The organism is Staphylococcus sp. EG-SA-15 (assembly GCF_017151895.1).
In the GTDB taxonomy this organism is placed as follows: domain Bacteria; phylum Bacillota; class Bacilli; order Staphylococcales; family Staphylococcaceae; genus Staphylococcus; species Staphylococcus aureus.
Map to the genome: position 1 here is coordinate 1 of NZ_JACVZN010000015.1, position 57671 is coordinate 57671.

General features: G+C 32.8%; 49 protein-coding genes and 1 pseudogene (1 of these 50 running past the window's edge). 2 read left to right on the top strand and 48 right to left on the bottom strand.

Translation table 11 applies throughout. The annotated features are described in order from the left end of the window. Nucleotides 1–155 (top strand): annotated as a pseudogene (locus IDG64_RS08045) (glutathione peroxidase); the annotation flags it as partial. A 221-nt stretch (nt 156–376) separates the two neighbouring features. Here the strand turns inward: IDG64_RS08045 and hfq are convergent. The 16 genes from hfq to IDG64_RS08125 all read right to left on the bottom strand — a co-directional run bounded on the left by hfq (nt 377) and on the right by IDG64_RS08125 (nt 19385). Next, entirely contained in the window at nt 377–610 is a 234-nt protein-coding gene (gene hfq / locus IDG64_RS08050; RefSeq protein ID WP_000561358.1) for an RNA chaperone Hfq, read from the bottom strand. 14 nt (nt 611–624) lie between these two features. Next, on the bottom strand, nt 625–1560 hold the full coding sequence (gene miaA / locus IDG64_RS08055) for a tRNA (adenosine(37)-N6)-dimethylallyltransferase MiaA (RefSeq protein ID WP_001548613.1): 936 nt from the start codon (nt 1558–1560) through the stop codon (nt 625–627). A gap of 17 nt (nt 1561–1577) precedes the next feature. After that, on the bottom strand, nt 1578–2492 hold the full coding sequence (locus tag IDG64_RS08060; protein WP_000136950.1) for an alpha/beta fold hydrolase: 915 nt from the start codon (nt 2490–2492) through the stop codon (nt 1578–1580). A gap of 149 nt (nt 2493–2641) precedes the next feature. Next, nucleotides 2642–4315: a glycerol-3-phosphate dehydrogenase/oxidase gene (locus tag IDG64_RS08065; protein ID WP_001218596.1), complete on the bottom strand. Its 1674-nt coding sequence runs from the start codon at nt 4313–4315 to the stop codon at nt 2642–2644. A 157-nt stretch (nt 4316–4472) separates the two neighbouring features. Further along, a complete protein-coding gene (gene glpK / locus IDG64_RS08070; protein ID WP_000417376.1) occupies nt 4473–5969 on the bottom strand; it encodes a glycerol kinase GlpK in 1497 nt (498 codons plus the stop codon). Between the two features lie 128 nt (nt 5970–6097). Next, nucleotides 6098–6916, bottom strand: a complete 819-nt coding sequence (locus tag IDG64_RS08075; RefSeq protein WP_001103743.1) for an MIP/aquaporin family protein — start codon at nt 6914–6916, stop codon at nt 6098–6100. Nucleotides 6917–7380: 464 nt separating this feature from the next. Beyond that, the gene (locus tag IDG64_RS08080) at nt 7381–7923 is read right to left on the bottom strand and encodes a glycerol-3-phosphate responsive antiterminator (protein ID WP_001077635.1); all 543 of its coding nucleotides are present in this window, start codon (nt 7921–7923) and stop codon (nt 7381–7383) included. Nucleotides 7924–7928: 5 nt separating this feature from the next. After that, nucleotides 7929–9938 (bottom strand): DNA mismatch repair endonuclease MutL, encoded by a 2010-nt coding sequence (gene mutL, locus IDG64_RS08085; RefSeq protein ID WP_000516264.1) that lies wholly within the window; start codon nt 9936–9938, stop codon nt 7929–7931. A gap of 12 nt (nt 9939–9950) precedes the next feature. Then, the gene (gene mutS / locus IDG64_RS08090) at nt 9951–12569 is read right to left on the bottom strand and encodes a DNA mismatch repair protein MutS (RefSeq protein WP_000073330.1); all 2619 of its coding nucleotides are present in this window, start codon (nt 12567–12569) and stop codon (nt 9951–9953) included. Nucleotides 12570–12871: 302 nt separating this feature from the next. After that, nucleotides 12872–13363 carry an energy coupling factor transporter S component ThiW gene (gene thiW, locus IDG64_RS08095; RefSeq protein WP_000842277.1) on the bottom strand — a complete coding sequence of 164 codons (492 nt, stop codon included), beginning with the start codon at nt 13361–13363 and terminating at the stop codon, nt 12872–12874. A gap of 26 nt (nt 13364–13389) precedes the next feature. Further along, entirely contained in the window at nt 13390–13755 is a 366-nt protein-coding gene (locus IDG64_RS08100; RefSeq protein ID WP_200626236.1) for a YlbF/YmcA family competence regulator, read from the bottom strand. Further along, entirely contained in the window at nt 13756–15300 is a 1545-nt protein-coding gene (gene miaB, locus IDG64_RS08105; RefSeq protein WP_001001524.1) for a tRNA (N6-isopentenyl adenosine(37)-C2)-methylthiotransferase MiaB, read from the bottom strand. It abuts the gene before it with no gap. Between the two features lie 133 nt (nt 15301–15433). Continuing rightward, a complete protein-coding gene (locus IDG64_RS08110; RefSeq protein WP_206171301.1) occupies nt 15434–15727 on the bottom strand; it encodes a thiamine-binding protein in 294 nt (97 codons plus the stop codon). Between the two features lie 93 nt (nt 15728–15820). Continuing rightward, a complete protein-coding gene (locus tag IDG64_RS08115) occupies nt 15821–16687 on the bottom strand; it encodes a 2-oxoacid:ferredoxin oxidoreductase subunit beta (RefSeq protein ID WP_000190138.1) in 867 nt (288 codons plus the stop codon). Continuing rightward, a complete protein-coding gene (locus IDG64_RS08120; RefSeq protein WP_000804321.1) occupies nt 16688–18448 on the bottom strand; it encodes a 2-oxoacid:acceptor oxidoreductase subunit alpha in 1761 nt (586 codons plus the stop codon). Between the two features lie 139 nt (nt 18449–18587). Beyond that, nucleotides 18588–19385, bottom strand: a complete 798-nt coding sequence (locus tag IDG64_RS08125) for a TIGR00282 family metallophosphoesterase (protein WP_001222105.1) — start codon at nt 19383–19385, stop codon at nt 18588–18590. A gap of 173 nt (nt 19386–19558) precedes the next feature. On the opposite strand from IDG64_RS08125, the gene IDG64_RS08130 reads away from it, so the two are divergent. Then, nucleotides 19559–19774, top strand: a complete 216-nt coding sequence (locus tag IDG64_RS08130; protein WP_000026308.1) for a hypothetical protein — start codon at nt 19559–19561, stop codon at nt 19772–19774. Between the two features lie 296 nt (nt 19775–20070). On the opposite strand, the gene rny is transcribed toward IDG64_RS08130, so the two are convergent. From rny to rpsB, 32 genes are all read right to left on the bottom strand, one after another. Further along, nucleotides 20071–21630 carry a ribonuclease Y gene (gene rny, locus IDG64_RS08135; protein ID WP_001050913.1) on the bottom strand — a complete coding sequence of 520 codons (1560 nt, stop codon included), beginning with the start codon at nt 21628–21630 and terminating at the stop codon, nt 20071–20073. A gap of 353 nt (nt 21631–21983) precedes the next feature. Next, nucleotides 21984–23027, bottom strand: coding sequence for a recombinase RecA (recA, locus tag IDG64_RS08140; protein WP_000368166.1), 1044 nt, complete (start codon nt 23025–23027; stop codon nt 21984–21986). Nucleotides 23028–23191: 164 nt separating this feature from the next. Continuing rightward, nucleotides 23192–24343 (bottom strand): CinA family nicotinamide mononucleotide deamidase-related protein, encoded by a 1152-nt coding sequence (locus IDG64_RS08145; RefSeq protein WP_000020361.1) that lies wholly within the window; start codon nt 24341–24343, stop codon nt 23192–23194. 226 nt (nt 24344–24569) lie between these two features. Further along, nucleotides 24570–25148: a CDP-diacylglycerol--glycerol-3-phosphate 3-phosphatidyltransferase gene (gene pgsA, locus IDG64_RS08150; protein ID WP_001025093.1), complete on the bottom strand. Its 579-nt coding sequence runs from the start codon at nt 25146–25148 to the stop codon at nt 24570–24572. Nucleotides 25149–25181: 33 nt separating this feature from the next. Continuing rightward, entirely contained in the window at nt 25182–25574 is a 393-nt protein-coding gene (locus tag IDG64_RS08155) for a helix-turn-helix domain-containing protein (protein ID WP_000859443.1), read from the bottom strand. Between the two features lie 18 nt (nt 25575–25592). Next, on the bottom strand, nt 25593–26420 hold the full coding sequence (locus IDG64_RS08160; RefSeq protein WP_000214890.1) for a YmfK family protein: 828 nt from the start codon (nt 26418–26420) through the stop codon (nt 25593–25595). A gap of 104 nt (nt 26421–26524) precedes the next feature. Then, nucleotides 26525–27229, bottom strand: coding sequence for an elongation factor P 5-aminopentanone reductase (gene ymfI, locus IDG64_RS08165; RefSeq protein ID WP_000646231.1), 705 nt, complete (start codon nt 27227–27229; stop codon nt 26525–26527). After that, a complete protein-coding gene (gene yfmH / locus IDG64_RS08170; protein WP_000664769.1) occupies nt 27229–28515 on the bottom strand; it encodes an EF-P 5-aminopentanol modification-associated protein YfmH in 1287 nt (428 codons plus the stop codon). The genes ymfI and yfmH overlap by 1 nt, the downstream gene beginning before the upstream one ends. Then, the gene (gene yfmF / locus IDG64_RS08175) at nt 28515–29780 is read right to left on the bottom strand and encodes an EF-P 5-aminopentanol modification-associated protein YfmF (protein WP_000089941.1); all 1266 of its coding nucleotides are present in this window, start codon (nt 29778–29780) and stop codon (nt 28515–28517) included. Before yfmF ends, yfmH begins: the two co-directional genes overlap by 1 nt. A gap of 30 nt (nt 29781–29810) precedes the next feature. After that, complete coding sequence (locus IDG64_RS08180) at nt 29811–30524, bottom strand: GntR family transcriptional regulator (RefSeq protein WP_001293307.1); 714 nt, start codon at nt 30522–30524, stop codon at nt 29811–29813. 4 nt (nt 30525–30528) lie between these two features. Next, nucleotides 30529–32898 (bottom strand): FtsK/SpoIIIE family DNA translocase, encoded by a 2370-nt coding sequence (locus IDG64_RS08185; protein ID WP_206171302.1) that lies wholly within the window; start codon nt 32896–32898, stop codon nt 30529–30531. Between the two features lie 255 nt (nt 32899–33153). Further along, entirely contained in the window at nt 33154–34827 is a 1674-nt protein-coding gene (rnjB, locus tag IDG64_RS08190; protein WP_000052590.1) for a ribonuclease J2, read from the bottom strand. Nucleotides 34828–35062: 235 nt separating this feature from the next. Then, nucleotides 35063–37159, bottom strand: coding sequence for a polyribonucleotide nucleotidyltransferase (pnp, locus tag IDG64_RS08195; RefSeq protein ID WP_000076690.1), 2097 nt, complete (start codon nt 37157–37159; stop codon nt 35063–35065). Nucleotides 37160–37528: 369 nt separating this feature from the next. Further along, entirely contained in the window at nt 37529–37798 is a 270-nt protein-coding gene (gene rpsO / locus IDG64_RS08200) for a 30S ribosomal protein S15 (protein ID WP_001018328.1), read from the bottom strand. A 114-nt stretch (nt 37799–37912) separates the two neighbouring features. Continuing rightward, complete coding sequence (gene ribF / locus IDG64_RS08205; protein ID WP_000864185.1) at nt 37913–38884, bottom strand: riboflavin biosynthesis protein RibF; 972 nt, start codon at nt 38882–38884, stop codon at nt 37913–37915. Between the two features lie 14 nt (nt 38885–38898). Continuing rightward, nucleotides 38899–39816, bottom strand: coding sequence for a tRNA pseudouridine(55) synthase TruB (truB, locus tag IDG64_RS08210; protein WP_000282298.1), 918 nt, complete (start codon nt 39814–39816; stop codon nt 38899–38901). Between the two features lie 168 nt (nt 39817–39984). Then, nucleotides 39985–40335 (bottom strand): 30S ribosome-binding factor RbfA, encoded by a 351-nt coding sequence (gene rbfA / locus IDG64_RS08215; protein WP_000097322.1) that lies wholly within the window; start codon nt 40333–40335, stop codon nt 39985–39987. A 385-nt stretch (nt 40336–40720) separates the two neighbouring features. Beyond that, a complete protein-coding gene (gene infB / locus IDG64_RS08220; RefSeq protein WP_000043635.1) occupies nt 40721–42838 on the bottom strand; it encodes a translation initiation factor IF-2 in 2118 nt (705 codons plus the stop codon). A 4-nt stretch (nt 42839–42842) separates the two neighbouring features. Further along, entirely contained in the window at nt 42843–43160 is a 318-nt protein-coding gene (locus tag IDG64_RS08225; RefSeq protein ID WP_000020853.1) for a YlxQ family RNA-binding protein, read from the bottom strand. Next, a complete protein-coding gene (rnpM, locus tag IDG64_RS08230; protein WP_000727423.1) occupies nt 43157–43441 on the bottom strand; it encodes an RNase P modulator RnpM in 285 nt (94 codons plus the stop codon). The genes IDG64_RS08225 and rnpM overlap by 4 nt, the downstream gene beginning before the upstream one ends. A gap of 20 nt (nt 43442–43461) precedes the next feature. Beyond that, nucleotides 43462–44637, bottom strand: coding sequence for a transcription termination factor NusA (gene nusA / locus IDG64_RS08235; RefSeq protein WP_000097457.1), 1176 nt, complete (start codon nt 44635–44637; stop codon nt 43462–43464). Between the two features lie 20 nt (nt 44638–44657). Then, nucleotides 44658–45125 carry a ribosome maturation factor RimP gene (rimP, locus tag IDG64_RS08240; RefSeq protein ID WP_000036631.1) on the bottom strand — a complete coding sequence of 156 codons (468 nt, stop codon included), beginning with the start codon at nt 45123–45125 and terminating at the stop codon, nt 44658–44660. A 289-nt stretch (nt 45126–45414) separates the two neighbouring features. Further along, nucleotides 45415–49725 carry a PolC-type DNA polymerase III gene (locus IDG64_RS08245; protein WP_016169070.1) on the bottom strand — a complete coding sequence of 1437 codons (4311 nt, stop codon included), beginning with the start codon at nt 49723–49725 and terminating at the stop codon, nt 45415–45417. Nucleotides 49726–49988: 263 nt separating this feature from the next. Beyond that, nucleotides 49989–51692, bottom strand: a complete 1704-nt coding sequence (locus tag IDG64_RS08250; RefSeq protein ID WP_000814112.1) for a proline--tRNA ligase — start codon at nt 51690–51692, stop codon at nt 49989–49991. A 19-nt stretch (nt 51693–51711) separates the two neighbouring features. Further along, the gene (rseP, locus tag IDG64_RS08255; RefSeq protein ID WP_000121116.1) at nt 51712–52998 is read right to left on the bottom strand and encodes an RIP metalloprotease RseP; all 1287 of its coding nucleotides are present in this window, start codon (nt 52996–52998) and stop codon (nt 51712–51714) included. A gap of 211 nt (nt 52999–53209) precedes the next feature. After that, the gene (locus IDG64_RS08260; RefSeq protein ID WP_000868413.1) at nt 53210–53992 is read right to left on the bottom strand and encodes a phosphatidate cytidylyltransferase; all 783 of its coding nucleotides are present in this window, start codon (nt 53990–53992) and stop codon (nt 53210–53212) included. A gap of 6 nt (nt 53993–53998) precedes the next feature. After that, nucleotides 53999–54769, bottom strand: coding sequence for an isoprenyl transferase (locus IDG64_RS08265; RefSeq protein ID WP_000473705.1), 771 nt, complete (start codon nt 54767–54769; stop codon nt 53999–54001). A 372-nt stretch (nt 54770–55141) separates the two neighbouring features. Next, on the bottom strand, nt 55142–55696 hold the full coding sequence (gene frr, locus IDG64_RS08270) for a ribosome recycling factor (RefSeq protein ID WP_001280006.1): 555 nt from the start codon (nt 55694–55696) through the stop codon (nt 55142–55144). 18 nt (nt 55697–55714) lie between these two features. Further along, nucleotides 55715–56437, bottom strand: a complete 723-nt coding sequence (gene pyrH / locus IDG64_RS08275) for a UMP kinase (RefSeq protein ID WP_000057330.1) — start codon at nt 56435–56437, stop codon at nt 55715–55717. A gap of 136 nt (nt 56438–56573) precedes the next feature. Continuing rightward, nucleotides 56574–57455 carry a translation elongation factor Ts gene (gene tsf / locus IDG64_RS08280; RefSeq protein ID WP_000201387.1) on the bottom strand — a complete coding sequence of 294 codons (882 nt, stop codon included), beginning with the start codon at nt 57453–57455 and terminating at the stop codon, nt 56574–56576. Nucleotides 57456–57489: 34 nt separating this feature from the next. After that, on the bottom strand, nt 57490–57603 hold the full coding sequence (locus tag IDG64_RS08285; RefSeq protein WP_001789890.1) for a hypothetical protein: 114 nt from the start codon (nt 57601–57603) through the stop codon (nt 57490–57492). A gap of 33 nt (nt 57604–57636) precedes the next feature. Continuing rightward, nucleotides 57637–57671: the final stretch of a 30S ribosomal protein S2 gene (gene rpsB, locus IDG64_RS08290; RefSeq protein ID WP_000268484.1), read on the bottom strand. 733 nt of this gene lie beyond the right edge of the window; 35 of the gene's 768 nt are visible here — the last part of the coding sequence; its start codon lies off the right edge, out of view — the gene reads right to left on this strand; the stop codon is at nt 57637–57639.

A 57671-nucleotide genomic window follows, 5' to 3' on the forward strand; every position in this document is an offset into this window, starting at 1 on the left:
GATATTTGACTGCGGCACAACACGGATTCTTTAATGAGAAAATCAAATGGAATTTCACTAAGTTTTTAGTGGATCGCGAAGGTAACGTTGTTAAACGATTTGCACCTCAAAAAAAACCTGTTCAAATCGAAAGAGAAATAGAAAAATTATTATAAAATAGACTAGCTCATAGCAAATAAAACGCTTCATATAAAGTCGTATCATATATTGACTCGACCTTTATATGAAGCGTTTTTATTACAAACATTCCTCTATTGTATCTTGTCATTTGAACATCATTTAATTGATGTCACATATGACTTTATTTCTATATCTATTTATCATACTTCAAACGTTATGTACACGAGTCATTAAATCGTGCCCATATGATTACAACTTATTCTTCACTTTCAGTAGATGCTTGACCTTCAGTTTCTACTGTATAAGTGCTGATCGCATGTTTGTAAATCAAGTGTTGTTTGCCTTGAGAATTTAAGCTTACGACATACTTGTCGTATTCTTCAATAACACCTTTCATTTGGAAACCGTTTAGAAAGAATACAGTTACTTCAGTTTGGTTTGCTTTAAAATTCTCTAGTGCTTTGTCTTGGATGTTTTCGTTTGCAATCATCTGTCGGACTCCTTTTACTTAATCTGGGTTGTAATCTCATCTAACATCATTTGAAGTGACATATTTTCTTTATCTAACCAATGAACACTCATTTTATTCTTGAACCATGTCATTTGTCGTTTTGCATATTGGCGTGAATGTTGCTTTAAATCATTGACAGCATCTTCATAAATCATTTGTCCGTTAATCACAGGTATTAATTCTTTATATCCAATAGCTTGCATACTTTGGCAAGATTCATAGCCTTGTTCAACAAGTTGTTGCACTTCTCTAAATAATCCGTGATCCAACATAATATCAACACGTTTATTTATTCTTGAATATAATGTTTTACGCGACATTTCAATCCCTAATAATAATGTATCATAATTTTCAGTAAATTGTTGCACTTTCTTGCGATTACTCAAAAGTTTTTTTGTTTTTAAATAATATTCAATAGCGCGCAACACTCTTTGGCGGTTGTTAGGGTGAATATTTTCTGCAGAAACCGCATCAAATTGAGCTAAATAATCGTGTAGTTGCTGATTATCTAAATGTTCTAATGCAGATAACTTTTGTTTAACTATGGATAATTGTGCAGGTGTAACTGTTTCATCTTCTAATTCATAATTATATATTAATGATTGAATATATAAGCCTGTTCCACCTGCTATGATTGGAACTTTACCTCTATTCGTTATATCAGTAATTAAATCTTCTGCTAATCGCTTGAATTCATATGCTGAAAATGTATCATCAGGATTCAAGATATCAATTAAATGATGTGGAATACCATCCATTTCTTCAGGTGTTACTTTTGCAGTTCCAATATTCATATGTTTGTAAACTTGCATAGAATCACCGCTTATGATTTCACCATTGATACGCTTCGCGAGTTCTATGCTAAGCTCTGTTTTACCTGAAGCAGTTGGCCCCACAATTACTACAATAAAAGGCTTATTTTTATTCATATTTAATTCCACTTTCTTTATTTTTTATAAAATTGATTCAACCATTTAAACAAGTCTTCCCAAATTTTGTCATGATCTTTTTCAAATAACACTTCATGACGTTTATGATGATAAAGATTCACTTTAACATTTTTAATGCCAGCTTTTCTATATATATTCGCCAATTTTAAAATCCCTTTACCATAATCACCTAAAGGATCGTCATATCCTGAAACTAATAATATAGGCATGGCATGATTTAACATTTTCATATTTTTTAATTGTGATGTATGTAGCATATAATAGGCTGTTTGATATAATAATTGATTTGACACATTAAATCCACTATATGGATCTTTAATAAAGTTATCTACTTCAATTGGATTACTAGAAATCCAATCACTTTGTGTACGTAATGGACGTATTTTTTTATTAAAACTATTTGATACTAACTGGTTAACCCATTCAACTCGTTTCTCAGCACCATAAATTTTTGTAATCAGTTGTAACACTTTAACGGTTGGTAAACCTTTCCATAATGAATACATACCAGTACCACTTAAAATTAGACCATCAACATATTGCGGATATGTTTCTACAAACAATCTAGCTATAACGGATCCCATTGAATGTCCGATTATAATGTATGGTTTATCAACATTGCCTCTCACTGTTTGCGCTACTTCAAAGGCATCACCGATAACTCGTTTCATATCATCGTAATGCCCTCTTGTTGATTCATCAATATTAATACCATGTCCTCGATGATTATGACGTATCACATCGAAGCCATGCTTTGAAAGTGCATGTGCTAATTTATCGTAACGTTCCATATGTTCAGCCATACCATGAAATATATGAATAATTCCTTTTGAATCTACATCTGTAAAATTCACTTTAACTTCAATATTCGTATTATCTTGTACAGTTAATTTAAATTGTTTTTCAGTCATCATCTCACACCTTTAATAACAACGCTTTTATATTCGCTTTTATTATTATCATACATTTAGTGATGCATAGTTTCAATTGACTAATGTATCTCGTATAAAAAAACTGATGCCCTTAAAACAGGACACCAGTTTATGATTGTACAAATTAATTATTCTTTAACTGCTGGTTGATTATTTCCATGTTGCGCTTCTTTAATTGCTTGCTCAACTTCTTCAGTATATGCTTCAATTTGAGCTGGAGAGTAATCAAGCATATCTGCCATAATATCGATGACAGCATCTTTATAATCTAATACATCTTTAATATTGAAATACATTTTACCAGAACGACGAACTAAGAAATCGTTAGGTTTGTATACCATTTCTTGTTGAATACTATAAACAAGTTCTACATAAATTTCTAATGGTAACTTGCTATCATGGTATTGAGATGTTTGCGCAATGTTGAACAATTCATCAACATTTGAACCATATTTAGATGCTAAACGTCTTGCAACATCTTCATCAATGCCGAATCCTTTAGCTACATCTACTTTTTGCTCTACAAACGCATCAAAGTTCTTGCTACCACCTACATCGCCACCTGAAATTGCCAGACCTTTTGTATTACATGGACTAAATGTTAAACCGTAGTCTTTTTTCAAGCGTTTAGATACTAAATCAACAATGTCTTGAGCCATGTGACGATAGCCTGTTAATTTACCACCTGCAATAGTTAATAAACCTGATTTACCTTCCCAAATTTCATCCTTACGAGAGATTTCAGAAGGGTCTTTGCCTTCTTCGTAAATTAATGGTCTAATTCCTGCCCATGTTGATTCAATATCTTCATCTGTAACATTAACACTAGGGAACATGTAATTAATCGCATCGATTAAATAGTCTCTGTCTTCTTGTGTAGTTAATGGTGAAGATTTGATATTGTCATAGAATGTATCTGTAGTACCTACATACGCTTTTCCTTCACGTGGAATTGCAAAAATCATTCTTCCATCTTTTTCAGTATCAAAGTATACTGCTTGACCTAATGGGAATTTTGATTGATCAATAACAACATGTACACCTTTAGTTAAACGTAATTTTTTATTATTGCGTGCATAATCACCACTTCTAACATCATCAACCCATGGACCTGCTGCATTAACCACTTTTTTAGCCTTAATTGTATAATTTTCATTAGTTAATTTATCTATAACTTTAACACCATTTACTTGTTGATTTTTATCATAAGTGAAGTGTTCAGATTTAGTATAGTTGATAATTTCTGCGCCTTTTTCAGCAGCACGCTTCATAACTTCAATAGTTAAACGCGCATCGTCAGTACGATATTCAACATAGTAACCGCCGCCTTTTAGACCTTCTTTTTTAACTAATGGTTCTTTAGCTAAAGTTTCTTTTTTAGATAACATTTTTTTACGTTCAGACTTCTTAACACCTGCTAAACGATCATACATTCCTAAACCAATTGATGTTGAGAATTTACCAAATGTTCCACCTTTATGCATTGGTAAAAGCATCCACTCTGGAGTCGTAACATGAGGTCCATTTTCATAAACAATCGCACGTTCTTTACCAGTTTCGGCAACTACTCCAATTTGGAATTGTTTTAAGTAACGTAAACCACCATGGACTAATTTTGTAGATCTTGAGCTTGTTCCTTGTGCAAAGTCTTGCATTTCAACTAATGCAACTTTCATTCCTCTTTCACTCGCGTCTAGTGCAATACCTGCACCTGTAATACCGCCACCAATAATTACTAAATCATATTCATCATTTCTTAAATTCTTTTTAATATGTTCTCTCTTAAAAGTAGACAATGCCATTCCAAAACGCCTCCTAAAAAATGTAAAAACGAGAGACTTGTCCCACATAAACAATCCTTCAATTGTACATGTTCGAACAAATCTCTCGCTTCTCGATTCAAATATTAACTTAAATTGATTGTATCACAATGTTTATACAAAAGTCTAATCTACAAGTTTATTCTGTTTTAAAAACTTGTGTTGCTTCAACAGCTTTTTTCCAACCTCTATATAATTTTTCTCTTTCGCCTTCATCCATTTTCGGATCGAATTTTTCTTCTAATTTCCAGTTTTTAGCGATATCATCTTTACTCTCCCAGAATCCAACTGCTAATCCTGCTAAAAATGCAGCACCTAAAGCTGTAGTTTCTTGAATTTCAGGTCTTTCAACAGAAGTATTAACAATGTCTGCTTGGAACTGCATAATAAAGTTGTTTTTAACTGCACCACCATCGACACGTAAACTTTGGACATCAATACCAGAGTCTTTTGACATTGCTTCCATAACGTCACGAGTTTGGTAACATAGTGATTCTAAAGTTGCACGGATAAAGTGCTCTTTTTCAGTTCCACGTGATAAACCGAAAATCGCACCACGTGCTTCAGAATCCCAATATGGTGTTCCTAAACCTACAAAAGCTGGAACAACATAAACACCCTCAGTAGAGTCAACTCGTGTCGCATAACTTTCTGATTGTGGTGCTGAATTAATCATTCTTAATCCATCACGTAACCATTGGATTGCTGAACCCGAAACAAAGATGGAACCTTCAAGCGCATAATTTACTTTTCCATCAATACCATAAGCAATTGTTGTTAATAAACCACTTTCAGATTTAACCGCTTTGTCACCTGTATTCATTAACATGAAGCCACCAGTTCCATATGTGTTTTTCACGTCACCACGTTCGAAGCAAGCTTGTCCAAATAATGCTGCTTGTTGATCACCAGCTACACCAGCGATTGGTACTTCTTGACCATAGAAGTGGTAATCAATTGTCTTACCATATACTTCACTTGAAGGTTTAACTTCTGGCAACATATTTTTAGGTACTGTAAGTAGTTCTAATAACTCATCGTCCCATTCTAAATCATGGATATTAAACATTAATGTACGACTCGCATTTGAATAATCAGTAATATGCGCAGCTTTTCCTGATAATTTCCATACTAACCAAGTATCAATCGTTCCAAATAATAGATCGCCATTTTCTGCTTTTTCTCGTGCACCTTCAACATTGTCTAGAATCCATTTAACTTTTGTACCTGCAAAATACGGATCTAAAAGTAATCCTGTCTTATCTCTAAATGTTTGTTCATATCCTTGTTGTTTTAATTCTGAACAAATTGATTGTGTTTGACGTGATTGCCAAACAATTGCGTGATAAATTGGGCGGCCAGTATGTTTGTCCCAAACCACCGTTGTTTCGCGTTGGTTTGTAATACCGATACCTGCAATTTGATCAGCTCTAACATCATTTTCATTAATTACTTCCGTCATTACAGCTAACACAGATGTCCAAATTTCATTTGCATCATGTTCAACCCAACCTGATTGTGGAAAATATTGCTTAAACTCACGTTGTGCTACCCCTGCAATTTCCCCTTTTTGATTGAATAAAATCGCTCTTGAGCTTGTTGTTCCTTGGTCTATAGATAAAATATATTTTTCCATTAGTAGTATCTCCTTTATTAAAAAATAATCGCTAACCCATTGTACAAAATCTGTTAAATTTTGGCGAAAAAATAGCATAATCCATGAATCAAACATGTTAAATTATGCTATTTACGTTTCTTTTTATTTTAGTAAATTGATTCGATATCACCTTTTTTTGATGATTTATTTAAAATGTAACCTAAAATCAAAGTAATAATAACTACAACAATTGCAATTGCACAACCAATATTAAATGTATGTTTATAAAATACAGCGTATACCACTGCACCTAATAAACCACCGGCAATTGGTCCTAAGATAGGAACGATTGCATATGACCAATTTGAACCACCTTTACCAGCTATTGGTAAAATCGCATGTGCAATTCTCGGACCTAAATCACGTGCTGGGTTGATTGCATAACCAGTAGCACCGCCTAAACTTAATCCGATTGCAACAATTAATGCTCCGACAATTAAAGGATTTAAACCATCGGCAATTTTGTTTACACCGATAAATAAAATACCTAAAGTTAATGCCATTGTTCCGATAATCTCACTTAAAAAGTTGGCAAAGTAATTCTTAATAGCCGGTGCTGTAGAGAAAACACCTAATTTCGCGCCAGCTTCTTCTGTCGCTTTCCAATGTGGCAAGTACATTAACCATACAATTGTTGCTCCGACAATTGCACCTAACATTTGAGCAACAATATAACCAGGAACTAATGACCAATCAAAACTTCCGTCTAATGCAAGAGCTAAAGACACCGCTGGGTTTAAATGTGCACCTGAGAATTGACCGACAGCAAACACACCCATTGTAACCGCTAATCCCCATCCAGCTGTGATGACAATCCAATCAGCACCATTCGCAGCACTTCTCTTTAAATTGACATTGGCACAAACGCCACCACCAAAAAGGATTAAGATTGCAGTTCCTAGGAATTCTGCTAAATATACATTCATATTAAATGTCCTCCCAAAAAGACAAAGAGATTCCTACACCAGCAGTTTGGCTCGTAGAAATCTCCCGTCTCTATTCTATGTATTAACTTTTATTATATTTGTTATGATACTATCGATATGAAAGCGTTGTCAATGGTTTTTGTAAAAATTTTGTCAAATTTAATTTTTCAAGTCTTTATAAAAGTAGTTTAATTTGAAAACTAGAAATATCAATCCGCACTAATTTATTTATGACGCCATTATGTTTAATTGACATTCTTCAGCCATATTTTTTATGACTAGTTGCATTTTTTACTAATAAACACCTCTAAAACTTTAATGATTTTAATCGTTTTAGAGGTGCTAATTATGTTATTTAATTATTCTTTGTATGATACCTACTGCATATCCCATATGAAAACGGCTTTTTTAATATGTTATATGACTAAATCTCGTGAAAAATGAAATTTTTGCAGACTTATGATTTACCAAAGTTTATCATAACTAGTTGTTACATATTTCGCTCCATTTTTAACAGCTTCATTGACTTCATCTATTGTATTAATTAGGCCACCTGCAATGACTTGTGTGTTTGTTTCTTTCTGAATATGATGAATCGCTTTACTCGCAACACCTGGAAGTACTTCAACAAAATCAGGTTCAACTTTTTTTATCAAATCTATACTGCGTTTCAATGCTTGACTATCAATAATAAATACTCTAAAAATCGTTAAAGTATTTAATGATTTAGCTTTTTTTATTACTTTAGATTTAGTCGATACGATACCTTTTGGCTTGTATTGCTGAATAATAAATTCACTTGCAAATTCATCGTGGCTTAAACCTTTTATCAAATCTATATGAATAAAACACTCTATATGATTTTGCTTCAGCAATTCCATAATACTTTTTATATGTCCTATATGCATATCTAGAAGCACACACATTTTATAATCTGTTTTAATCAGTTTCTCTAAATCTTTAATGTTTCTTATGGCAGGCAATATGTTGTTATTCACTTGATTCATCCTCTCTACATCACACGCTTAAATAATTTTTCTAATTCGTATTTTGAAAAATTAATGATAATTGGACGACCATGTGGACATGTAAATGGATCTTCCGCTTCTCTTAATTGATCAATTAAATCAGACATTTCATGTTTTTGTAAATAATGATTCGCTTTAATAGATTTTTTACATGACATCATGATTGCTACATCTTCACGTAATTTTTTGATATCTACTTTTTTCTCTTCCAAAATTAGCTCAATCATATCTTTAATAATTTCTTCTACTTCATCTTTAGGGAACCAAACTGGATAGCTACTTACAATATAATCATGACCACCAAAATGTTCTAACATGATACCTACTTGTTGAAGCTCATTTTTATATTGATCAATGACTAATTGTTCATCTTTTGAAAAATGAAATGTTAACGGGATTAATAAATCTTGTACTTCATTGGTAACTTCACCTATTTTATCTCGAAAATATTCATATTTTATTCTTTCTTGAGCTGCATGCTGGTCAATCATGTACATGCCAAATTCATTTTGAGCAATAATATACGTTCCATGTACTTGGCCAACAATTTCCATATATGGAATTCTTCGTTTAGGGTCTTTACTTTTTGTTCCTTTAATATCGTTTACATCATAATAATCATCAGACGCTTTATTCTCATAATTTTGCACAGATGTATCGTCATTCGAATCAAATGTTTGATCCATTTCTTGTAGAATTTCTTGTTGCTTTTTGAAGTAGTCTTCATCTTTTTCACGTGTATTATTATAACCGGAAGATTCATCATCAGCTATTAAACTTTCAGACGTTTTCGTTACGAATGGATTATATGAATCTTCTCTTATAACTATTTCATCGTTTTGATTTTCTACCATAAATGGCTTACTGTTACTTTCTTCAGATGAAAACGTCTTCTCTTGATTATTCTCTGTGTTTTGTCTTTGTTCAAATTCGATTTTTTGTTGTTCGAATGAATGTAACACTTTATTTTTTTTCGGCACATAATCCAAGTTATTTTTAGGAATTAATATACGGTCTTTAAATGCTTCTTGTATTTTGCTCACTATCAATTGATATAGTTGCTCTTCTTTTGATAAACGCACTTCTAGTTTTGTTGGATGAACATTTACGTCTACTAAGATTGGATCCATTTCAATATTAATATAACAAATCGGGAACCTACCTATTGTTAAGAGTGTATGATAGCCTTCTAAAATCGCTTTATTTAGCATAAAGTTTTTAATGTATCGTCCATTAATAAAAATAGAAATATAGTGCTTATTACTTCTAGAATGTTCAGGCTTTGCAACAAAACCTTCAATGTGATAATCACTTGTATCTCCAGATATATGTACTAAATCTCGTGCAACTTTCATCCCATAAATCTCTGCCATCACTTCATTAGTTCGTCCTGAACCATTTGTACTTAACATTGTTTTGCCATCTGAAATGAGTGCTATTCGAATGTCCGGATGGCTCATTGCCATTCTGTTGACAATATCTGTTATTTTACCTAGTTCAGTGTATAAACTTTTAATATATTTTAAACGTGCTGGTGTATTATAAAATAATGATTCTACAAGTATATCTGTTCCTTTTTTCGCTTTTGCAGGCTTATGATTTAATATTTCACCATTTTCTACATATATTTCATTTCCATTAGCATTATCCGTGCAAGTCTTCAATGTTACTTTAGCAACTGATGAAATACTGGCTAGTGCTTCACCACGGAATCCTAATGTCCTAATATGAAATAAATCTTCATCTTGATCTAATTTACTAGTCGCATGTCTATGAAATACTAATCCTAAGTCTTCCGCTTCAATTCCGCTTCCATTATCGACTACGCGAATAGATTGGACGCCAGATTCCTCTACTTCAATGCTTATTTCTGTAGCGCCTGCATCTATAGCATTTTCCAACAGTTCTTTCACAACAGAACTCGGTCTTTCAACTACTTCACCTGCTGCGATTTTATTTGCTAATGAGGTTTGGAGTTCTTTAATTTTCCCCATTTTGCAACACCTCTATTTTAATTGATTTTGTAATTCACTTAACTTCACCAATGCCTCAATTGGTGTCATATTAGATAAATTCAAATTTTTAATTTGTAGTTCAATCTCGCTTTCTTGATCATTTTCAAACAAATCAAATGATGCTTGTTCAAAGTCTTTTTGAGATAAAGTATCAGTTGTTTCTTCAACACTTAAGTTTAAATTTTCTTGATTAATTTCAGGTTCATTTTCGACCATTTTTAAATTTGATATCGATGATTTTTTACCAGCAGACGCTTCAAACTCGCTTAGAATCACTTGTGCTCTGCTAATAACTTTTTCAGGTAAATCAGCTAATTTCGCAACTTGAATACCATAACTATCGTCAACTGCACCATCTTTGACTTTATGCAAGAATATAAGTTCACCTTTATATTCATTAGCAGCGACGTGAACATTTTTTAGACTTGGTAATGCTTGATCTAATGTTGTCAATTCATGATAATGTGTTGAAAATAACGTTTTAGCATGTGATGTTTCAGCTACATACTCTATCATTGCCTGCGCTAAAGCTAAACCGTCATACGTTGAAGTACCACGTCCAATTTCATCGAAAATAATCAAACTATCCTCTGTTGCATAAGTTAATGCCTTTTGTGCTTCTAGCATTTCTACCATAAACGTACTCTTACCTGAAACCAAATCATCTGCCGCACCTATTCTAGTGAATATTTGATCAAATATAGGTAACACTGCCTCTTTACAAGGGACATAAGCTCCCATTTGGGCCATTATACTAATTATGGCAACTTGTCTCATATATGTCGATTTACCAGACATATTCGGACCTGTAATTAAATATATAAATGTTTCATTATCTAATCGACAATTATTAGGCACATAGTCATTATAATCCATTACTCTTTCCACTACTGGGTGCCTAGATTCCACTAATTCTAATGTTTTATTTTCACTAAATGAAGGCCTAGTGTAATTATATTTTTGAGCAATTTCTGCAAAGCTCTGTAAACAATCTAGCTCTGAAATAATTTTAGCTTGTTGTTGTAAACGTTCAGTATATTTTTTAACTTCTTCACGTAGCTGAACAAATAATTGATATTCTAATTCGATGGCTTTGTCTTCCGCACCTAAAATGATATCTTCTTTTTCTTTAAGTTCATCAGTTATAAAACGTTCAGCATTCGATAACGTTTGCTTCCTCATATAACCAAATTCACTTGGTTCAAAATTTTGCAAGTTGGCACGTGTTATTTCTATAAAATAACCAAACACTTTATTAAAGCTTATTTTCAATGATTTTATTCCTGTACGTTGTCTTTCTTTGGCTTGTAATTCTGCTAACCATGTTTTTCCGTTTTTTGAAGCTTCAAGATATTCATCTAATTGCGTATTAAAACCAACTTTGAATAGTCCGCCATCTTTAACTGAAATTGGTGGTTCTTCTACTAAACTCTGTTCTAATATATCAAGTAAATCATCAAGGGGTTCTAGTTGATTAACTTGTACAAGAGTATTCTGATTCATAGAATTTAGTAATGCTTTAATATTCGGTATTTCAGAAATGGAATGTTTAAGTTGAATTAAATCTCTCGCATTAACATTTCCGTAACTAACACGCCCAACAAGACGTTCAATATCATACACTTGATTAAGATATGTTCTTAAGGTGTCTCTTTCTATGAAATGAGCACTAAATTCATCAACGATATCTAATCGTGCTTCAATTTGTTCTTTACTTATTAGTGGTCTATCTATCCATTGTTTTAAGCGGCGTGCTCCCATTGGTGTTTTCGTTTCGTCCATTAGCCAAAGTAGCGTTCCTTTTTTTGATTTTAATCGAATGCTTTCCGTTAACTCAAGGTTTCTCTTAGCATAAAAATCCATTTTCATATAATCTATAGCTGCATATTGAACAACATCCTCGATATGCGATAAATCACGTTTTTGTGTATGATGAATATAATCTAGCAATAATTGTGTCGCTTGATACATTAATTTATGTTCAGTTTGATTCACACTATAGATTTCTGATGATAACGTTTCCCTGACTGTTATTGTTTCTGTCACCATATTAATTTGTCTTTTTAAATTATCGGAAATATTGTCATTGATAACAACTTCGTTAGGGTTTATCGTCGTAATTTCATTTAATAAAGTCGCTTCATCATTAAAATGTGTAACCTTTAATTCGCCAGTAGAAACATCACAGTAACTAAGCGCAATTTCAGGTTGATTCATAACAAAACTTAAAATATAGTTATTTTGTTTATCATCTACACCACCTTGCTCCATCACAGTTCCTGGAGTCACAATTCTTAATACCTCACGTCTAACCATACCTTTCGTTTGTTTCGGATCTTCCATCTGTTCACAAATAGCTACTTTATATCCATTATTAACAAGTGTATCTATATAACTATCTGCAGAATGATACGGAACACCACACATCGGAATTGGATTTTCTTTTTTAGCATCTCTTTTAGTTAAAGTAATTTCAAGTACACGTGATGCCTCCTTGGCATCTTCATAAAACATTTCATAGAAATCACCTAGTCTAAAAAATAATAAGCAATCTTGGTATTCTGATTTTATTTTTAAATATTGCTGCATCATTGGTGTAACATTAGACATATTATTTCTTCACAACCCTTGTCTCTTTTTAAAATTTGTCTTTACAATATATTCGTTTGTAAGCTTTCTAATTATTAATTATTTAACTTATACATTTTAACATACTTACTTTTACAAACCTATTCATACCATATAATCACGAAGCATCTTAAATGTATAAGAAAACGCCTCAAACCTAATAAAATGTGTCAATAGCATGTTTAGAATTATATTAAAATTCTAACATTCAAGACATTTAATTAAGTAAGGGCGTTCAATATTAAAATGAACAATGACTCTGTTTGAAATCATATATCATAAAATTATTTTATAAACCTTTGAAGAATACCACGTTTTTTTAGAGTAATTAATAAGAAATAACTTATAATAGATCCGATAGCACTTGAGACTATGAACGTAATCATTAACGGTTTAATGAAGAAGTCTTGAAGCCCGAGGAAATATGCTAATGGTATACAAATTAAACTTCCGATGACACCAGTTCCAAGTACTTCACCGACCGCGGCCATGAATATATGTTTACGATATATGTAAAACATACTAGCCAATAAAACTCCAATCATACTACCCGGAAATGCAAAAGCTGTACCAGTACCAAAAAGAACTCTTAAAATTGATGATATAAGCGCTTGAGCTAATCCATACCAAGGACCTACTATGACCGCACTTAATACATTTACAAAATGCTGTACTGGTGCTGCCTTAACTGGTCCTAGAGGAATGATGATAATACTGCTTAATACAACATTTATTGCAATTAAAAGTGCAGTTATAGCCAGTTTTCTTGATTTCATATGATTGTTCTCCTTTTTGTTTGTAATTAATCACTATGCTTGGCTTTATTATGGTCATTTAAACGTGTTTCCATTGTTGATACAAACATTTTCAATAATTGATTCGCTTCATATTGTGAAGTTTGAAACTGTTCAACTATGGGCAATGTATTTATTTCTGCTTCTATACTTTGAATGGTATGTTCCGACTGTTCTAGCGCATTTTTTTTCCCGTAATTTTGAAAGTTTACTGCTTGTTTTTGATGCTTTTTTAACATATCCATTTTAGTCTTTATCGTTTGGTTCTGATGAATCTGTGCTTCAATTTGTTGATATGTTTTGATAGTATCCAAATTTTTAATTTTATTTGCAATATTATCCGCTTGTTTCAACACGTCATCTTTATTATACATTTATTGAATCACCATTTCCGGCTCTACTTCCTTTACAAAACTGCCATTTAATGAATACTGTTTAGCTTCATCTATTCGTACTTCCACTAGTTTACCAATCATTTCTTTAGGCGCTTTGAAATTAACTAGCTTATTTTTATCAGTGTAGCCAGCAAGAACCTGATCATCTTTTTTACTACTACCTTCACAAAGTACTGTTACAGTTTGTCCTTCGTACTTACTCATAGCTATTTGTGAATAATGACCAACTTTTTTATTCAAACGTTGCAATCGTTCCTTTTTGACATTTAAAGGTACATTATCTTTCATTTTAGCAGCAGGCGTACCATCACGTTGTGAATACAAATACGTATATGCATGTTCAAAACCAACTTCATCATACAGAGTTAAAGTTTCTTCAAATTGTTCCTCTGATTCATTTGGATACCCTACAATAATATCTGTAGTTAATGCTACATTAGGAATTCTATCTTTGATTCGTTTTACTAAATCCAAATAACTTTCTCGTGTATATTTTCTACCCATTATTTTTAATACTGCATTATTTCCAGATTGAACTGGCAAGTGGATATGCGGAACGATATTACCACCCTCTGAAATAACATCAATCATGTGATCTGTAAAGTCCCAAGGATGACTTGTTGTGAAACGAACTCTTGGAATCGCTATTTTAGAAATTGCTTGTAAAAGATCTCCTAAGTCATATTCTATATCCTGTAAATCTTTACCATAAGAATTTACATTTTGACCTAAAAGCGTTATTTCTTTGTAACCTTCACGAGCAAGTTCACGTACTTCATCTATAATGTCTTCAGGTCTACGGCTTCGTTCTTTACCTCTTGTAAATGGAACAATACAATATGTACAAAACTTATCACAACCATACATAATATTGACCCATGCTTTAATGTTGCCTTCACGGACTTTTGGAAGATTTTCAATAACGTCTCCTTCTTTAGACCATACTTCAACAACCATTGCTTTAGATAAGTATGCTTCTTCTAAAATTTCTGGTAAATGATGAATATTATGTGTACCAAATATCATATCTACATTTTGATACGATTTTAAAATTTTATTCACTACTGACTCTTCTTGTGACATACAACCACAAACACCGATTAAAATATCAGGTCGTTCTTTTTTCAAATGCTTCAAATTACCTATTTCACTAAACACTTTGTTCTCGGCATTTTCTCTAATCGCACATGTATTAATTAAAATAACATCTGCAGTGTTAATATCAGTCGTTGCTTGATAGCCTAATGCTTCAAGTATACCAGCAATGACCTCAGTGTCATGTGCATTCATTTGACATCCATATGTTTTAATTAAAAATGTACGCTCGTTCCCCATACCGCGATATTTTTCATCAATTTGGAAATCTCTATTATAACGAACTTCTTGTTTACCTCTTTTTTTCGCTTCTTTTAAATTAGGCGGCTGATAAACATGTTCAAAATATTTACTATAATCTTTTTCTGCTTTCTTATCTCTCTCAGCTAAAACATCTACAGAACTTGCTTTTCTTTGTTCTTCGTTCACTTTACAAAATCCTTTCTATTTGCCCGTATCATTTAATAATTATATTAAATTTAACTATAAAGTGCAAAAACAGTTAAAGTTATACGTCATCTCTAACAAGCCAATTCAAATCCAGTTTACTTCACTTTTAATGTTATTCATCATATTTTTCAGTTAAAGTTTCAATAGTGATGCCATCTGGCACATGATAAAACTTAACTTGGCTAATAATACTTGGACATTCAAGTTCCACCATTCGTTCATTTAATGATTGTATTAAATTTAAACATTCATTCATATTTCCTTGTACTGTCGTTTCTAACGGACCTACTCTAAAATGCAAACCAGATTCGTCAATTATTTTAATCGCCTCGTCTACGTAAGGTATAACATTGTCATTGTTTGGTGTTTTAGGAATTATTTGTATACTCATTAATGTGTCTTTCATTTTTAAAAACTCCTTTATTTTTTGTAATAGTAAAAAACTGAGTAGCATAAATGGATCTGTTATAAATACATTTATACGACTCAGTTTTAATTATTAAATAAATTGTTCAGTTAATGCATTGAAGGTGTCTTCAGTAATTTTGATATCTCTTTTAGCAAGTGGTGTATCATCTAACTCTTTAATTTGAGATTCATATGATGGTGTTTCTTTATCTTGATAAACAATACCAGTTACTAAAGATTCATGTTCAATAACAGTTTTAGTCGCTAATTGTTTATCTGTAGAATCATAATTTTCAATGTCATCAACACTTGTTAAATGTTCTTTAAACCAATCGTATGTGTTAATTTTATTATAAGTCACACATGGTGAAAAGACATTAACGAATGAAAATCCATCATGATTAATTGCATCTTCAATTAGTTTTGTTAATCCTTTAATATCGCTTGAAAAACCTTGGGCTACAAATGTGGCACCAGATGATAATGCTAATTCTAAAGGCGCAACATTTTTTTCTATATTACCTTTTGGCGTTGTTTTAGTAACAAATCCTACTGCTGATGACGGCGATGTTTGTCCCTTTGTCAAACCATAAATTTGATTATCCATGACTATATACGTCATGTTCATATTTCTTCTTAAAGCATGGATTGTATGCCCCATACCTATAGCATAACCATCACCATCTCCTCCAGATGCAATAACAGTTAAATCTTTATTCGCCATTTTTACACCTTGAGCTAAAGGTAATGCACGTCCGTGAATAGAATGAACGCCATAAGAATTAATATATCCTGAAAGACGGCCAGAACATCCTATACCGGTGATGATAGCTACTTCTTCAGGTTCTAACCCTATATTTGCGGCTGCTTTTTGAATTGCAGCTTGTACTGAGAAATCGCCACATCCAGGGCACCAGTTAGGCTTAACATTATTTCTAAAATCTTTAAATGTCGCCATCTATACCATCTCCTTTATTTCAGTAGCAATTATTTTGCCTTTTTCTTCAATTTCATGTGGTAGGAAAGGTGTCCCATCATACTTTGTATAATTTTCAATCTTATCATGAATATTGACATTCATTTTTATAATACTAGCCAATTGTCCTTGATAATTGTGCTCCACTACAACGACTTTCTTCGCTTTATTAACTGCATCTTGAATAACGCTTGTTGGGAATGGATGCAATTGTCTAATTTGTACAGTGTTAACTTTTATACCTTGTTGATTCAAACGGTTACTACCTTCTTGAATTGCACCTTTTGTAGAAATAAAACCGATATAAAGAATATCTGCATCCTCATGTTGTAAGTTAGCTTCTACTGGCGATTCAATTAGTAACTGCTCAATTTTACGCATTCGTTTTTCCATTTGTTGTTGTCTATTTGACGCAGATTCACTAGGTTTACCTTCTTCATTGTGTTCCACACCAGTTATATGATGAATACCTCCTTTAACACCGGGGATAGGTCTAGGAGAAACACCATTGGATGTTAACGCATAACGCTTGAAATAACCTTTATCATCTTCTTCACGTTCAATATCAGATTGAATGATTTCACCACGTTTAATTTCAATGCGATTATAATCTAATTTTTCAACAGTTTGTTTACCTAAAGATAATTGCAAATCACTTAAAACTATAACAGGGCATTGATATTGTTCTGCTAAATTAAAGGCTTCCATAGTTAAATAAAATGCATCTTCTGCATCAGTTGGTGCTACAACTATTTTTGGAATATCACCATGTGTACCATAAATCATTTGCATTAAATCTGACTGTTCTTGTTTCGTAGGTAATCCAGTAGAAGGTCCACCTCGTTGAGTATTAATAATGACTAATGGCGTTTCAGTCATACCAGATAATCCAATTGCTTCCATCATTAAAGATAAACCTGGACCAGCACTAGCCGTAAACGCTCTGACTCCACCATAATTTGCACCAATAGCCATAGTTACAGCAGCAATTTCATCTTCTGTTTGAATAACCGCTCCGTTTACTTTAGATATATTGGCAATCATATATTCCATAACTTCAGACGCAGGTGTAATAGGATATGCCGCCATAAATTGTGAACCTGCAGCAATTGCACCTAATCCAATGGCATCGTTACCAATCATATATAGATGTGGTAGTGCATCTGTTGACTCTAATTCAAAGTCCCCGTCGATTTCAGGTAAGCGGGATTGCATTAATTGATAACCTTCGTTTAATGCTTGGATATTGACTTCAACTACCTTGTCACCTTTTTTAGAAAACATATTAGTAATAAGTTCTTCAAATGTATTTGTATTCAAATTCATCAATGCGCTAGTAGCACCTATTGCAACCATGTTTTTCATTAATGCTGTACCTAATTCTTTAGCGGTTGCTGTAAAAGGTAATTCAATAAGCTGTGCATGACATCCTTCTGGTTTCACAGGTTTAGCCTTGGCATCAGCTAAAATAATACTGTCTTCTCTCATTTCATGATGGTTAACATCAATTGTTTCTTGGTCAAATGCAATCAAAATATCTAAATCATCACTAATTGCATGAACAGGCGTCGTAGAAACTCTAATTTTATTATTCGTATGTCCACCTTTGATACGACTTGAAAAATGTCTATATCCATATAAATAATATCCTTTTCTATTCATAGCCGTAGCGAAGATTTCCCCAGTTGATTCAATACCTTCGCCTTGTTGACCGCCAACTTTCCACGATAATTGTGGTTTCATAGTTATATGCCTCCTATGGATATATTTCATATTAAATGATAACAAAAAGAACCACCGATTTACTATGTAAACAGTGGTACTATATTAAATTCATACTAATGGACGATAGGGTCCAATTCGAATGTTTACTTACGTAATTTTAAAATGTTGAAAATGGATGGTCATCATTTATCAATATACGTTCGATGTGCTTTGTTTTACCTTCTTTGTCTAAATCAATAACAACACCAGATAATACACTTCTACCTTCATTTGGAACAACATGTCTTTGTGGCAAACTAGTGATAAAACGCTCAATTACCTCTGTTTTATTTATTCCTAAAATGCCATCATAAAAACCTGTCATACCAACATCCGTTATATACCCTGTCCCCTTTGGTAAAATACGTTCATCTGCTGTTTGAATGTGTGTATGCGTTCCAACAACAGCGCTAGCTCTACCATCTAAATGCCATCCCATTGCATACTTTTCAGAAGTTGTTTCTGCATGAAAATCAACAAATATAAACGGAGTTTGTTCTTGTGCTTCCTTGACTAATTGATCTGCCTTTTTAAAAGGATCATCAATATCTGGCATAAACGCTCTTCCTTGCAGATTAATAACTGCAAGTTTAATATCATTAATTTGTATAAATCTCATACCAATTCCCGGCGCTTCATCCGGAAAATTCGCTGGTCTTACTAGTCGTTTTGCTTCATCTATAAAATCATAAATTTCACGTTGACCATATGTGTGATTACCCATAGTCATGAAATCTACACCATTTCTTAGTAATTGTTTATATATTTTTTCAGTCAAACCTTTACCATGTGCTGCATTTTCAGCATTTACAATTGTAACTGTTGGTTTATACTTTTGCTTCAGTTGAGGTATGTACGTTTCAATTGCGTCTCGTCCAATTTTACCTACGATATCCCCTATAAACATTATTCTCATGTTTTGTTCATCCTCTCATAAATACTAGTTTAATTCATACGTTCTAATATTTAAAGTAAATATTAAATTCTTTGAATTATTTTTCTTCAATTATAGAGAGACATTACTTTGTCTGAAAACTTCAATATGTTAGTATTAAGACATCAAAATAAATAGGAGTTGTAAATAAATACATGTCTATTAATATTGATCCAGAAAAATTTGCAGAATTAGTGGTTATGTCTAACCCATCAAAATTCGAAGATGCAGAGGATATAGCTAAAGAAAGTTTAAAGCTTTACATTAATGCATATCGTTTAGCAGAGAGATATTCAACGATTGCAACAAATTGTTATGATACTGCAGAAGTTATAAAAGAATTAAAGAAAACAGATTTACAATTAAAATAACTCAACTTAGAAATAAATCCTAATTAATATTGCAGAAGAGAAGATGTGTTACATCTTCTCTTCTTTTTTATTGGATAGAAAAGCAATCATCTTTATAGGTTTACATAATATAAATATAGTAATTACGAAGCCTAAAACATTTTTATTAAAAGCAATAACTTCTTATTTAATATAAGGTCCGTCTTACTTTCAAATAACTACTGTTTAATATAGTTATTACCGATAAAGTGCTGTCTAACTAGATTAAGACTACAACTTAAAAAAGCTCCCTCACTAATTTGTGAGGGAGACAAAAATTATTTCGCATATTCTACTGCTCTAGTCTCTCGAACAACTGTCACCTTGATATGACCAGGATATTGTAATTCATCTTCAATCTGATTTTTAATATCTCTAGCCAATCGATAAGATTTTAAATCATCAATTTCTTCAGGAGATACAATCACTCGGATTTCTCTACCTGCCTGAATCGCAAATGCTTTTTCTACACCATCATAACTTTCTGATAACGTTTCTAAACGTTCTAATCGACGAATATAATTCTCTAATGTTTCTTTTCTTGCACCTGGACGAGCCGCAGACAATGCATCTGCAGCAGCAACAAGGATAGATATAATAGATGTAGGTTCAACATCACCATGATGAGAATGGATTGCATTAATAACTGTTTCATTTTCACCATATTTTTTCGCTAATTCTACACCGATTTCAACATGACTACCTTCTACTTCATGATCAATTGCTTTACCAACATCATGTAAAAGTCCAGCTCGTTTCGCTAATGTCTCATCTTCGCCTAGCTCAGCAGCTAACATACTAGCAAGATGCGCAACTTCAATTGAATGTTTAAGTACATTTTGACCGTAACTTGTACGATAGTTTAAACGCCCTACAATTTTTACTAAGTCAGGATGCATATTATGTGCGTTCACTTCAAATGTAGCTTGTTCACCTGCTTCTCTAATAATATCGTCTACTTCTTTTCTAGCTTTTTCGACCATATCTTCAATTCTGCCTGGATGAATACGTCCATCAGATACTAAGTTAACAAGTGCTGTTCTAGCAATTTCTCTTCTTATTGGATCAAAACCAGATAATATAACCGCTTCTGGTGTGTCATCAATAATTAAATCAATGCCAGTTAAAGTTTCAAGTGTGCGGATGTTTCGTCCTTCTCGTCCAATGATTCGACCTTTCATCTCATCATTAGGTAAGTTAACTACTGATACCGTTGATTCACTTGTGTGATCTGCTGCTAATCTTTGTACTGCTGTAGCTAATAATTCTTTTGCTGTTTTATCAACTTTTTCTTTAGCTTCTTTTTCTTTTTCTTTAACAAGTACTGCAATATCTTGTGACAGTTCTTCCTCAACTCTTTGAAGTTGCTCATTAATAGCTTCTTCTTGAGTGAGACCGGAGATGCGTTCTAATTCTTGTTCATGCTTCATTATTAACGTTTGAACACTACTCTCTTTTGCATCTACTTGTTGTTGTTTTTCTTCAATTTTTGATTCTTTTTGCTCTAAAATCTCATCTTTTTTATCTAATAGATCAGATTTACGCTCTAAGTTTTCTTCTTTTTGAAGAAGTCGGGTTTCTTGTCTTTGAAGTTCACTACGTCTTTCACGTAGTTCTGCTTCAGTTTGTTCTCTTAGGATTTGGTTTTCTTCTTTTGCCTCAAGTAATTTCTCTTTTTTGATATTGTCAGCTTCTTTATGTGCTTGATTTACAATATCTTCGGCAGTTTGTCTAGCTTGTGATTGCTTTTGAAGCAACAAATTTCGGGCAACAACATACCCTCCAACAACTCCTAGAATGATCCCCAGCAAAATGAGTAGGAGGCTTAATAAATTCACACAAACACCTCCTTTTCTAGGGTTTGCTCTTTATATGAAATTCAATATGACTTTATGAAATTATATATAAATCATACAAATTAATTGTACGGTTTATAGGAGATAAGTGTCAAGTTATCAATTTGCACTTTTGCACTATATTGAATGCTATTTCTACTATTTTCTAAAGTTTTGAAGCTCGATTATAAAACTATTGATAATGTAATAATAAATAAAATAAAAAACCTTATAGTCTCGATTTGTAGTGTATCCCATAAAGTTAGATATTATTCTAGCTTTATGAGATGAATATCACTTTCAATCAATCCTATAAGGATATTTGCTAAGTTTAACTATAGATATAAATTTGTGTACTATTCTTCGTCAAATAATGACTTTGGTGCATCTTCTGTTTCTTCAACATCACCATCAGATATACCTAATTTTTCTCTCAATTTACGATCAATTTCTTCTTTAATTTGTGGATTTTCTTTCAAGTACATTTTAACATTTTCCTTACCTTGACCCATTCGTTCGCCATTGTAAGAATACCATGCTCCTGATTTATCAACGATGTCGTTTTCAACACCTAAATCAATAAGTTCACCCTCTTTAGAAATACCTTGTCCATACATAATATCAACTTCAGCTACTCTAAATGGTGGTGCCACTTTATTTTTAACGACTTTAATTTTAGTTCTATTACCTACAATTTCTTGTCCTTGTTTAAGCTGTTCTGCACGACGTACTTCTAGTCTTACTGAACTATAGAATTTTAATGCACGTCCACCTGGTGTAGTCTCTGGATTACCGAACATAACACCAACTTTTTCACGAATTTGGTTGATGAAAATAGCAGTTGTATTTGATTTAGAAATAGCACCTGAAAGTTTACGTAACGCTTGTGACATTAAACGAGCTTGTAAACCAACGTGAGTGTCTCCCATTTCTCCTTCAATTTCAGCTTTAGGTGTTAAAGCAGCAACTGAGTCTACAACTACAATATCAACTGCACCACTTCTAACAAATGCTTCGGCGATTTCAAGACCTTGTTCACCATGATCCGGTTGCGATAAATATAAATTATCGATATCTACGCCTAATGCTTGAGCATATTCTGGATCTAAAGCATGTTCAGCATCGATAAATGCTGCCACCCCGCCATTACTTTGTACTTCAGCAATAGCGTGAAGCGCTACTGTTGTCTTACCAGAACTTTCAGGACCATAAATTTCAATAATTCGTCCTTTAGGATAGCCACCTACACCTAGCGCATTATCTAATGTAACTGAACCAGTTGATGTAGTTGAAACTCGGCGACCTATATTGTCACCCAACTTCATTACGGCACCTTTACCGAAAGATTTCTCCATATTTTTAATTACTGTATCTAAAGCTTTTTGACGATCGTTATCCAAAGCGAGACCTCCTAATTGAAATTGCTATCTTTTAATTATCTTACCAATACTATACAAGGATTCAAAATAAAATACAAGTGTTTTGCGAATATTTGTTCGTATAAAATCTTGAAATCAAAACGCAAAAACGAACAAACGTGCTTATATTTTTATCGATAATACAATTAATTTGTTGTTCTAAGCCAATTTAATAATCTTATGAGCGCATAATTTTGACTTCTGTTCTTTAATAAATTTCTAGATTTAGACATTTTAAATTGCTCAGTTTTAAATTCAAAGTTATTATCATAGCCTATATGGACTACACCATCATACTCTAATAGAATAATTGCTGATGACACATTAAACAATTTATTAACAAATTGCACTGCATCTTTTAATTGCTGCTCAATAGGTTTATTAATATCAACAAAGTTTTCATTGTGATTAATCATACCCTTTAGAACATCGTTTAAATCCACTTCTTTCAATCGATGATATAAAGCACCATTAGTAATACCATCATATATTACAAAAGGTTCATGAATTTTCTTTATTACAGCTTGCTCAATTAATGTGTCATCTGAACCATAATAATATTCTCCAATACGATCAAGAATTTCTTGTTTAACAGGTTGAATCAATGATTGTGCTTGTTCTTTTGAGTCGGCATTTGCAGTCAATCTAATATATACTTCATGACTTCCCGCCAAAGGCGCAATCGTAGGATTAGTCTGTTTATCGATAAGATCTATTAATATTGTTTCTACTTTAGATTCACCTATTCCCGCAAATCTTAATAGTTCAGAATGTATAATTCGATTATGGTTTATAAAATGTGACAACAATTCATTTTTCACCATTGGTTGCATTTCTTTCGGTGGACCTGGTAATAAAATAATTTGTTTGTTTTCAAAATTCACCATCATTCCTGGAGCCATGCCATGATGATTTGTTAATACAGTTGAACCTTCAATTACTAAAGCCTGTTGTTTATTATTAGGTGTCATTTCTTGTCCTTGTTCCTCAAAATAGCTTTCAATATATTTTAAAGAAGGCTCATCAATAACTAAATCTTTACCAACAATCTGGGCCACTGTATGCTTCGTTAAGTCATCTTTCGTAGGACCTAAGCCACCTGTTAAAATAACAGTATCATATTTTTCTAGCGCATGACGTACACTTGATTCTAAACGTTTTTTATTATCTCCAATAACTTTATGTTCTAATACATTTTGTCCAATTTCATTAAATACTTTAGATAGAAATTGTCCGTTGGTATTAGCGATTTGACCTAGCAATAGTTCTGAGCCTACAGCAATAATGGCAATTGACATTTATATCCCCCTTGTATCGTTTAATTCATTTTTTCATGTATTTCATTTAAAAATTCACATCAATTTTAGATTCAATGTATCAGATGCTACTACAGATTTTCCCTAAAAAAATGAACGAATATTGTTTTACAATATATCATTATAAACAATTGCGTGGCTAATTTCTAAAATTGGGATTAAAAAAACTAGATTCCATATGAAAATGAAATCTAGTATAAACAAATATTTATTTTTGTTTAAAAACATCTCTACCTTTATAAAAGTATTCAATACCAGATAAGATAGTAAAAATAACGCCAATGTATAATAAAATTTGTCCTAATGACAAACCAATCAATGTTGCCAATGGATCACCTAATAACAACCAAGTAATTGCTACCATAGTAACTGCTGTTTTAATTTTACCTAATTGACCAGCTGCACTTACGAATCCTTGTTCAATTTGTAGTAAACGTAAACCAGTTACGGCAAATTCTCTGGCAATAATAATGATTGCTACTACAGAATTTGTTAGTCCTAGTTGCACAAGTACAATTAAAGCACTTGCAACTAATAATTTATCCGCTAATGGATCCAAAAATTTCCCCATATTTGTAACTAAATTCCATTTTCTAGCTAAATAACCATCAACAAAATCGCTAAGGGAAGCCAATATAAAAATAAAACCACTGATTAATAACTCAATTCTTATTTCATATCCTCCTAGAAATGACACATTGCCAAATCCAAAATCAACTAACGCAAACAATATAAAAACTGGTATTAACACTACTCTAAAAACCGTAATCTGGTTCGGAATATTCATTATACATCCTCATTTCTCACTAATTTATTTCTGTTAAAATATTAAAACTAACATGATCCATAACAATAAAGTTATTAAAACTGTAATACCCATGATTACTAATAATTGTATTGGCTCTTTTGATTTACTCTTATAATCTAAGTCTTTATTATTATTGAAAACTGTAATTACTTCGTCCCATTCGGCTTGGTTCGATGGAATTTCATCTTGATGAGCTTGAATTAATTGGTTAGGTTCAATATTTACTACGCTTGCATATTTTCTAATAAATCCTTCGCTGTAATTTTTATTCGGTAGTTGATCGAATTCATTATTTTCAATATGCACTAGCATTTCACGTTTAATTCCAGTACGTTGCTCTAATTCTGTTAAAGTCATTCCTAACCTTTCACGTCTACCTTTTAGCGCTTCACCGACCGTTTTCAATTCATAGCCTCCTTACACTTACTCGAAGAAACCAAAACCACCACCAAACGGATCTCCAAAATCTAAATTATTCTTACTTTGGACTGTCTGTTTCTTCATTTCTTCGTAATGTATTTCTTGATTTTCATTTTCTCTCAATTCGATAATATAGTCAAAATCTTCCATTGTACAAGTACTTGTTTCAACAAATAAATCTGGATGTTCAACGACTTTGATTGATGGTAACGTCATAACTTCGTTAACAAGCTCTTGATGTTTTGGATTAGATTCTCTGGCAGTAACTGCACCATCAATAATGTATACATGATTGGCATCATATTCCCCTTTAATTAGAGAGCTACGTACAGTTTGTTTTATTAAAGTAGAACTAATAAATAACCATCTCTTATGTGCACAAACACTTCCCGCAACAATTGATTCAGTTTTACCAACTCGTGGCATACCTCTAATGCCAATCAACTTATGACCTTCTTCTTTGAACAATTCAGCTAAAAAGTCTACTAACAAGCCTAAATCTTCACGCTCAAATCGAAAGGTTTTCTTATCTTTTGCATCTTGCTCAATATATCTACCATGTCTTACTGCAAGACGGTCTCTTAATTCTGGTTTTTTAAGCTTTGTTATTTCAATTTCATTTATACCACGAGCTATTTGCTCAAAACGTTCAACTTTTTCAAGATTGTCTGTTTTAATTAAAAGGCCTCGTTTACCTTGATCAACACCATTAATTGTAACAATACTTATACCTAACATACCTAATAAACTAGATACATCACCTAAAAGACCCGGTCTATTAATTTCAATTTCGTATTCTAGGTACCATTCTTTTTTCTCTGCAACTGTCATGGTGAACCTCACCCCTTGTTTAATTAACAAATTATGATTCATTGTAATATTCATATTATAACATCAATCATAAAAACATTTGCTCATAAAAATAGTTCTATATTTTAAATATACCAAGCACCATTAACTTTCTGTATAGTTCCAGTAACACTTCTAGCATTTGGGTGATATAAATAGGCGCATGTATGAGCAACCTCACTCGGTAAAATCAATCGCTGTTGTGGTAATTCAGTTATCATTGCTTGAAGTTCATCTTCTTGCCACTCACTTGCCATATTACCGGCTACAAATCCAGGTGCGATAGCATTTACTGTCACTGATGTTAGTGCAAGCTCTTGACTAAGCGCCTTAACGAAACCTAATTGTGCACTTTTCATCGTCGAATAAATAGTTTCCATACTAGCTCCTGTCTCACCCCAAATTGATGAAATTACAATAATTCTTCCATTGTCACTTTGACGTAAAACATCAACGAAATATCTACATAATCGAATTAATTGCAAGACATTTAACTGATAACATGCATCAATATCATGGTCTTTCATATCTTGTAAAACACCATATAAAGACTGACCACTTGCATATATTAAACAGTCTAATGATTTAATGTCACCAAATGTTTTGTCAATATCAATTGTTTGAGATAAATCCGCTTGTATAAAACGAACTTTATCATCATTAAATTTGCTAGTTAATTCATTTATATCAGTACGATAATATTGCACATAAACTTCAAATCCATCAGTTAATAATTGTTTGACTATCTCAGAACCAATTGAACCAGAACCACCTAATACTAATGCTTTCATTACTTTTTAATCTCCAAACGACTATCGACTTGCTGATCTAAATTTAAATATAACGATGACGTTTCATTAATACTATCTAACGTGATGTTTTCAACAATGTCTAACATGTCAAACACACTAACACCTTCAAAATACAATTTAGTATATTGATTAGCAATATATTCAGGTGAGTTTAAACTTGATATGAACTCACCTATAAATTGCTTTTTCAAAAGTTCAAATGCTTCTGCATCTTGGAAATTGCCTTTTTTATCACGCAACTCATCTAATAATAATTTTTTTAATTTATCTGGTTCTTCAGTAGCGCTTGTCACGATTGAAAAACTATACGTCGGCTCTAGTACAAATTGATAACCAAATGTATCATCGATAAGTCCTTCGTTTAATAAATTCTGATAAAAATCTGTTTCTTCCCCAAAAATTAACTCAAAGAATAATGACATTTCTAAATCACGTTGTACATATTTTTGAGGCGCTTCTTGTAATGGTTTATTTTTAAAACCAAGCATTAGTCTTGGTGATTGAATTTTCATAGATTCAGTAACAAATGCTTCTTTAACATCCTCCGGTTCATCAACAAGTCCTCGTTCGATTTTGGGTTGGTTAACTTTATTACGAGCATCCTCGTGTTGTTTTACTATTCGACATATTTCTTCTGGATTCACATCACCAACAACAAATAAAACCATATTTGATGGATGATAAAACGTTTCATAACATAGATACAAATCATCTTTTGTAATATCGTATATACTTTCTACACTACCGGCAATATCAACACGTATTGGATGTTGTTGATACATTGCACGCAATGTATTAAACATTAATTTATATCCAGGTTGTTCTTGATACATTTTTATTTCTTCTGCAATAATACCTTTTTCTTTATCAACAGTTTCTTTTGTAAAATAAGGCGTTTCAACCATTGTAAGTAAACGTTTAATGTTGTTTTCAATATTATCAGTTGCACTGAACAAGTAGCTTGTACGATCAAAGCTTGTAAACGCATTTGCTTGTGCATTATCTTCAGCAAACGCAGTAAATAAGTCTTCTTCTTCTTTTTCAAATAATTTATGTTCTAAAAAGTGAGCAACTCCATCAGGTACAGTAACAAATTGGTCTTGTCCAAGGGGTTTGAATTGATTATCTAATGAACCAAATTGTGTAGTGTAAGTGACAAATGTCTTTTGAAAACCTGGTTTGGGGATAATAAATAATCGTAAACCATTTTCTAATTCTTGTTCGAATACTCTTTCGTCTATTAATTCATAATAACGCTCTTTCATTATTTATCCCCTCCTTTTGTCAACACATAGATTGTATCTAAAAATGCTTTTTCAGCAACAGAAACAATATCTTCGCGACTTACCTTCTGTATATCATTTATAAATGTTTCTTTGCTTTGTGGTTGCTCTAATAATATTTGGTTATGCATAATCTCTATAATACTTTTCGGACGATCTTCAGATTCATATCGATGAGAAATGATTACTTTTTTAGCTAACTCTAATTTTTCTTCAGTGAAATCTCCTGCTTTTATTTTTTCAAATTCACTTATAATAGTGTCTTTTGCAGTTTCGTACTTATCACTTGAAACCCCACTCAAAACAAATAAATAGCCATTTTTGCCATCAATTTGTGAATGTATAGAGTACGCTAAACTTTGCTTTTCTCGCACTTCATTAAATAAAACAGATGAAGGATCTCCTCCAAACATCATGTTAAATACAACAAAGGCAGCATATCCACTTTGTCCATATTGTGTTGGAAAACGGTATCCCATATTTAATTTAGCTTGATCCACGTCATCATATTCAACAATATAATCAACTTCTTCATCGTGTAAATGATGAGTAGAATGTTGGAATTGATGTTTATCGAATGGTTTAAGTGCAAATTTTTCACGTATTTGTTTCTCAACACTTTCAGGTTCTACATTGCCGACAACATAAACAGAACATTGATCATTATTAATCATTGATTGATATGTATGATATAGTGTTTCAGCAGTAATATGTGGGATTTGTTCTAGTTGTCCTGTAGATAAGTATTTATATGCTTCATTTTCAAACATATGGTCGAGTAATTTTAAAAACGAATATTGTGCTTTATTATCTACCATTGCTTCTATTTTTTTTGCTAATAATGTTTTCTCTTGGTTAACAAAATTATCATTGAATGCTTTATTTTCAATTAATGGATTCCAAATGATTTCTTGTAATAAATCTAATCCTTGATTAAATAATGATTCACCGTTTCTTAAATAACGTTCATTAACAATTTCTAATGAAAATGTAATGACATGCTGATCTTTGAATTTTGAAATTGTACTATTCACATACGCACCATATAAATCGGCTAAGTGATTATTAAACGACTTATCGGTTGGCCATTTCTTAGTTGCTCGAACTAATAATTTGCTTAATAATGATCTAGCTGTTATTGTGTCATATTCTAAAGGTGCCATAAATTTAAAAACTATAGTAGTTGTTTTAAATTTAGTTGTTGGTGAAACTTTGATATGTATATTTGGTTGAGATTGTCTACTCAAATATATAGCCTCCTCTATATCTTCTTACATCTATATTTTTCTAGTGATTTTAAATTGAACTAAGCTATTTTTCATATAATTTAATGAATACAAAATAGGTTCATCTGATTCATTATAGTGCGTAATTTTTAATAAAATCAAACCTTCGTGTGGCGAAGCATTCAGTACTTCGGATATTCGAGGTTCATAATTTACCGCTTCAATTTCTGTATCAGCATAACAAATATTATGATTACTTTGTTCTTTTATCGCACTTAGAATCGATCCATTGCTCATTTGATACTCTGTACATGTTAATTCTTTTTTAGCAATTTTATCTAAACAATAGACGACCGGTTCTCCATCGGCAGTTCGTAATCGTTCTATAATGGTTACTGGATATCCTTCTTCAACGCTCAACAAATTTGCATCTAACATAGTTGCTGGTTGCTCATCAAAATTTAAGTATTCAGTTCCGCATTCAAATCCTGCATTTTTAATCATTTGCCCAATACTTATAAGTTCATTCAATGGATAAAAGAAAGGGGGCAGTGACTTAACACTTGTGCCCTCTTCAAAATTATCTTTAATGACTTGTTCAGTAATCAATGCCTGAATTGCTTCATAAACATCGTCGGTTTTTACATTTAATTCTCTGGCAATTGATAAATTACTTGGAAGTTGGTCACCATATTCCAATTTATTTTGCTTAATCAAATTTAAAATGTATTGTTTAACGTTATATACCGCATTCATTTCTGACATTTTTTTACACCTCGTCATTATTAAGATCTATTAAAACTTGTCTAGGCTTGCTTCCTTTTTGTGGACCGATTACCTGATTGCGTTCTAAATCATCCATCAACCTAGATGCTCTATTATAACCAATTCTAAATTGGCGTTGTAACAATGATGTACTTGCCTTTTGTTGTTCAACAACAAACAAATACGCTTCATCATATAAAGCATCTTCACTTTTCATTTCCGATTTATCCACTGGTGCATCTGGTTCCATTTCTTTTACATAATTTGCCTGTTGTTGTTCTACTACATAATTTACAACATCTTGCACCTCTTGGTCACTTAAAAACGCCCCTTGAATACGTGTTTGTGATGAGTCACCATTTCCAACGTATAACATGTCACCTTTACCAAGTAACTTTTCTGCGCCGCCAGTACCAATAATAGTTCTTGAATCTGTTTGAGAACTCACAGCAAAAGCAATTCTAGATGGAATGTTATTTTTAATGATACCTGTAATTACATCCACAGAAGGTCTTTGTGTTGCTACAATCAAATGTATACCTGCTGCACGTGCCATTTGTGTGATACGTTGAATCGCATTTTCAACTTCTTTACCAGCTACCATCATTAAATCTGCAAGCTCATCTACAATAACAACGATATAAGGTAATTCTGGTTGCTTCTCATCTAATTCTTGATTTTGCTTACGGATTAATTCGTTATAACCTTTAATATTTCTAGTTGATGAATGTTGGAATAAATCATAACGTCTTTCCATCTCAGCTACAATTTTTTCTAAAGCTTGAGCAGCTTTATGAGGATTTGTAACAACCGGAATTAATAAATGTGGAATTCCGTTATAAACATTTAGTTCAACCATTTTCGGATCGATTAACATAAGTTTAACTTCATGCGGCTTAGCATTTAATAAAATACTTGTAATAATACCATTTATACAAACAGATTTACCACTACCCGTCGATCCTGCCACCAATAAGTGTGGCATTTCATTTAGTGGAACAGTAATTGGATCACCTGATATATCTCTTCCTAATCCAACTTCTAGTTTATTATTAGACGGGAATTTTTCATCTAAAACTTCTTTTAGTGAAACTAATGAAATTTTCTCATTTGGCACTTCAATACCTACTGCAGAGCGACCAGGTATTGGCGCTTCGATTCTAACATCTTTTGCTGCTAAAGCTAATGCAATATCATTATGCAAGTTTACAATTTTACTCACTTTAACCCCTTGAGCTGGTTGAATTTCATATTGAGTTACTGCAGGACCAATTTTAATTTGTGTCACTTTTGCATTTACCCCAAAATCTTTTAATGTATTCTCTAGTACTTGTCCTTTACGTTGCACTTCAGCTTTAGATGTTGCTTTTTGTTTTGCAGGTTGATTAAGTAAAGTTAACGGTGGAACAACATACGATACATTCGTAACTTCACCAGCTTCTTCAATAGTGTTTTCACTTTCAACACTGTTATGAGTTTGTTCTGTTAATTGTTCTTGCTGATCTGCTTGATGATGATTTACGATGTTATTCGAACTATTCTCTGCATCAAACACTCGTTTTTTTCGACTTGGTTGACTCTGGCTTTTACTTTCATTTTCAGTATGCCCATAAATTGGAATATCTCTTTCTTGAGGCACTTCCGTAAAATCACTCACATCTTTTATTTGTGGCTGTTCATTTTGACGTGCCTTTTGTTCTTCTTTAAGTCTTGCTTTTTCTTCACGCTTCAATTGTTTTTCTTGGTTTCTTTCCGACATTTTTTCATTAAATGAACCAAACCAAGCTTTTATATTTTCCAGTGCAACTTTTGCAACTTCACGATGTTGATGGTTTGTTAATAAAATAACACTTGAGCATAATAATAAAATAGTAATAATACATACACCAAATAATGAAATTAAAGGTACGCTTAACTCTAATAAATAAAAGCCTAATACACCGCCACCAAAATTTGGGAAATGACTGTGTTGGTATGACTGATACACATAAGAAAGTACAGGTTCTCTTTCAGCTTTGATACCACTATTAAAATGAAAAACTAACTGTGATACAAATAGCAATGCAATTTGCAATACAATCGAACCAGCCGTTCGTCTAGTTTTAGGAATACGTTTAGAGTATGTAATAAAACCAGTTGCTAAGAGTACTAAAATATATGTTAAATATCTACTGTACCCAAATAAATAATTAAAGAAGCTGTCAATTAGACGACCTATTATTCCTAATTGGAAAACACCCAACACCATTAATGCAACTACTAAAATAGCTATGACATAACGTATCGGATTATCATTCTTCTTTTTCCTCGAATTTGTTCTTTTTTTTGATGTTGTTTTTTTCTTAGCTGTCGATTTCTTTTTTGCTTGTGCCAATTGACGCACCTCCTTATGTTGCCTTAGTTAAAACGACGTTATTATATATAATTTCCTATTTGATGTTTAGAATATGTAGTCCAAACAGACGATGAAAGAGGTTAGAACAATATCATCTATGTATCAATTTACTTAAGATAACAGATTAATCGTTACCCCTTCAATTGACCATCATAAAATATAAGTAAATTGTCCATGACAACCATTATATTTCAGTGACTTGTTCTGACCTCTTTTATGTTAATGACTTTTTGATTAAATTTCAGAAATTACTGGAATAATCATAGGACGACGTTTTGTACTTTCGAATAATAGTTTACTAATTTGATCACGCATATTTTGCTTAATTTCAGACCATTCTATGCGTTTTTCTTGTAAACCAGCCTCTACTATTTCACGTACTTTCTCTTCTGCTTCACGTAATAAGTCTTCACTTTCACGTACATATACAAACCCACGAGATTGAATTTCAGGTCCCGCAGCTATACGTCTATTTTTAGGATCTAACGTTACTACAGCAATAAAGATACCATCTTCTGCTAAAAGATGACGGTCTCTCAACACGATATTTCCTACATCCCCAATACCAATACCATCTATTAAAATATTTCCTGAATTTACCTTTTCATTTAATATCATATCTTTACCGTTGTAATTAATGACATCTCCTTTTTCCACAAGGAAAATCTTTTCTGGTGCAACACCTGCTTCAGCTGCTAGCTTCGCATGTGCTATCTGCATTTTAAATTCACCTTGTACAGGAATAAAGTATTCAGGTTTCATAATATTAATCATCATTTTTAATTCTTCCATGCAACCATGACTTGAAGCATGAATCTTCTTGTTATTTGGAATAATATGTGCGCCAGCACGTACAAGCTCATTTAATGTATTCGCAATGATAACTTCCATATTAGCAGAAGCCGTAATTGCTAAAAATACAGAATCGCCTTCTTCGATATTCATAATTTTATGCTTATGTTGCGCCATTTGACTTAAGGCTTCTACAGGTTCTCCTTGCATACCAGTAGCTATAATTATCACTTCATTTTTAGGATAATTATCAACTTCTGTTATAGGAATTAGCAAATCTTTAGGAATGTCGAAATACCCCATTTTACGAGCAATATTAAATGAACTTTCAAGTGATCTTCCTAAAAATGACACTTTACGATTTAGCTTGCTAGCAATATTTAAAACTTGCTGAATACGTATAAAGTTCGAAGCATAACATGAAACAATCAAGCGACCTCGCACTTTTGCAAAAGCGTCATACATATGATGTTCAATCACATTTTCCGGAGTATTATATCCAGGTTTCTCTGCCTCAGTAGAATCACTGATTAAGACAAATACGCCTTCTTCACCAATCTCTGCCATACGTTTAATATCTGGTGCATAATGTCCATGTAAACTTTGGTCAAACTTAAATTCACCTGTATACACAATGGCACCATATGAAGTATGAATACAAACACCTAGACTATCAGGAATACTGTGTGTCGTATTAAAGAAACTAATATTCACGTTTTTGAATCTCATAATTGAATCATTATTAACTGTGTAGTAGCGAACTTTTTTATCAATATTACGGGCTTTCATATTTTCTTTAATTAACGCTATTGTCAATTTAGATCCATATACTGGTGCATCTAATTGTTCTAAAACATAACTCACTGCACCAATCGCGTGCTCATGTCCGTGTGTAAGGAATATACCCTTCAATTTATCTTTATTTTCAAGTACGTATGAAATGTCTGGTATAACAATATCAATACCTAGCATTTCGTCTTCTGGAAACATAAGTCCAGCATCTAACATAAACATTTCATCGTCTACTTCAACGATATACATATTTTTAGCAATTTCGCCAACACCGCCTAATGGTATAATGCGAATATCTTTATTCTTTTTCTTTATTAAACTCAAAATCTTACCTCCTAAATTTGTTACCCGTCCATATATAAACTCACTATTCATTATAAGTTAAAAAACACTTGATGTACACTATTAATCACTATACATACAGGATAATTAACAGTTGCACACAAAATAATAAAGCGTTTTAAAATGTTCAATACAACAAATTCAAAATGGATCACTTCGTAAAAAATGGCATAAAAAAATCACATGACGATACATTGTCGTCATATGACTTTAAATATTATTCTTCTAATGCTCTATGTGAAGCATTTACTCGACCTTGTTTATCAATTTCAGTAATCTTAACTTCAATTGTGTCACCGATTTTTAATACATCTTCCACTTTTTCAATTCTATTTTTTGAAATTTGTGAAATGTGAAGCAACGCATCTTTACCTGGGAATAGGCCTACAAACGCACCGTATTTTTCAATACGTTTAACAGTGGCTTGATAAGTTTGACCTACTTCCGCTTCACGTGTAATTTCCTCAATGATTTCACGAGCACGATTTATCATAGCTTGATCAACGGCCCCAATAAAGATAGTACCATCTTGTTCAATATCTAATTTAACGCCTGTTTCATCAATAATTTCGTTAATTTTTTTACCACCAGGTCCGATAACATCTCTAATCTTATCTGGTTTAATTGTCATAGTTACAACTTTTGGCGCGTAAGCACTTAATTCAGTACGTGGTTGATCAATTGTTTGTAACATATGATTCATTATTTCTAAACGACCACGTCTCGCTTGTTCTAGAGCCTCTTCGATAATTTCACGCGTTAAACCGTCAATTTTAATATCCATTTGAATTGCTGTAATACCTTCTTTAGTACCAGCGACTTTAAAGTCCATATCACCTAATGCATCTTCCATACCTTGGATATCAGTTAAAATCGTATAGCTATCTTCACGTGTAACAAGACCCATAGCAATACCAGCAACTGGTGCTTTAATCGGTACGCCCGCATCCATTAATGCTAATGTTGATCCACAAATTGACGCTTGAGATGATGAACCGTTTGATTCAAGTACCTCACTTACAATACGAATTGTATATGGGAAATCAGCAGTATCAGGAATAATATATTTTAATGCTCTTTCACCTAACGCACCATGTCCAATTTCACGACGACCTGGCGCACGTACTGGACCAGTTTCACCTACTGAAAAATTCGGGAAGTTGTAATGATGCATGAATCTTTTTTCTTCTTCAGGTCCTAAACCATCAATTAATTGATAATCGCCTAAAGCACCTAATGTTAAAACTGAAAGTGCTTGAGTCTGACCACGTGTAAATAGACCTGAACCATGCGTTCTAGGTAAAATACCAACTTCAGAATCTAATGGACGGATTTCATCAGGTTTACGGCCGTCTGGTCTAATTTTTTCATCTGCAATTAAACGTCGAACTTCTTCTTTCACTAATTCATTTAAAATTGCATAAACTTCTTTAATAAGTAATTCATTTTCTGGATCTTCTTCATCGATAAATTCATTGACAATTTCTTCTTTTAAGTTATCAAGATTTTCATCTCGTTGTTGTTTATCAAATGTTAAAACTGTTTCTTTAAGTCCTTTTTCTTCGGTTAAAGATTTTACACGTTCAACTAGCGCTTCATCACGCTCTGCTGGAATAAATTCTTGTTTAACAGGTTGAATGTGGTCGACGATTTGTTGTTGGAAATCAACTAAACGTTGAATCTCTTCATGACCAAAGAAAATCGCCTCTAACATTTCTTGTTCAGTAATCTCACTAGCGCCTGCCTCTACCATGTTTACTGCATCTTTATGACCAGCTACTTCAAGGTCTAAACGAGAAACTTCTTTTTCTTCTACTGTTGGGTTAATGATATATTTACCGTCAATATAACCCACATTTACACCGGCGATTGGCCCTTGGAATGGAATATCCGACACACTAAGCGCCATAGATGAACCAATCATTGCAGCCATTTGTGGTGAACAATCAGGATCTGCACTTAATACCATGTTCATAATTTGAACATCATGCTTATATCCTTTAGGGAATAAAGGTCTAATTGGTCTATCAATTAATCGCGCAGTTAATGTTGCATCGTCACCAGGACGTCCTTCTCTCTTTTTAAATCCACCAGGAATTTTACCCGCAGCGTACATTTTTTCTTCATAGTTCACTGTTAATGGGAAGAAATCTCCATCACGAGGTTCTTTTGATGCAGTTGCCGTCGATAACACGACTGTATCTCCATAACGAACCAATACAGCGCCATTTGCTTGTTTAGCTAATTGCCCTGTTTCAATCGTTAAAGATCTTCCTGCCCATTCAGTTTTAAAAACTTTCTTTTCTTGAGACATTATAAATCTCCTCTCTTGAATCTAATAGTTATATCATATCATTTATTATCGTATTTTAATATTAGTTATAAAATATTGAATTGGAAAAAAAGAGAGCGGGATATCCATCTATTATTTACAAAATAGACTTATCGTCCCACCCTTATCAGTATAAATATAAGTTATATTTTTTAAAAAAACATACTTTATTTTTAATATCTTGATTATTACTCTAGGTGTACTTATATCATCTTTATCTCATTATAACCTTATTATTCACTCAATATTAGCTTAACATATAATAAATGTTAATATTTGTAAAAAGCTTTTTTAATATAAATTAAGGTTGGAACATAAATATGCCCCAACCTCAAAGACGTTATATTAAGATTAACGACGGATACCAAGTGATTTAATTAATTCACGGTAACGTTGAATATCTTTACTACGTAAGTAGTTTAATAAATGTCTACGACGACCTACCATTTTTAATAATCCACGACGTGAATGGTGGTCTTTTTTGTGTGTACGTAAGTGTTCGTTTACTGCGTTGATTTCTGCAGTAAGTACAGCGATTTGTACTTCTGGTGAACCAGTATCAGTTTCGTGTACACGGTATTCTTTAATGATTTCGTTTTTACGTTCTTGTGAAATTGCCATAATCAATTTCCTCCTTAAAATGTTTGAATACTCCTTAATCCGAGTTAGGCGTTGGAGATTCGACCTACTAAGAAAAAGGTGTGGTATAGATTGTTTATATAACTATACGCAACTCTAAATATTATAAGCTACTTCATCACCAAAATCAACTGCTAATAAATATTTAGCACGCGATTTATCATCGTTCATTTGTTTAACTAATGGGTCGATACCATCAAATTTAATCTCAGGACGTAAGAAATGATGCCAATTCACGGTCACTCGTTCACCATAAATATTATCCTCAAAGTCAAAGATATTCACTTCGATGACAACTTCTGCTTTGTTAGGATCATGAAATGTTGGCTTTACACCTATGTTAGCTACCCCTCGATATAATTTATTTTCAGTGCCGATTTCAATACTAACAGCATAAACACCTTTACGAGGTAACAAATAATCATCACTAGGTTGAATGTTAGCTGTTGGGAAGCCAATAGTTCTTCCTCTTTTTTCACCTTGCACTACAGTGCCTTTAATAGAATATATATAGCCTAAAGCATCATTCGCTTTTTGCAACTCACCATTGATTAAATCTTGACGAATAGAAGTTGTAGAAATTTTTTCATTTTCAATTTCTTGCTTACTCACAATTGTCGTATTAAACGCATCATATTCTTGAAGAACAGTCATATTACCTTTTCCAAATTTACCAAAAGTAAAATCAAAACCAGCAATGACTTCTTTTACATTATTTTTAATTATATAATTTTCAACAAAATCTTCAACGCTCACATTAGCAAACCTAGATGAAAAATTAACCACTATACAATAATCAATATCATGTTGGCTAATTTTTTCGATTTTATCTGAAAGTGGCGTTAAATACGTTGTTCGTTTTCTTTTAGGATTCAACACGACAGATGGATGCGGATCAAATGTCATCACCGCTTTTTTTAAACTGCGTGCCTCAGCTATTTCATTTAATATATCAAAGACTTTGTCATGACCTTTATGCATGCCATCGAAAAATCCGAATGCCATTGCAACATCCTCTGTAATATACTGTTTAGATTGTATAGGATGTGTCACTTCTATGACTTTCATAAATTCTATCTCCTTTAATTAAAGACTTTTTTAGGTTTAATTTCTGATTCTTTTGTAGGGTGTACCATATAAATTGCTAATACTTTTTCTGAATCATCATCAATAAATACAATTTGGTCTTTAATTTTGTTATCAAATTCATTTTTATTAAATTTCTGCCCATTTAAAATACGTTTTTTTATGTGCGAATCTTTAATTTTAATGCTTGGCAAACCCTTTAATCCATATTCTAAAGGAAACAATTTATTTTGCAATGAATCCTGCTCATGAAGTTCTTTTATTTGTTCTAATGTAAGGCTATCTTTCAACACAAATCCACCAGACTCGATTCGTGTTAATTTCGACATATGTGCCGGAAAGCCTAATTTCACACCAATATCAGTTGCTAGCGTTCTAATATATGTACCTTTACCACAGATGACGCGTATTTTAAAATGACACTCATTTTCTTTAAAATCTAATTCAGATATACGCCCAATGTCTTTAATATTAACTTTACGCTTTGGTCTTTCAACTGTTTCATTATTACGCGCATATTCATATAATTTTTTACCATTCACCTTGACTGATGAATACATTGGCGGAATTTGTTCAATAACACCTTTAAAATTTTCTAACAATCGGTCAATATCGTCCTTATTAAAATCTGCTGAGTGTACACCTTTTGTTTCCAATGTATCACCCGTTTGATCTTCAGTCGTTGTACTTCTTCCTATCGATACAGTTGCTTCATAAGCTTTGCCCATATCCATAACATAATCACTAACTCTCGTTGCATTACCTATACATACCGGTAACACGCCTGCAACTTCGGGATCAAGCGTACCCGTGTGACCTATTTTTTTAGTTTTTAATATTTTACGCAATTTGAATACAACGTCATGACTTGTTAAACCGCGCTCTTTATATACTGGTAATATCCCATTATACATATAGTCACCTTCTTTTTTAAAATATATTTTAATAGCGTATCAACTGAATTTATTCATAAAAAAACTGGAAAATGTTAACTATTTCTACACATCTATGTATTAACTGTTTAATGTTAATATACCGATATTAAGAAATTATCAAACATTTTCCAGATACCTAACACTAAATTATCTATCTTGTTTGTGTAAATCTTGAATCATTCGTTCAATTTTATTACCATATTCGATTGATTGATCATATTCATACATTAATTCCGGCATAATACGTAATCGCATTCTAGAACCTAATTCAGACTTAATGAAGCCTTTTGCTTTATCAAGTGCTTTAAATGTATTTTCTACTTCTTTATCGTTACCTAATACAGTTAAAAATACTTTAGCCTGCGATAAATCATTTGTTAAAACAACATCTGTAATTGTAATAAAACCAACTCGAGGATCTTTGACTTTATTGTTGATGATATCCATTAATTCCTTCTTCATTTGTTCACCAACACGCTCTGCTCTCATACTGCTCATTCTTGTCACCTCTTTATCTTTAAGTTCAATTGTTATTTACATTTTTTAGTGTAACAATGCTTAAACAATTATTTTAGCTCACACGTTATTTTAATAAATTAAGCCTATAAAATCAAATAAAGTTTGCCGTAAGATAGGCATTTCAACAGAAAATTTTCCAATAATAGTCGACATTATATTTTGTCATTAAAAATCATTCTAGGCCACCACAAAATTTTATACAAAATCATGTCCATATAACGTAACTTTTAATAGGTAATCTATTCTAATAAAAAACCAAAAGCTAGTATCAAATATGCTCCCTATAAAGTAGACACTTAAAAAGTGCAATATTTATAGGGAGCATATCAATCTTAACTATACTTTTAGCTTGTAATTTATTTAATTAACGCTTAATTTCAACCATTTCAAATGCTTCGATAACATCGCCTTCTTTAAGGTCATTGTAGTTTTCAATTGTAATACCACATTCATAACCTTTTGCAACTTCCTTAGCATCATCTTTGAAACGTTTAAGTGTATCTAATTCGCCTTCATATTGAACAATACCATCACGGATAATACGTACACCAGCATTTCGCGTAATTTTACCTTCAGTAACATAACATCCAGCAATAGTACCAACTTTAGAAACTTTGAATGTTTGACGAACTTCAGCTTGTCCGATAACTTGTTCTTCAAATTCTGGATCAAGTAAACCTTTCATCGCTGATTCAATTTCTTCGATAACATTATAAATAACTCTGTGTAAACGCATATCAACATTTTCAGCTTCTGCAGCACGTTTTGCACCACTGTCTGGACGAACATTGAAACCAATGATAATACCATTTGAGGCATTAGCAAGTGTCACGTCTGACTCATTAATTGCACCAACCGCTGTATGAATGATACGAACATTTACGCCTTCAACATCAATTTTCATTAATGATGCAGCTAAAGCTTCAACAGAACCTTGAACATCACCTTTAATAATAACGTTTAAATCTTTCATTTCACCTTGTTTCATTTGTTCAAACAGGTTATCTAATGAAACATTTTTACTTTCTTGACGTTGTTGTACAATGCTAGCTTCGTGTCTTGATTCACCAATACGACGAGCTTGTTTTTCATCACTAAATACAACAAAGCGATCCCCAGCTTGTGGCACATCATTAATACCTGTAATTTCAACAGGCGTTGATGGACCAGCCGTTTTGATTCTTTGACCTAAGTCATTAACCATTGCACGGATACGGCCGTAAGTATTACCAACTACAATCGCATCACCAACATTTAATGTACCGTTTTGTACTAATAATGATGCAGAAGGACCACGTGATTTATCTAATTCAGCTTCGATAACTGTACCAACAGCACGGTTTTTAGGATTTGCTTTAAGTTCTTGAACTTCTGCAACTAATCCTATCATTTCTAATAAATCGTCGATACCATCACCACTTAATGCAGAAAGTGGAACGAAAATTGTTTCGCCGCCCCAATCTTCAGGAATTAAACCATATTCAGTTAATTCTTGCATAACTCGATCAGGATTTGAAGTTGGTTTATCAATTTTATTTACTGCAACAATAATTGGTACTTCTGCTTCTTTAGCATGGTTAATTGCTTCAATTGTTTGTGGCATAACACCATCGTCAGCTGCAACTACTAAAATTGTAATATCTGTTACTTGTGCACCACGCGCACGCATCGTTGTAAATGCAGCATGTCCCGGTGTATCTAAGAAAGTGATTTTTTTGCCATCGTTTTCAATTTGATATGCACCAATATGTTGAGTGATTCCGCCTGCTTCACCTGCTGTAACTTTTGTATGACGAATTGAATCTAATAAAGTAGTTTTACCATGGTCAACATGTCCCATAATTGTTACAACTGCTGGTCTCTCAATTGCTTCTGGATCATCTTTTTCGTCTTCGAAGTAGATTGATAAATCTTCTTCATTAATCACAACTTCTTCTTCAACCTCAACGCCATAATCATCGGCAATTAATTCGATTGTTTCTTGATTTAATGATTGATTGATATTAGCAACAATACCAAGTAAGAATAATTTTTTGATAATTTCTGATGATTCAACATTTAATTTATCCGCAAATTCGCCTACTGTAATACCTTCTTGATATGTCACTTTTGATGGTATTTCTTTTGGAGCAGCTGGTTGATTTTGTGGTTTATTATTCTTGTTATTTTTCTTATTATTTCTATTATTCTTTTTATTGCCTTTGTTGCCTTTATTATTTTGTTGTTGATTCTTTTTGTTATCTTTTTGTTGCCCTTTATTTTGGTTTTGATTGTTTGATTTTTGGTGATTATTTTGAGTGCTTTGTTTATTGTCGTTCTTTTGTTCTTTTTTGAACTTTTTATCTAATGCTTTAATTTGGTCATCTTCCAAAGCTTGCATATGATTTGAAACCTCAATATTCATGCTTTTTAACTCATCTATAATCTCTTTACTCTTTAGATTTAATTCTTTCGCATATTCGTAAATTCTTTGTTTACTCATATAATCACTCCTTATGATATTCATCTATCATTGATAGCAACTTTTTAGCAAAGCCTGGGTCAGTAATCCCTACATTAACACGCTCACCTTTTCCAAGTGCTATTCCCAATTCATTTCGATTTCCAAACTTTCTGAATGGAACTTTGTAACTCTTACATTTATCTGTAATTAATTTAGCTGTATTATCAGACGCATCATTTGCAACAATAACGAGCTTCAAATTTCCTTTTTTAATCTCATTAACAATGACTGATTCACCTGTTTTTACTTTACCAGCTCTCATTGCTAATCCTAAAAAGTTTAATATTTGATCTATACTCATTTTGGGATCTCTTCTCTATAAATTAATCTAATAATTTCTTTGTAAACAGGATCCAATTGCTCTTTAGATGCTTTAAAATATTTTTCTAAAATTTCTTTTTGTTGTGCTTTTTCAACCATAGCAACATCTTTAGAAACATATGCGCCACGGCCTTGTTTCTTTCCAGTAACATCCGCAAAGATTTCGCCTTCTTTATTAACAACAACACGAATCATATCTTTTTTGGGATGCATTTCATTTGAAAGAATACATTTTCGCATCGGAATTTTTTTCTTTTTCATAGATACTTCACTCCAACCTATTATTCAGATTCTTTCTCTACATTTGTTTCAACTGAAACATCATTTACCTCTTCGGTTGATTCTGTTGTGTCAGCATCTTCTAAAGCAACATCTTCTTCAGTTACTTTTTCAGCTTCAACTACTGGATAGATACCCGCTTCACGCGCATCTGTTTCTGATTTAATATCAATTTTCCAGCCGGTTAATTTAGCAGCTAGACGTGCGTTTTGTCCTCTTTTACCAATCGCTAATGACAATTGATAATCAGGAACAACAACTATTGTAGATTGATTTGTTTCATCAACAATAACTTCTAAAACTTGAGAAGGGCTTAAAGCATTTTTTACAAATACTTTTGGATCTTCATTCCATTGAACGATGTCGATTTTTTCGCCACCTAGCTCTTCAACAACAGCTTCAACACGTGCGCCTTTGGCACCAACACATGCACCAACAGCATCTATATCATTGTTTTCAGAGAAGACACTAATTTTAGAGCGATCGCCAGCTTCACGTGCTACTGATTTAACAATTACAGTACCATCGTAAATTTCTGGAACTTCTTGTTCAAATAAACGTTTTAATAAACCTGGATGGCTACGAGAAACATAGATTTGAGGACCTTTTGTCGTTTGTTCCACTTTGTTAACATATACTTTGATACGTTCGTTAGGAATATATTTTTCGTTAGGACTTCTTTCTGCTTCAGATAAAACAGCTTCGATACGACCTAAGTTCACATATACATAACGATGGTCAACACGGTCAATAATTCCAGTAAGTATGTCTTCTTCTTTGTCTATAAATTCTTCAAATAAAATTTCACGTTCAGCATCACGAAGACGTTGCATTACTGCTTGTTTCGCTGCTTGAGCACCTACACGACCAAAATCTTTAGGTGTTACATCTTCTTCGTATATATCACCAATTTCATATGCAGGGTTTTTAACAAGCGCTGTACTTAAATCCACTTCATCTCTGTCGTCAAATACTTCTTCAACAACATCTTTACGAGCGATAACTTTGAAAGTACCTTGATCCATATTTAATTCCACACGGACATTTCTTGCACTATCATAATTCTTTTTGTATGCAGTAATTAAAGCTGCTTCAATAGCATCAATTAATACTGCTCTAGGAATCTTCTTTTCTTTTTCTAAATACTCAGTAGCTAATAATAATTCATTACTTGACACGTTTTTTCCTCCTCATCACGTTAAATCATAACTGCGTGACGTGCTTTTGCTATTTTGTCTCTCGGTATCTCTATATCTTTCGTTCTTGCTTTGATTTTAACTTGTACTACAATTGTTTCATTATTGACTTCTTGTAAAATGCCTAACCATTCCTTTTCACCTTCAATTGGTACATATAAAGAAACAAATACAGGTTTAGTTATTGCATTTTGGAAATCTTGTTCTTTTTTAATTGGACGTTCTGCACCAGGTGACGCTACGTCTAAATAATACATTTCAGGAATAGGATCATTTGCATCCATAGCTTCACTTATTTTTTCAGAAGCTAGCGTACAATCATTTAAATCTACGCCACCTTCTTTATCAATAGAGATTCTAAGAAAATGATCTCTACCCTCTTTGACATATTCAACGTCTACAAGTTCAAAATTCAAGTCTTCCATAATTGGTTTAACAATCACTTCTACTTGTTCTGTAATTTTACTCATACAGGCCTCCCTTTTTGGCAAATAGAAAAGAGCGGGAATCTCCCACTCTTCTGCCTGAGTTCACTAATTTTTAAGCAACTTAATTATAGCATAAGTTTATGCTTGAAACAAATGACTTCACTATTAATCAGAGATTCTTGTAAAAGTTTGTTCATTTATTTCACCATTACATTCGAATAGACTCGTAAGACGTTGAAAAGAAATACAGGCATAATTTTATGTCCAGCAACAATTTTGTATTTCTTTAACTACGCCATACGCATTAAATAAATACCTTGATTATTTCATTTTACATATCAAATATCGAAAGTTGAGCTTTATCTGGTAAATTCGGTAATGAGCCTAACTCATCTAAATACTCAATAATTTTCTGAGATAATCCAGCTTTTTTGTTTAAATCTTCTTTTGATAAAAATGGGCCATCGTCACGAGCTTCAACAATTCGTTTCGCAACGTTTTCGCCAAGCCCAGGCACTGATATGAACGGCGGAATAAGTGTATCGCCTTCAATGATAAATTCGAACGCCTGACTCTTTTCTAAACTAATCGGTTGCATGCGATAACCTCGATGCGCCATTTCATTCATAATTTCCAAGACTGTTAATACGTCTTTTTCTTTTTTACCTAGATCCATATAGCGAGAATACATGTCTTTTACAGTATTTCGAATGCTTGTTTTATCTTTAATCATCGTGATTAAATCAAAGTCTGACGCACGAATTGTAAAGTAAGATGCATAGTAATAAAGTGGATGATGTACTTTGAAATATGCGATACGTACTGCCATTAAAACGTATGCTGCTGCATGGGCTTTAGGGAACATGTACTTAATTTTAAGACATGAATCTAAATACCAATCCGGCACTTCATTTTCTTTCATCGTTTCAATCATTTCTTCAGTTAAACCTTTACCTTTACGTACTGACTCCATTATTTTAAAAGCCATTGATGGTTCTAAACCAGCATACATTAAATAAACCATGATATCATCACGACAACCAATTACACTTGATAAATCACATATACCGGTTTTAATTAATTCTTGAGCATTGCCTAACCACACATCTGTACCATGAGATAATCCTGAGATTTGAACTAATTCAGAAAATGTTGTTGGCTTTGTATCTTCTAACATTTGACGCACGAACCCTGTACCGAATTCTGGAACCCCAAACGTACCTGTTTTACATAAAATTTCATCTTCAGTAACACCTAAACTTTCAGGTGTACTAAATATTTGCATGACTTCTTTGTCATCTACAGGTATCGTTTTTGGATCAATGCCCGATAAATCTTGAAGCATACGAATCATTGTTGGATCATCGTGTCCAAGTATATCAAGTTTTAATACATTATCATGAATAGAATGGAAATCAAAATGTGTCGTCATCCATGCTGAATTTTGATCATCGGCAGGATATTGTATCGGCGTAAAATCATAAATATCCATGTAATCAGGTACTACAATAATACCCCCTGGATGCTGTCCAGTTGTACGTTTAACACCTGTACATCCTTTAACGAGTCGATCTATTTCAGCACCTCTTTTGTGGATGCCTTGATCATTCAAATAACCTTTAACATAACCAAAAGCAGTCTTTTCAGCAACAGTACCAATTGTACCTGCACGGAATACTTTATCCTCACCAAATAATACTTTTGTGTAGTTATGGGCATTCGGTTGATATTCACCACTAAAGTTTAAGTCGATATCAGGAACTTTATCTCCCTTAAATCCTAAAAATGTTTCAAACGGAATATCTTGTCCTTCTTTAATAAGTGGCGCTCCACAAGTTTCACACGTCTTATCAGGTAAATCAAATCCTGATCCTACTGAACCATCATTGAAAAATTCACTCGTTTTACAGTTCGGACAAATATAGTGTGGCGGTAACGGGTTTACTTCAGTAATCTCAGTCATTGTCGCTACAAAACTAGAACCTACTGAACCACGGGAACCAACTAAGTATCCATCATCTAATGATTTTTTAACTAAACGTTGCGAAATTAAGTAAATTACCGCAAATCCATTACCGATAATACTTTTTAATTCTTTTTCTAATCGATCAATTACGATTTGAGGCAGGTCTTCACCATACAGTTTACGCGCATTTGCATAACTTAGTTCTCTAATTTCTTCGTTAGCACCTTCCATACGCGGTGTGTATAATTCATCTTTAATAGGAACAACACGTTCAATTCGATCTGCTAATTCGTTTGTATTTTTCACAACAATTTCATGCGCTTTTTCTTCACCTAAAAAATGAAACTCGTTTAACATTTCATCTGTAGTTCTAAAATGTGCTTCCGGTAAAGTTGAGCGATTAAGTGGATTGCCGGGTTGTGATGCTATTAAAATTTTACGTGCGATACCATCATGTTCAAACAAATAGTGTGCATTTCCTGTCGCAATAACAGGTATACCCGCTGTGTCACCTGCATGTATTAAACGTTGATAAATTTCATGTAATGTTTCAGTATCTCTAATAAGCTCTCTATCAATTAAATCTTGATAAAGTGCCGGTGGTTGAATTTCAATAAAATCATAATATTTGGCAATTTTTTCAACTTGGCTCTGGTCCTTCTGCATAACTGCCGTAAATAATTCACCTTCATCACACGCTGTACCTACCAATAATCCCTCACGATATTCATCTAACAATGAACGTGGAATTCGAGGTGTACGGTAGAAATACTTCACCAATGATGCACTTACAATTTTAAATAGATTTTTAAGACCTTGTTGGTTTTGTACAATTAATGTGACATGACTAGGTCTTGCACGTTTATATGCATCTTCATTACTGAGTTTTTTGTTGATTTCGTTATGATTTAATACGCCTAATTCTTTCATTTGTTGAACCATTTTTATGAAAATGTAAGCTGTTGCTTCTGTATCATAAATGGCACGGTGATGTTGCGTTAATTCTACGCCATATTTTTTAGCTAAGAAATTCAAACCATGTTTACCATATTCAGTATTAATCGTACGAGATAATTCTAAAGTATCGATAACACCATTCGTTGATGGTCCAAATCCAAGACGTTCATATCCCGTATCGATAAAGCCCATATCAAACGAAGCATTATGCGCTACGAATATCGCATCGCCAACCCATTCTTTAAACTCTGTAAGTACTTCTTCAATCTCAGGGGCATCTACTAACATATCATCAGTAATATGCGTCAAATTGATAATCGTTTCCGATAATCGTTCATGCGGATTACTAAACCTTTCAAACTTATCGATGATTTCACCGTTATGAACTTTCACAGCTGCAAGCTCGATGATTTTATCATACTGATTTGATAAACCAGTTGTCTCAACGTCGAACACAACATAAGTAGCATCTTTTAATACGACATCTTGTGGTTTGTATGCAATCGGAACACCATCATCAACTAACATACCTTCCATACCGTATATCATTTTAATGCCATGTTTTTCCGCTGCTGCGTGAGCATCTGGAAATGCTTGCACAACATTATGGTCTGTAACTGCAATGGCTGGATGTCCCCAGTCTGCTGCCTGTTTAACATACGCACCAATATTGGGTATACCATCCATTTGGCTCATTGCAGTATGCAAGTGGAATTCTACACGCTTTTCTTCAGCCTTATCTTTTTTCGTCGCTTTTTTAATCTCTTCAATATCAGACATCATCATAACTAAATCTCTAATAAATGTATCTTCTTCAATACGACCTTGAGCCCTAACCCATTTACCAACACTTAGCGCTTTAAAATGTTCTAAATCATCTTTGTTTTTACGAGTAAACATTTTTAAAACTAATGAGTCAGTATAGTCTGTCACTTTAATTTCTACGATATGACGACCACTTTTAAGTTCTTTTAAGTTTATATCAAAAATGACACCCTCTATTGCAACTTTAAACTCTTCCTCAATAATAGATTCAATTGGTTTAATATTTTCAATTTGAATCGGCTTACCAATTTGACACTTATCGACAGCACTTTCGTTGTTATCTTGTTGTTTCGCTTTTTCAGCTTTCATTTTTTCAAGTTTCTCTGTTGCCAATCGTGCACTTTGTTCGTCTTCTTCTTGAATATGTGCTTCTAAAGAAGCTAAGTTTTGTTCTTGATCATTATCATTTGTTTCGAAGATGATTTTATCGATATCAAAACCACAATTTCTAAACGCTTTGATAAGACTTCCATTGCATGCCTTATCAAAATGATTACGTTCAATGTCATTTGATACCATTACTTTTAATACTTTTCCAGACATAATAAGCTTTTTCTGTTTCAATTGACCTTTAACTTTTGGAGATAAAGCTGTTTGGTCAATACAGTGCCCAAAGTATTTAATTGCATGTTCATCTTGATTCGTGCCATTTGTTACCGTAAAACGACATGTAACGTTGGCGATATCTTTAAACTCTTGCTCTATTGCATTTATAAATAATAAATAATCTTCATGAGCTAAGAATTGTGGTAATGTAATATGAAATTCCCATGTTCTGTTTTTGTTAGAAACATCTATACGTGTCAGTTCACCTGAATTTAAAATTTTAGCATCTAATTGATTTGAAATTTTAATTTGATCAGCAAGCACTTTAAATTTTTGTTGCTCTGTCATTGCCAAGACAATTACCACCTTAAATAGAAATTACTTTTACGTGTTCGAACAATATTTAGATTATGTGAGCATAGTAATGATAGAAAATTAAATGCTTTATATTTGGCTAATCATTATATTGTTAAAACAAATTTATCTTTAATTATACTATGTCTTCAGTCATTTTTCATCGAATAATCATTATATCAAAAATAATAAGAGCAGGACATAAGCATCAGATTTCTTTCAGCTTTTTCCTACTCTTATAATTCATTCGATCTTAATTATTTTAAGTTATCATATTTATTTGTAATGACAGTCATTAAGTCATCAATGTGAACTTCTTCGCTATCACCTGTTAAACGTTCTTTAACTTCTACAATACCTTCCGATGCACGTTTACCAACAACAATTCGCAGTGGTAAACCAATTAAATCGGCATCATTAAATTTGACACCTGCACGTTCCTGACGATCATCGTACAACACATCAAATTTAGTATTAAATTCAGCATATAGTGCATCTGCTAGTTCTCGTTGATCATCTTTCTTAGGATTAATAGAAATTAAATGTAAATCAAACGGAGTAACTGATTTAGGCCAAACAATTCCATTATCATCGTGATTTTGTTCAACAATCGCACTTAGCGTTCTAGAAATTCCAATTCCGTAACAACCCATAATTAAAGGTTGAGCTTTTCCTTGGTTATCTAAGAATGTAGCATTCATTGATTCTGAATACTTAGTACCCAATTTGAATACTTGACCAACTTCAATACCTTCAGCAAAATGTGCAACGCCTGAACCATCACTTAACTTTTCGCCTTCTAAAATAAAACGGAAATCGCCATATTCATCAACGTTGAAGTCTCTACCTACATTTACATTAATTAAGTGATAGCCATCTTCGTTAGCACCGACAACTAAATTATTTAAATCTTGCACAAAATTATCTGCATAAATTTTGATTTCTTTATCAATAACAGGACCTAGTGAACCCGGATTTGCACCAACTAAATTAACAATTTCGTCTTGTGTTGCTAATTCAATATTATCTGTGCCGAAATAAGATTTTAATTTAATGTCATTAATTTCATGATGGCCACGCACTAAAACCATAATATATTCGCCATCAACTTTGAAAATCATCGTTTTAACGATTTCATCTACTGGTCTACCTAAGAAGTCTGCCAATTCTTGCGCAGTCTTAACATTTGGTGTTTCAATTTTTTCTAAAGGTTGCACAGTAGTATGCTTATGATTTGGTTCGTAAACGACTTCTGCTTTTTCGATATTAGCAGCATAGTCACTTTCTTTACTGTAAACGATTGTATCCTCACCGATAGCACTTAATGCCATAAATTCATGTGTATGGCTACCGCCTATAGCACCTGAATCTGCAACTACTGGTCTTGCGTTAATGCCCACTCTCTCAAAAATACGGCTATACGCTTGATACATATCTTGATACGTTTGATCTAATGATGCCTCGTCAGCATGGAATGAATACGCATCTTTCATAATAAATTCACGCCCACGAAGTAAACCAAAACGTGGTCTCTTTTCATCACGGAATTTAGATTGAATTTGGAATAATGTCATCGGTAATTGTTTGTATGATTTCAATTCATTTCTTACTATTGATGTAACTAATTCTTCATGTGTTGGACCTAATGCAAATCGTCTTCCATGTCTATCTTGTAAACGCATTAATTCTGGGCCATATGCACCCCAACGTCCTGATTCTTCCCATAATTCAGCTTGTTGTAACGCTGGCATTAAAATTTCAACAGAATCGATACGTTCCATTTCTTGTCGCACAATTGCAGTAATATTATTTAACACACGTGTTGCTAGCGGTAAATAACTATAAATCCCACTTGTACTTTGTTTTATCAAACCCGATTTCAATAATAAACGATGACTTTGTGCTTCTGCTTCTGATGGCACATCACGCATCGTTGGTATAAAAACTTTGGATTGCTTCATAATTATTTATCCTCCTAAATTATAAGAAATATCGTCGAATATCATTCCACGTTACTAATATCATAATAACGACCATGAAAATGGCACCAATAGCAATAATCGTTGTTTCCGCTTTTTTATTAACTGGTTTTCTGAAAATCGCTTCATATATAACAAATAAAATACGACCACCGTCTAGTGCAGGAATAGGAATTAAATTCATAATACCTAAGTTTACACTTAACAACGCAGTGTAACCAATTAAGCTAATGATACCTGCTTTAACAACTGAGTCGACGTTATGATAAATACCAACCGGACCATTTAACATATCAAATGAGAATCCGCCCGTAAATATACTAGCCAACATACCGACTACAGCTGTAAAAATATAAGTACTACCGATTAAAAAGCTTTTAAATCCGAATACAATTGGTTTAAAAAGTGTATGTTCACTCGCTGGTTGGAATCCGAGAACATACTTCGTCTCTGAACTTACTTTAGTCAGTTTTTTTTCAGTCTTTTTAGGTGTTAATTCAACTGACTTTGTTTTACCATCACGTTCAAATTTAACAGTCGTCTTATTATCTTTAACTTTATCTAACGCCTTATCAACATCATCAAATTCAGATATTTTATATTTGCCAATTTGGACGATCTTATCACCTTTTTGTAATCCTGCTTGTTGAGCTGGATACTTATCTGCGACTTGTTCTACAGTAGACGTAGGCGTGCCTTGATAATATGCAAGACCAATAAATAGGACTAAAGCTAATATAAAGTTAAATAACGGTCCCGCAAATAATGTTAAAAATTTCGGCCATGGCTTTTTATGTGCAAATTGTCTGTCTCTCGGAGCAATTTGAACTAAGCTACCATTTTCAACAAAGAAAGACTTTCTAGCAATTTTAAAATGATGTCTTTCGTTATCATAAGCAGTGATACCTTCTATGAATAAGTCATCTTTAAAATCACATTTTTTAACTTCGATTGCTTCAATTTGTTGAAACTTATGATGATCATCTAATATGATATGTGTTATTTCATTTTCTTCATTCAGTTTAATTTTAACGTTCATACCGGGCTCGACTGGTGGCTCTTCTAAGCCATCTCCTGCCATACGAACATATCCACCAACAGGCAATAACCTAATAGTGTAAAGTGTTTCGTTTTTTCTAAAACTAAAAATTTTCGGTCCCATACCGATCGCAAATTCTGGACACATAATGCCTGCTCTTTTCGCAAAAAACATATGGCCATATTCATGAACAGTTACTAGTACACCAAAAACAATAATAAATGCAATTATTGTAACTAAATAGCTCACTCGCTACACCTCGATTGTTTATAAATTTCTTTTATTTTAAAAATGATTGCTGTATACGTAACATAAGTCATTATAATATGATACTGACAAATCACAAAATATAACGTCTAATTTTCAAAGTTAATATTGCGTATAATTTTCAAAAGGAGTTCTGAGATTCATTAAATTATCTCAGCAACTCCTCTTTACGTTTATTGATTTGTTCTCAGCATTAAGATTGTATTAATAAAATATTTAATAATGGTAACACAAACATAAAGCTGTCAAATCGGTCTAAAATACCACCGTGTCCAGGTAGTATTCGACCTGAGTCTTTAACGCCGAAATGACGCTTAAATCCTGATTCCACTAAATCACCTAATTGACCAAATAAACTTAAAATCAATGTCACTCCAAGTAATATCCATACATTCATATTGAAATCTACAAAATATAACATTGCAAGTGGTACTATCAAACTACAGAACAAGCCACCTATGAATCCTTCGATTGTTTTATTCGGACTTATTACTGGCCAAAGCTTATGTTTACCCATCATTTTACCAAACAAGTAAGCCCCTGTATCTGTAAGCCAAACAATTAAAAAGGCATATAATATGTAATGTAATCCTTCTGATCTCGTTTCATAAAAGAACATAAAACCAATGCCTACATAAGCCACAGACATTAAGCAAAATGCAGCATCCATAAAACTAAATCTGTTTTTAGATAAGACAGTATAACTTAATACAATAAAGCTCATTGCAATTAAACTTTTTAATTGAATTACTTGTACCCATGGCCCTGCATGTTGTGGCAACATAATGATGATAAGACCAACTGCACTAATTAAACCAGGAACTGAAACAAATTTAATCATATTCATATTCAACAATTCTTTTAATGCAATCAATGCTAATATATTAGCAAATATCATTAACACAAGGCCGCCTTTTAACAAGATAGGCAAGAATACGATTAAGGCAATAATAGCTGTCAGCGTTCTAACTTTCATACTATACTACTCCTCACTCAATCCGCCAAAGCGTCTTTGACGTGACTGATAAATTTTTATACATTTAATTAATTCATCTTCGTCAAAGTCAGGCCATAATTTTTGATTAAAGATAAATTCACTATACGAAACTTGCCAAATCAAGAAATTACTTATTCTTTGTTCTCCTGAAGTACGAATTAACAACTCTGGATCAGGATAGTCTTTTGTCATTAAATGATTGTTTATATATGTTTCATCTATGATATCACTATTTAAACCTTGTTGATGAAGCTCGTCAAACATATTTTTAATACTATGAACAAGTTCTGCTCTGCCACCATAATTAATTGCAAATATTAATTTTAAGCCGGTATTATTAGCTGTCTTTTCTTTAGCATTATTAATTGCTTCTATCGTTGATTTTGGCAACTTATCAGTAAATCCAATTGTTTCAACTTTGACATTTTTTTCAATTAGTTCCGGTAAGAATGTCTTTAAGAAATTGACAGGCAAATTCATAATATAATTTACTTCACTTTCAGGTCTTGACCAATTTTCAGTGGAAAAGGCGTATAAAGTTAAGTACTTAACACCAATATCACTAGCTACCCTAGTAATTTTTTTTATTGTTTGCATACCTTCGTAATGACCTTTAATTCTAGGCATTTTTCGCTTCTTAGCCCATCGCCCATTACCATCCATAATAATAGCGATATGTTCAGGTATATTAGACGAGTCTAATTCTTCATTATAATTATTTATAGTGTTCTTTTTATTTATTAGCTTTTTAAACATGGTCCTTCCTCCGAGCCTGATCATCTCTGTCATATAGTATAAGTTACTAAACAATCATTATCATTTTATCATACTCATTTAATGCATTGAATAAGCAAATAAAAAAACTGTACCAAAGTCTGACTCGGTACAGTTTACACCAGAAATGTGACATACATACTGAGGTTAAAAATTACATAACTTTATTATAGCAATATACCTAATGCCTATTATTTATAAAGTATATGTTTAATTAACTTGTTTAAACACCATTTTTATGCTCATTGTGAATTTAAATTATCACATGCATCTTTGATTTAATTAAACATGCCCATTTTAAATGTTACATTATCGTTTAATACTGGCATTTTAATATGTCATTGTATATTAGTTTTATACTGACATAATATCTTTTTCTTTATCAGCAATCATTTGATCAATTTCTTTTATTGAATTGTCTGTTGCTTTCTGAACATCTTCAGTACCACTTCTCAACTCATCTTCAGTAATGTCGCCATTTTTTTCATCTTTTTTCAACTGATCATTCATATCACGACGAATATTTCGAACAGATACTTTAGCTTCTTCACCAATTTTCTTAACATCTTTAACGCGCTCTTTTCTACGCTCTTCTGTTAAGGCAGGTACTGCAATACGTATCACTTCACCATCACTTGTTGGGTTGACACCTAAGTTAGCCGCTATTATCGCTTTTTCGATGTCAGCTACAGAAGTTTTGTCGTATGGAGAAATAACAAGTAAACGTGCTTCTGGAACATTGATGCTTGCTAATTGTTGTACAGGTGTTGGTGCACCATAGTAATCAACTGTTACGCCGTTTAATAAATTTGAATTAGCTCTTCCTGCACTGATATTAGCTAATTCACGTGATAAGCTTTCGATTGATTTTTGCATTCTTGATTTAGTTTCATTAATAATGTCACTCATTATTTTACACCTCTAAATTTATTTTGTAATTAACGTACCTATCTTTTCACCCATAACAGCACGTTTAATATTCCCTTCTTCCATAATAGAGAAAACAGTTAACGGAATGTTATTATCCATACAGAATGAGGATGCTGTTGAATCCATTACTTGTAAACCTTCTTGAAGCATTTGAATATGCGTTAAATGTTCATATTTTACCGCATCTTTGTTTACTTTAGGATCTGCAGAATATACACCATCTACATTATTTTTGCCCATTAAAATAACATCTGCTTCAACTTCTGCAGCACGTAATGCCGCTGTAGTATCTGTAGAGAAGTATGGGTTTCCAATACCTGCAGCAAAAATAACTACGCGTTTCTTTTCTAAGTGTCTAATTGCACGACGACGAATATAAGGTTCAGCCACTTGCTTCATTTCAATAGATGTTAATACTCGTGTATCACAATCCAATTGTTCTAAACTATCTTGTAATGCTAAGGCATTCATTACAGTTGCAAGCATACCCATGTAATCAGCAGTTCCACGGTCCATACCTAAGTCACTACCTGTTTTACCTCTCCAAATGTTTCCGCCACCAACGATTACTGCGATTTCACAGTCCATTTTAGCAACTTCAGCCACTTGCTCAGCAACACTTTTAATAATTACTGGATTTATGCCAAATCCTTTTTCTCCAGCTAACGCTTCACCACTTAGTTTCAAAACTACACGTTTATATTTAGAAATTTGAGCCATTTTCTTATCCTCTCTATCGTGAATATATGTAACATATACAAGTAAAGAAGACACAGTTGTCGTTTTATTAGAATGATTTACATTTTAATAAAGCAACATTAAAGGTGTCTTCTTCCTTGTTTTACTTTATGACAGATTATTTCATTTGTCCTTTAACTTCATCCGCAAAGTTTTCTTCGCGTTTTTCCATACCTTCGCCTACTTCATAGCGTACGAAGTCAACAAGTTTTCCACCTTTTGTTTTTAAGAAAGCTTCAACTGTTACATCAGGGTTTTTAACGAAGTCTTGATCTACAGCACAAATTTCTTGTAAGTATTTACGTAAACGTCCTTCCACCATTTTTTCAACGATGTTTTCTGGTTTACCTTCATTTAATGCTTGTTGTTTTAAAACTTCTCTTTCGTGGTTGATTTCTTCTTCGCTAACTTGTTCAGAAGAAACATATTTAGGGTTGATTGCAGCGATATGCATAGCAACGTCTCTTGCTGCTTCTTCGTCAGTTGAACCTTCAACAACTGTTAATACACCAATGCGTCCACCCATGTGTAAGTAAGCGCCGAAAGCATCGTTATCAGTTTTAGTTCTGATAGCAAAACGACGAACACTTAATTTTTCACCGATTGTTGAAATTGCTTCTTTAATTCTTTCATCAACTGATTTACCATTTGGTAAAGTTGTTTCCATTAAAGCTTCAACAGTTTCAGCTTTTGTATCTAATACTTGATTAGCGATTTCTTTAACTAACTCTTGGAAACCTTCGTTACGAGCAACAAAGTCTGTTTCAGAGTTGATTTCAACGATAACTGCGTCGTTACCTTTAGTTTCTACATGTACTAAACCTTCAGCCGCAATACGGTCTGCTTTTTTAGCTGCTTTAGCAATACCTTTTTCACGTAGGTAGTCAATCGCTTTATCGATGTCACCATCAGTTTCAGTTAGCGCTTTTTTACAATCCATCATACCCGCGCCAGTTTTTTCACGTAATTCTTTAACAAGTTTTGCTGAAATAGTTGCCATTCATTATTCCTCCAATAAGTTATCATTTTATATATTATGATTTTAGCATTATTATAGGCAAGATTGCCAATACTCTAATTGAATATTTGTAATTTGCCTCGATTTTCTTTTTAAAAAAGGTGATAAGCATTAATATCTTATCACCCATTTAAACTATATCTAAGTCAGATTCAACAGTTGATTATTCTTCAGTTGCTTCTGTTTCTTCTGATTTTT

What these genes read in the sequence shown, in the direction of transcription:
- hfq (WP_000561358.1), bottom strand. Translation starts at nt 610, where the DNA reads ATGATTGCAAACGAAAACATCCAAGACAAAGCACTAGAGAATTTTAAA.
- miaA (WP_001548613.1), bottom strand. Translation starts at nt 1,560, where the DNA reads ATGAATAAAAATAAGCCTTTTATTGTAGTAATTGTGGGGCCAACTGCT.
- IDG64_RS08060 (WP_000136950.1), bottom strand. Translation starts at nt 2,492, where the DNA reads ATGACTGAAAAACAATTTAAATTAACTGTACAAGATAATACGAATATT.
- IDG64_RS08065 (WP_001218596.1), bottom strand. Translation starts at nt 4,315, where the DNA reads ATGGCATTGTCTACTTTTAAGAGAGAACATATTAAAAAGAATTTAAGA.
- glpK (WP_000417376.1), bottom strand. Translation starts at nt 5,969, where the DNA reads ATGGAAAAATATATTTTATCTATAGACCAAGGAACAACAAGCTCAAGA.
- IDG64_RS08075 (WP_001103743.1), bottom strand. Translation starts at nt 6,916, where the DNA reads ATGAATGTATATTTAGCAGAATTCCTAGGAACTGCAATCTTAATCCTT.
- IDG64_RS08080 (WP_001077635.1), bottom strand. Translation starts at nt 7,923, where the DNA reads ATGAATCAAGTGAATAACAACATATTGCCTGCCATAAGAAACATTAAA.
- mutL (WP_000516264.1), bottom strand. Translation starts at nt 9,938, where the DNA reads ATGGGGAAAATTAAAGAACTCCAAACCTCATTAGCAAATAAAATCGCA.
- mutS (WP_000073330.1), bottom strand. Translation starts at nt 12,569, where the DNA reads ATGTCTAATGTTACACCAATGATGCAGCAATATTTAAAAATAAAATCA.
- thiW (WP_000842277.1), bottom strand. Translation starts at nt 13,363, where the DNA reads ATGAAATCAAGAAAACTGGCTATAACTGCACTTTTAATTGCAATAAAT.
- IDG64_RS08100 (WP_200626236.1), bottom strand. Translation starts at nt 13,755, where the DNA reads ATGTATAATAAAGATGACGTGTTGAAACAAGCGGATAATATTGCAAAT.
- IDG64_RS08110 (WP_206171301.1), bottom strand. Translation starts at nt 15,727, where the DNA reads ATGAAAGACACATTAATGAGTATACAAATAATTCCTAAAACACCAAAC.
- IDG64_RS08115 (WP_000190138.1), bottom strand. Translation starts at nt 16,687, where the DNA reads ATGGCGACATTTAAAGATTTTAGAAATAATGTTAAGCCTAACTGGTGC.
- IDG64_RS08120 (WP_000804321.1), bottom strand. Translation starts at nt 18,448, where the DNA reads ATGAAACCACAATTATCGTGGAAAGTTGGCGGTCAACAAGGCGAAGGT.
- IDG64_RS08125 (WP_001222105.1), bottom strand. Translation starts at nt 19,385, where the DNA reads ATGAGAATAATGTTTATAGGGGATATCGTAGGTAAAATTGGACGAGAC.
- IDG64_RS08130 (WP_000026308.1), top strand. Translation starts at nt 19,559, where the DNA reads ATGTCTATTAATATTGATCCAGAAAAATTTGCAGAATTAGTGGTTATG.
- IDG64_RS08145 (WP_000020361.1), bottom strand. Translation starts at nt 24,343, where the DNA reads ATGTCAATTGCCATTATTGCTGTAGGCTCAGAACTATTGCTAGGTCAA.
- pgsA (WP_001025093.1), bottom strand. Translation starts at nt 25,148, where the DNA reads ATGAATATTCCGAACCAGATTACGGTTTTTAGAGTAGTGTTAATACCA.
- IDG64_RS08160 (WP_000214890.1), bottom strand. Translation starts at nt 26,420, where the DNA reads ATGACAGTTGCAGAGAAAAAAGAATGGTACCTAGAATACGAAATTGAA.
- ymfI (WP_000646231.1), bottom strand. Translation starts at nt 27,229, where the DNA reads ATGAAAGCATTAGTATTAGGTGGTTCTGGTTCAATTGGTTCTGAGATA.
- yfmH (WP_000664769.1), bottom strand. Translation starts at nt 28,515, where the DNA reads ATGAAAGAGCGTTATTATGAATTAATAGACGAAAGAGTATTCGAACAA.
- IDG64_RS08180 (WP_001293307.1), bottom strand. Translation starts at nt 30,524, where the DNA reads ATGTCAGAAATGAATGCGGTATATAACGTTAAACAATACATTTTAAAT.
- pnp (WP_000076690.1), bottom strand. Translation starts at nt 37,159, where the DNA reads ATGTCTCAAGAAAAGAAAGTTTTTAAAACTGAATGGGCAGGAAGATCT.
- rpsO (WP_001018328.1), bottom strand. Translation starts at nt 37,798, where the DNA reads ATGGCAATTTCACAAGAACGTAAAAACGAAATCATTAAAGAATACCGT.
- ribF (WP_000864185.1), bottom strand. Translation starts at nt 38,884, where the DNA reads ATGAAAGTCATAGAAGTGACACATCCTATACAATCTAAACAGTATATT.
- truB (WP_000282298.1), bottom strand. Translation starts at nt 39,816, where the DNA reads ATGTATAATGGGATATTACCAGTATATAAAGAGCGCGGTTTAACAAGT.
- rbfA (WP_000097322.1), bottom strand. Translation starts at nt 40,335, where the DNA reads ATGAGCAGTATGAGAGCAGAGCGTGTTGGTGAACAAATGAAGAAGGAA.
- infB (WP_000043635.1), bottom strand. Translation starts at nt 42,838, where the DNA reads ATGAGTAAACAAAGAATTTACGAATATGCGAAAGAATTAAATCTAAAG.
- IDG64_RS08225 (WP_000020853.1), bottom strand. Translation starts at nt 43,160, where the DNA reads ATGAGTATAGATCAAATATTAAACTTTTTAGGATTAGCAATGAGAGCT.
- rnpM (WP_000727423.1), bottom strand. Translation starts at nt 43,441, where the DNA reads ATGAAAAAGAAAAAAATTCCGATGCGAAAATGTATTCTTTCAAATGAA.
- rimP (WP_000036631.1), bottom strand. Translation starts at nt 45,125, where the DNA reads ATGAGTAAAATTACAGAACAAGTAGAAGTGATTGTTAAACCAATTATG.
- IDG64_RS08245 (WP_016169070.1), bottom strand. Translation starts at nt 49,725, where the DNA reads ATGACAGAGCAACAAAAATTTAAAGTGCTTGCTGATCAAATTAAAATT.
- IDG64_RS08250 (WP_000814112.1), bottom strand. Translation starts at nt 51,692, where the DNA reads ATGAAGCAATCCAAAGTTTTTATACCAACGATGCGTGATGTGCCATCA.
- IDG64_RS08260 (WP_000868413.1), bottom strand. Translation starts at nt 53,992, where the DNA reads ATGAAAGTTAGAACGCTGACAGCTATTATTGCCTTAATCGTATTCTTG.
- IDG64_RS08265 (WP_000473705.1), bottom strand. Translation starts at nt 54,769, where the DNA reads ATGTTTAAAAAGCTAATAAATAAAAAGAACACTATAAATAATTATAAT.
- frr (WP_001280006.1), bottom strand. Translation starts at nt 55,696, where the DNA reads ATGAGTGACATTATTAATGAAACTAAATCAAGAATGCAAAAATCAATC.
- pyrH (WP_000057330.1), bottom strand. Translation starts at nt 56,437, where the DNA reads ATGGCTCAAATTTCTAAATATAAACGTGTAGTTTTGAAACTAAGTGGT.
- tsf (WP_000201387.1), bottom strand. Translation starts at nt 57,455, where the DNA reads ATGGCAACTATTTCAGCAAAACTTGTTAAAGAATTACGTGAAAAAACT.
- IDG64_RS08285 (WP_001789890.1), bottom strand. Translation starts at nt 57,603, where the DNA reads ATGGGTGATAAGATATTAATGCTTATCACCTTTTTTAAAAAGAAAATC.